This is a genomic window from Ramlibacter sp. MMS24-I3-19 (genome assembly GCF_050320135.1).
GTDB lineage: Bacteria > Pseudomonadota > Gammaproteobacteria > Burkholderiales > Burkholderiaceae_C > Ramlibacter.
Genome location: NZ_CP190017.1, coordinates 4,505,683 through 4,559,094 on the forward strand (window position 1 = coordinate 4,505,683; position 53,412 = coordinate 4,559,094).

Here is a 53,412-nt window from a genome sequence, read left to right on the forward strand (position 1 = left end):
CTTCATCTTCTCCGGGTCGAGAAGGGCAAAACCACGCTTGCGGGGGGTGTCGGTGGGCTGGGTCATCTGGGGCTCCTGGTGGGCTGGTGAAAAGGTTGCCCATCCTTGGCCAAGCTCAGCTGCCCCCTTGTAGGACAAACGCTCACGTGCTCGTCGGCACCCTTCCTCAACAGTCCAGACGGGTGTAGAGGCCCGCTTTCCGGACTTGCGTCGGTCAGCGCGCGGCCACGGTCCTGGAGGCCACGCGGAAGTCGTCCACCCGCACCCGCAACGGACCTGCCCCGGTCACGACATCACCAGAGAGGTTGTTCACCAGCTCCAGCCGCAGCTGGTAGTCGCCCGCTGGCGGCTCGATCCAGGTCTCCGTCTGGCCGCCGCGGAAGTCCAGCAGCTCGCGCTTTCCCCGGCTCTCCGCGACCAGGCGGAAGTGGTGGGTGCCGGCCACCTTCGCGTCGACGTGGGCGATGTTGTAGCCGGTCGCATGGAATTGCACGCGGAACGCGCCACGCACCGCAGCGCCGTCGGCCGGAGCCAGGAACGCGATGCGCGGCGGCCCCTGCAGCTGCGCAGGGGTGACGTCGGTGCGCTGCGCCGTGACCGTGATCCGGGTCGGCTTGCTGAAGACGAAGTACGGGATATGGCCCTGGTCTGCCAGCAGGAGGTTCAGCGTGTACGTGCCGGGCTTGAGGTTCAGCACGGTCTCCATCTGGCCCTTGCCGAAGTGGATGTACTGGTCGGTGAAGGGCAGCGGCTTCTTGAAGTCCAGGGGCAGCGGCTGGTTCACCAGCAGGTGGTGATGGCCGGCACGTCCCGCCGTCTTGCCTGCAGGCACCAGGCCCCGCATGGAGAGCCCGAACCGCACCACGAAGGGCGAGGTGACGCTGGCGCCGTCGACGAGGTTGGTGAAGTAGGCCTGCGGCTCGCGTGCCGGCGGCGGGACGATCCAGGGGTGGTGCAGCTGGTCGCTCTCCGAAGGCGCTGCCGCCGGGGGAGCGGCCGACGGCGCGGGCTGGCCGGCAGCGATGCCGGCGAAGCCGGCCAGCAGGGCGGAGGCTGCGGCAGCAGCCAGGAACGATCGGACCATGGGCACTCCTCGTTGGAACGTTGCAAGGCAGTACGCCCGGCCCAGCCGTCCGGATTCAACGGGACGCGGAAATTTCAGCCCGGCAACCGGCGTAACAGCCGTTCGCAGAAGGCACCCGCTGGCGGTTCCGGTGCCCAGAATGGGCCGATGAACGAACAGCAACGCAACGAACTGGCCACCCTGCTGGAACAGCGCCGCAGCGAACTGGAGCGCGCCACCGAGGGCCTGCGTGCGGGCCTGGCGACGCCGGCCGAGGCCGGCTGGCCCGAGGTGCGCGACTCGGTGGAGGACGGCGACGCCCGCATGATGGCCACGCTGGACGTCACGCACCTGCGCCGGCAGGAAGACGAGTTGCGGGAAGTGATCCAGGCCCAGGAACGCATGCGCACGGGCGAGTACGGCCGCTGCGAGACCTGCGACGAGCCCATCCCGTTCGGACGGCTGCAGGTGCGGCCGGAGGCGCGCTTCTGCATCCGCCACGAGGAGGCGTGGGAAGAGGCGCACCCGGGCGGCGGCGTCCCAGGCGCCTGAGCGCGCGCCCTGCGGGGTCAGCCCTCCGCCTGCGACGCGTCGTCGCCGGGCTGCTCGGCCTGCTGCCGCTGCAGGTGGTCGCGCAGGTGGTGGCGCACGCTGTCCATGCCCTCGCCGCTGCGGCGTGGCCGGCCGCTGGCGGCCACGTCGTCGGGCGACTGCTTCTGCCCTTCGTCGTCACGGTCCATCTGCTGTCCTCCGGCGCTGCCTTCGTCGTTGTGCATGTGCATTCGACGCGCAAACGATGAGCCGGTTCGTCAGCGGCCGGCTCTGCCGTATGTCAGCGGGCTCCCACAGAAGAGCTGGCCCGTGCCGGCCCGCGTCACTTCGCGGGCTTCTTCGGCGCCCTCGGCGCCCTGCGCGCGGCTTCCAGCGCCGCCGCCTTCTCGGCGTGCTTCTCGGCACGCGTGCGGTGCGCCTTCGGCTTCTTGACGGCTTGGCCCTCCTTCGCTTCGCTGGTGGCGAGCGGCCGGTCCTTCGGCTGCGCGTGGTGGGTGCGCACCAGCCGGTCGACGGCGCTCGGCCGCGGTTGCGCGGCCTGCGCCTGCCGCTTCTCGCGTTCTTCCTTCAGGTGCCGGCGCTCGTCACGCAGCGCCAGTTCGGCCTGCGAGGGCTGGTCGCCAGTTCCGTCGGCGGTGCGGCTCATCATGGCCCGGTGCAGCGCCTGGCCGTTGCTCGAGATGCGCTTGCTCATGGATGCAGTGCGGATCGGCATGGCAGTTCCCTCGTGGTGGACGGACGACCACTGTAGGCCGGCGTCGCGACGGACGCCACCCGGCACGGCTTCACGCCATTGCGGGCAGGCTGCTTCGGCTTGAACCGTTCGTGCCCAGGCCGCAACCCAGCGTCCGACGCCGGCCTCCCGCCGGTTCGTCCACCCGCAAGGAGCTGCCATGGAAACGTCCCTCACCGTCCGCGTCACGGCCCTGTGCGCATCGGCGGTCATCACGCTGACGCTGCTGCAAGCCGTGGCCCTGCTCGGGCATCCGCACCACGCCGTCGGCGGACAGCTGGCGCAGTGTGCCTCGCAGGCCGCACCCGCCCGCTGACCGCGCAGGAGCCGAGTCATGCCCACCGCCCGATCCTTCACCTTCGCGCTGGCGGCCGCGGCCATCGTGGCCACCGGCGCGACCGGATGGCACCACGATGCTTCCACGCCTCCACGACTGCCCACCAAGGCCGTCCATGAGACACCTTCCGGCGTCGCCGCCGACGTGGTGTACCTGCCGGACCTGTTCATCGACGCGGAACGCGTCGCGCCGATCGAACCGCTGCCGCCGCAGTTCTAGGTGGGTCGCCTAGACCTGCGCGTCATCGCGCGCCAGCCGGAGCACGGGGAAGGCGCGCGGCAATGCGTGCAGTGCCGCGTCGGAGGCCCTGACCGCCTGCCGCCAGGCCTTCCACTTCACGGGGTCGTAGGTGCTGGTGCCGGGCAGGCAATCCTCGACCGCTGCCCAGGTGCGCCGCTCGACCGCGAGCGCCGCGAGGTAGCTGGCAATCTGCTGGTGGTCCATGAGCTGGTCCTCCGGCAACGCAGTGTGCTCGCCAGCAGGCGCAGGTTCAACCACGACGGCCTCAGGGCTTGCCCAGCCGCCGCGCGAGCTCCCGCAGCTCTTCTCGATTCAGGTCGGAAATCAGCCAGTGCTCCATGCCGCCTCGGGTCCAGTGCGCGACGTTGAAGCCACGCGTCGACGACAGCGTCGGCGCCCGGTCGGCGCCCGTCGTGGGCCAGGTGAAATCGTCGGCCACATGTTGGCCAGCGCGATACACCAGCGCCGCCACCGGGCGCCCGCCGATGTAGTCCACGCGGGCGCCGAGCAGGGCCGCGTTGCCGCCCTCGAGTTCGCGCACCTCGGGCGAGAAATCAAGCCGGGAGGAGAGCCAGGGCTTGACGGTGTGGTGGTCCGACGAGGCTACGTCCAGCGCCCGCTGGCCCAGCGTCGCGCGGACATGGCTCGCGACGACATCCTGCTCGACCTGCCGCTCCTGCAGGCTCGGGGCCAGCAGCAACTGCAACGCCAGGACCACGCTGGCGGCCAGCGACGCGGCGCCCGCCCACCAAGGCCAGGCCGGCAGCGAGCGCCTGCGGGGCCCGGGCGCCCGCGGCGCGACGAGTGCCTGCACGCGTGCGCGCAGGTCCGGCGGCGCCGCGTGGTACGTGGCGCGGCCGCGCACCGTATCGCGCAGCTTGCGTAGCGCCTGCAGCTGCGAGCGCAGCTCGGCGTCGTCACGCAGCCGCGCCTCCATGGCCAGTTGCCCGGCCAGGTCCAGTTCGCCATCGACGAAGGCGTCGAGTTGCCAGGGGTTGTCGGGCATCGTCATCCCTGCTCTCCATGGGTCCTGCCGACGGCCCGCAGCACCGGCCGCGCGCCCGGCGTGAGCGCGGCGCGCAGCAGGCGGCGCGCGCGCGACAGGCGCGACATCACGGTGCCGATCGGCACGTCGGCGATCGCCGCGATCTCGCGGTACGAGAGGTCCTCCATCTCGCGCAGCACCAGCACCTCGCGGTACGGGAACGGCAGCTTCGCGAGCGCCTGGCTGACCTGTGCGCGCTCGTCCTCGCGCACCAGCGAAGTCACCGGCTCGTCCGCGGACGCCTCGCGCCACGGGCCCTCATGCTCGTCGTCCTCGTCGAGCGCCACCGTGTCGGCCGGGTGGTTGTGCTTCATCCACGCGAAGCAGGTGTGCCGCACGATCTGCAGCAACCAGGGCCGCGCGTCGTCGCCGCGGAAGCTGCCGAAGTAGCGCAGCGCCCGCAGCACCGCCTCCTGCACGACATCCTGCGCGTCGTCGCCGTTCCCGGTCAGCCAGCGCGCGAGGTTGTAGGCCGCATCCAGGTGCGGCAGCGCCAGCGTCTCGAAGCGGTGGATCTGGGCGGGGTCGGTCACGCGAGGCCTCGTCGTGGGACTTCTACCGTGGTCCGCTCCCTGCTATTCCCGATGCCCGCGCCGGCGACGGGGTCGGGAATGCGCGGGCCCCGCTGCAGGTATTGCCGTCATCGCATCACCACCAGGAGCCCGACATGGATGACTTGCAACGACGGCAGTTCCTGCGCCTGTCCACCTGCGGCGGCGTCGTGTTCGCATCCGCCCTCTTCCCCTCGCGTGGCATCCGGGCCGCGGCCGAGGTCGAGGACTTCCACTTCGTGCAGCTGTCCGACCTGCACTGGGGCTATGCCGGCCCAGAGAACCCGGATGCCCGTGGCACGCTGCCGAAGGCGATCGCCGCGGTGAACGCGCTCGACGTCGCGCCGGACTTCATCGTCTTCACCGGCGACCTCACGCACACCACCGACGATCCGCTCGAGCGGCGCAAGCGGCTCGGCGAGGTGCGTGCCATGACCGGCGACCTGAAGGTGAAGGCACTGCGCTTCATGCCGGGCGAACACGATGCCTCGCTCGATGCGGGCCGCGCATTCACCGAGTTCTTCGGGCCCACGCACCACACCTTCGACCACAAGGGCGTGCACTTCATCGTGCTGGACAACGTCAGCGATCCCGCGGCGCGGCTGGGCGACGCGCAACTCGCGTGGCTGGCCGACGACCTGCGCAGGCAGCCGGCCGACGCACGCATCGTGGTCTTCACGCACCGGCCGCTGTTCGACCTGTACCCGCAGTGGGACTGGGCCACGCGCGACGGGCAGCGCGCGATCGACCTCCTCGCCACGCGCCCCGATGTCGCCGTGTTCTACGGACACATCCACCAGGAACACCACCGCATGACCGGCCCGGTCGCGCACCACTCGGCCATGTCGCTGATGTTCGCGCTGCCCGCGCCCGGCTCGCAGCCCAGGCGCACGCCGCTGCCCTGGGATCCCGCGCAGCCCTACAAGGGCCTGGGCTGGCGCGAGGTCGATGCGCAGCCCGGGAAGGCGCAGTACGCCCTCACCGGGATGCCGATCGTGCGGGGGTGACTGCCGTGGACCCCGACATGCAGCGGCGGGACCTGCTCGCCAGCGCCGCCACCTCGGTGCTTGCAGGGCTGGCGGCGTGGACCATCGCGGCGCCACCCGGCCGCGTCGTGACGATGGTGGCGCGGAAGTGGACCTTCGTGCCCGCCACCGTGCAGGCACGCAAGGGCGAGAAGCTGGTCTTCCAGCTCACCGCGCCGGAAGTTCCCATGGGCTTCAGCCTGCCCGACTTCCACGCGCGGACCGACGTGGTTCCCGGCAAGGCGGCGACGCTGGAGGTGGTGCCGGACCGCGCCGGCACGTTCACCTTCCTGTGCGACGTGTTCTGCGGCGAGGGCCACGAGACGATGAACGGGACGCTGGTCGTCACGGGTTGAGGTGCGTGGAGTGACGCCCAGCCGTCCCCCCTTCCACTTCCGGCAAGAATGCGGCGGTGCTGATTCATCGCGTCTACCTTGCAGGCCCTGACGTGTTCCGGCCCGATGCCATCGAGCACGGCCGCAAGCTCGTCGACCTCTGCACCGCCCATGGCTTCGAGGGAGTGTTTCCACTTGACCCGTCCCTCGCCGCCGATCCCCGCCCATCGCACGAGCTGGCCCGCCAGATCTACCGCGACAACCTCGCGCGCATCGACAGCTGCGATGCGGTCCTGGCCAACCTCGACTTCTTTCGCGGAGTGGAACCCGACAGCGGCACCTGCTTCGAGGTGGGCTACGCGGTCGCGCACGGGAAGGTGGTCGTCGGCTATGTCCCGGATCGAGGCAGCCTCCCCGAACGCATCCGCGGCCGCGACCCCGGGCTGGTCCAGGGCGACTTCGATCTCAATGGCTGGAGGGTCGAGGACTTCGGGTTGCCGCTGAACCTGATGCTGGCCGTCCCGTGCCGCATCGTCGTTGGCGATGCGCGTTCGGCCCTGGCGGCGCTTGCCGCCTTGCGTCCAGGCGAGGCAGCCTAGGACCGCCTGCGCGCGATCATTTCCCTTTGCGCTCCCGATCCGCTTCGGCCCGCAGCGCGTCCCCATGCTCGTCCAGCGCGGGGGCCGCGAACGGCGCCGGATCCGGCGTGCGGTCGAACGTCCATGCGCCGGCGAAACCGCGATAGCCGCCTACGGCGGGATGCTCGAAGCGATGCACCATGCCCTCGGACTGCACCTGCGGGAAGTCGAACATGTCCTCCACCTCGCGCGACGCGGCGCACGGCACCTCTTCGCCGAACAACGCTTCCCACTCGAGCGCCGAACGGCTGGCCAGCGCGGCGTGCAGCTTCGGCACGATCTCCTGCGCGTGCACGGCGCGCTTGCGCACGCTGTCGTAGCGCTCGACCAGCAAGTCCTGCAGACCGGTCTTCTCGCACAGCGCCTGCCAGAAGTGCGGCGTGTTGGCCGAGATGTAGAGCCAGCCTTCGCGCGTCGGATGGATGCCCGTGATGCCGCCCGAGCGCATGTCGCGGCCGCCGACGTCGCGCGGCTCGCTGTCGGCCCACACCAGGCGCGCCGACTGCATCGCCAGCGCCGAGCGCAGCAGCGACACCCCGATCGACTGACCCTGCCCGCTGCGTTCGCGCTCGAACAGCGCCGCCGACACGCCACCCGCGACGAGCGAGGCGGCGTAGTAATCCACCACCGAGCCGTACAGGATGCCGGGCGGACCGCCCGCAGGTCCCTGCATCGCGGCCATGCCGGTCATGGTCTGCAGCACCTGGTCGTAGCCGGCCTTGTCGCGCAACGGGCCGGTGTCGCCATAGCCGCTCACGGCGCAGTAGATCAGGCGCGGGTTGTGCACGCGCAGTTGCTCGCACGCGATGCCCAGGCGCGCCGGCACTTCGGGGCGGAAGTTGTGCACCAGCACGTCGGCCGTGCGCACCAGCGCGTGCAGGCGCGCGAGGTCGTCCGGCTTCTTCAGGTCCAGCACGACCCCACGCTTGCTGCGATTGACGCCCAGGAACGCGCGGCTCTCGCTCTCCAGCGTCGACGGGTACTTGCGCAGGTTGTCGCCCGCGGGCGGTTCGATCTTGACGACGTCGGCGCCCATGTCGGCCAGCAGCGCGCAGCCATAGGGGCCGGCGATGTAGGCGCTGAGGTCCAGCACGCGGATGCCGGCGAGCGGCCCGGAAGGCGAAGTCATGCGAGCTCCGGAAAGGGTCAGGCTTCGGGCAGCAGCCCGAGGCGGCGCGCGGTCGCGACGATGGCGCGGGCACGCAGCAGGAAGGGACGGTCGATCATGCGACCGTCGACGAGGAAGGCGCCGACGCGGTCACGCTCTGCCACTTCGGCTGCCTGGGTGACGCGCACCGCATGCGCGATCTCCTCGTCGGTCGGACGGAACGCCTCGTTGGCCAGCGCCACCTGGCTCGGGTGGATGCAGGTCTTGCCCGCATAGCCCAGGCGCCGCGCGAGCCGCGCCTCGGCGAGGTAGCCCTCGGTGTCGCGCACGTCGGCGAAGGCGCCGTCATAGGCGTCCACGCCCGCCTCGCCCGCGGCCATGCGCACGGCGAAGAGGACCTGCTGCACGGCAGCCGTCTCGCGGCGCGCGATGCCCAGGGGCTCGAACAAGTCGCCCAGTCCCACCTGCAGGCCCATCACGCGCCCGTCGGCGCCGGCGATGGCCGCGGCGTCGCGCAGCGCGCGAGGCGTCTCGATGTTCAGCAGCAGGCGCACGGGCTCGGTGACACCGTTGGCGCGCTCGGCCTTGCGCAGCGCCTCGCAGGCCGCACGCACGTCGTCGAAGCCTTGCGGCTTGGGCAGGTTCAGCACGTGCAGCCCGGGCTGCACCACGGCCGCGAGATCGGCCTCGAAATGCGGCGTGTCCATCGCGTTCACGCGCACGATCACCAGCTTGCCTTGCGCCGAGGGAGCCGCACGCAGCCAGTCGCGCACCGTGCCGCGCGCTTCGTCCTTGCGGTCCTCGGTGACGGCGTCTTCGAGGTCGATGGAGATCGCGTCGGACCGCGCCGGCCAGCGCCTTGGAAAAGAGTTCCGGGCGCGAGCCCGGAACGAACAGCTTGCTTCGCATGCCGTGCGGGAGGGTCAGTCGGCCTTGATGTCGGCCGCCCTGGCGACCTTCTTCCAGCGCTCGATCTCCGCGGCGATGAAGGCCTCGAACTCGGCCGGCTTCATCGACGCGGGCTCCGCGCCTTCCTTGAGGAAGAACTCCTTCATCTCGGGCGACAGGATGATCCTGTTGATCTCGGTGTTCAGGCGATCGACGACCGGCTGCGGCGTTCCCGCCGGCGCCAGCACGCCCCACCACAGCTCGCTGGCGCTGCCCTTGTAGCCGGATTGCTCCAGCGACGGCAGTTCCGGCGCGACCGGCGAGCGCTGCGCCGATGTCACGGCCAGCGCGCGCACCTTGCCTCCCTTCACCTGTCCGAGGATCGAGGGCGCACTGGCCACCAGCACCTGGATCTGGCCGGCCAGGAGGTCGGTGGTCGCCGGGCCCATGCCCTTGTACGGCACGTGCGTGAGCTTGATGCCGGCCGCGTCGGTGAACAGCTCGGTGGCGAAGTGGTTGATGCTGCCGGTGCCCGAGGTGCCGTAGTTCAGCTTGCCGGGATTGGCCTTGGCCGCGGCGACGAGATCGCCGATGGTCTTGTACGGCGAGTCGGTGGACACCGTGATCAGCATCGGGCCCTTGCCCAGCATGGCCACAGGCTTGAAGCTCTTCACCGCGTCGTACTGCAGGTTGTTGCGGATCGCGGCGCCGGTCGTGAAGGTGGACGACAGCACCACGAGGTTGTAGCCATCCGGCGGCGCCTTGGCGACGATGGCGTTGGCCAGCACGCCGCCGGCCGCCGGCTTGTTGTCCACCACCACGGGCTGGCCCAGCGACTCCGACAGCTTCTTGCCGATCGCACGCGCGAAGGTGTCGTTGGAGCCGCCCGGGGCGCTGCCCACCACCAGCGTGATGGGCTTGGTCGGCCAGGCCGGCGCCTGGGCCCAGCCGGTGAATGGAAACGCGCAGGCGAGGCCCAGCGCGGCGCGGATTGCCAAAGTCTTCAAGCTTGTCTCCTGGATTGCAGCGGGCTCACTCGACGCGGATGTGGGCCTCGCGAATCAGCGTACCCCATTTCGCATGCTCGGCCCGGATCTGCGCGGCGAACTGCTGCGGGGTGCCGGGCGTGGCCTCGCTGCCTTCCTGCGCGAGCTTGTCCTTCACGTCGGCGCGGGCGAGGATCTTCACCGTCTCCGCATTCAGGCGTTCCACTGCATCGGCCGGCATCCCGGCGGGGCCGACGAGACCGAGCCACGTGGTCGCATCGAAGCCGGCATGGCCCTGTTCCGCGATCGTGGGCACGTTCGGCAAGGCACTGATGCGACGCGCCGAACTCACGGCCAGCGCGCGGACCTTGCCCGCGGCGAGCTGGCCCATCACCGACGGCGCACTGCCGAAATAGCTGTCCACCTGGCCGCCCAGCAGGTCCGTCATCGCCGGCCCCGCACCCTTGTACGGGACCTGCAGCAGGCGCAGCCCGGCGCGCTGGTGCAGCAGTTCGCCCGCGAGGTGCCCCACCGTGCCCGTGCCCGCCTGCGCGAGGCCGACCTTGCCGGGATTGGCCTTGGCCGCCTGCACGAAGTCGGCGAATGTCTTCAGCGGCGAATCGGCGCGCACGACCAGCACGACGGGCTGCTCGGCGATCGAGACGATCGGCGTCAGGTCCTTCAGCGGATCGAACGGCATCTTCGCGTACAGCGAGGGATTGATCGCGAGATTGGAGGCCTGCCCCATGCCGATGGTGTAGCCATCGGGCGCCGACTTGGCGACGAAGTCCAGGCCGATGTTGCCGCCCGCACCGGCCTTGTTGTCGACCACCACGGTCCATCCCAGCAGCGAGCCGAACTTCTCCGCGATCAGGCGCGACGTCGTGTCCGTGCCGCCGCCGGGCGGGAACGGCACGACGAAGCGGATCGGCCTGGCCGGATACGCACCGCTGCCTTGCGCGAAGGCCGTCGTGGCCGAAGCCGCGAGCGTCGCGGCCAGGAAGTCTCGTCGTTGCATGCCTGTCTCCTTGGGTGCATCGGATGGGGCGGGAACTGTTGGCCCGGCGCGACTGCGAAGTCCTGCTTTCCTGCTCGTCGTCCAGCGCGAAACGCATTTTGTTACTTCGCATGTCAAACCCTGCATTGACTGGATGAGTTGCAGCGGCAAAGCATGGTGATGGGCTCTTGCCCTCAATGCTTCACAACAGGGAGTGGAATTGAACTCGAAGAAGAATCTCGTTGGCCGTCGCATCGCGCTGCAGGCGCTCGCACTCGCATCCGTGGCTCCGGCCGCCTTCGCCCAGAACGGGGCCCGTGCAAGGACCGGAAGGGCGGCATCCGGCGCAGACGCCGCGCCGTCCGCGGTCGGAGCGTGGCCCACCCAGCCCATCCGGCTGCTGGTGGGCTTCCCGCCGGGATCCGTGCAGGACATCTCCGCGCGGATCATCGCGCCCGGTCTCGCCGCGGCATTCGGCAAGCCGGTCATCGTGGAGAACAAGGCTGGCGCCTCGGGCACCATCGCCGCGGACATGGTGTCCCGCGCGACCGACCTGCACACGTTCGGCGTCATGAACAACTCGCAGCTGACGGTGGCCAAGATCCTCACGCCGGCGATCGCGTACGACCCCATCACGGACCTCACGCCGATTGCCATGATCGGGACCACGCCGCTGATGCTGGTGGTGAGTAATGCCTCGCCGGGCAAGACCGCCGCGGAGCACGTGGCGTGGTTGCGGAACCTGGGCGACAAGGGCAACTACGGATCGCCCGGCACCGGCACGCCGGGCCACCTGGGCATGGAGCTGCTCAAGTCGCGGGCCAACATGTCCACGATGCACATCCCCTACCCCGGCAATCCGCAGGTCATCACCGCGCTCATGGGCGGTCAGCTGCATGCGGGATTCCTGCCGCCCGGACTCGTGCTGCCGCATGTCCAGTCCGGCAAGCTCAAGGCGGTGGCCGTGAGTTCCGAAACACGCAGCCCTCTCGCCCCGGACTACCCGAGCCTGAACGAGATCAACATCAAGGGGGCAGAGCTGGAGCTGTGGAGCGCGCTGGCGGGCCCGCGCAACCTGCCGCAGGAGATCGTGGACAGGCTCAGTGCAGCCGCGGTCACCATCGTGCGCGAGACGGACGTCCGCGGCCGCCTGCTCACCGCCGGCTGGCAACCCACTCCGACCAATGCAGTGGGACTGCGCGGCCGCATCCGCAGCGACACGCGCACCTTCGGCGGGATCATCCTGATGCGCGGCATCCACGTGGACGCGTGAGCATCCAGGGAGGCCTGGGGCCTCCCTGCTGCTACTTGGGGAGGTGGAAGTGGGGCGCACCTTCGCGGGTGCCGCCGTCACGGGGACGGGCTTGGAGCCTTGCGCGACACGTTTCGGCGCCTGCTCCTCGCCCGCCATGTGCGTGAACCGGTAGACGCCCACGGCGGCCAGGACGGCCAGGACCATCATGTACCGCCTCTCGCTCTTGTGATTGCCGCTGAACAGCGCCAGGAGGGCGAAACCCGCGATGGCGACGACCAACATCTGGAGGTCCAGCGTCAGTGATTTGAAGAAGTCCATGGTGATCCCGAAACTGCTGGAAGGCTCACTCTAGCGAAAGCGCACCGGAGATGGCCAGTGCTCATGGCCATCGGGCGCGCAAGTGTTGCCAGATCGTCAACTGGCGTCGCGAGGAGACGACTCCCGGGGCGGGCCGGGCTAGCTCCCGGGCCGCTCGTGACGCCACGTGGCGACGGCATCCACCGCTTCGTCCAGGCTGGACATCGCACGGACGCCGGTGACGGAGCATCCCCGGGAACAGCCTTCCCCGCCGACCCACAACTCCACGCCGGCGGGCAGCACCGCACGCAATTGCTGCAGCAGCGGGTCGATCTGCCGCCTGGGAAACGCGCCCGAGAACGACAGCGCCACCACGTCAACGTCGTAGGCGTCCACGGCGTGCGCGATCTCCGCGATGGGCGTCTGCGTGCCCAGGGACAGGCAGTGCGCGCCGGCCAGCGCCATCACGGCCTCCGCCATCAGCAGGCCGAGGTTGTGGGACTCATGGGTCAGGGTGGTGAGGAGCACGCGCGGGTCCCTGCCGCCGGGCACGGTCGCGATGGCCTGGCGCAGGACCCGCGTGGCGATGTCGGTGAACAGGTGCTCCTCGAACACCTCGAGCTGGCCGTTCTCCCAGTCGAGGCCGACCTGCTCGCTCATGGGTGCCACCGTGTCCTGGACAAACCGGCGCAGGCCTTCGAGCGCCAGGCGCTGTTGCAGCAGGTGCAGCAGGCCCTGCGCGTCATGGCGCCGCAGCAGGGCCATCAACGGCCCGAGCGCCTCCGTGCTGCGTGCCAGGGCAGGTCTTGAAGCAGGGGCGTCGCGCTGCGGCGCCAGCGCCTCCTCCAGTTCGGCAACAGGCCAGCTCAGGAGCTGGCCCGGCCTGTGGCCCTGGTCCGTCAGCCGCTTGATAAGGCGCAGCCGCCTCACCTGCTCGGGCGGATAGATGCGATCGCCGTTCGCATCGCGCAGCGGCGAGGGGAAGCCGTAGCGCCGCTCCCAGACGCGCAGCACGTCCTTGGACAGGCCCACGTCGCGCTCGACCGCCGTGATCGATAAACCCATTTCTTTCATTTTGTCTTGGACAAACCTTTGACGACCGGTCGCCGTCCAGCTATTCTGCGCTTTCCGCCAGTTTTGTCCAGGACAAAACGTTCACCGCGTCCAATCACGAGAGGACCCCGTCATGCAGAAAGTCGCGACAGCGTGGGCTTCCCCGGCCGTGGAGGACGGCGCGCGCCAGGACTGTCTCCTGCATGGCGGTGGTCCTGGCGAAGGCGCAGGCCGCCCGCCCGGGCCGCGCATGGCAACGCCGATGGCAGGCAGCCCGACCGCCCCCATGCAGTCCCGCGCGCAGGCCTGGCACGCCCGCGTGGACCGGCGTCTCGCCGAGCTCCTGCCGCCAGCGGCCGACCGCCAGGATGTCGCCGCCGCGATGCGCGACGGCGTGCTCGCGCCCGGCAAGCGCCTGCGCCCGCTGCTGATGCTGGCGACGGGCCGTGCCCTGGGCTGCGACTCACCGGCCCTGCTGGATGCCGCGTGCGCGGTCGAGATGGTGCATGCCGCATCGCTGGTCCTGGACGACATGCCGTGCATGGACGACGCCTGCCTCCGTCGGGGCCGCCCCACGGTGCACGTCCGCCACGGGGAGGATGCGGCCGTGCTGGCTGTCGTCGCCCTGCTGGCGCAGGCCTGCGCCACGGTTGCGGCCCTTCCGGGCCTGGACGGCTCGCTGCGCGCGCGCGTCGTGTGCGTGCTGTGCGACGCGGTCGGCCCGCAGGGCCTGGTGCGGGGACAGTTCCGGGACCTGCGCGAAGGGGCCTCTGCGCGCACGATGCACGCGATCGCGGAAGCGAACGACCAGAAGACGGGCGTGCTGTTCGCCTGTGCGCTCGAGATCGCAGCGCTCGTTGCCGGGGCGCCGCAGGCCGTCGCCTCGCTGCGCGCCGCAGCGTCCGAGGTCGGCCAGGCCTTCCAGCTCAAGGACGACCTGGAGGACGGCACGTCCAGCGCAGGGCCGGCGGACAAGGACCGTCACCAGGACACCGGCAAGAGCACCATGGTCGCCCTGCTCGGGCGCGGCGCGGTGGAGCAGCGGCTGCAGGAGCACCTGGCGCGCGCCGAGGCGCTGGTGCGCGAGGTGCTTCCCGACAGCGACGCGCTGGTGGACCTGCTGCGCCGCACCTTCGCGACAAGCAGCGCGGACACGACAAGCAGGACCGGCCCTGCCGCTGCAGTGGCCGTGCTCTCCGCGACCTGAGGCCCCGCCATCCTCGCCGTGCGCCACTTCGCCGTCATCGCCCCACCCTTCACCAGCCACGTCCGGGCACTCGAAGCCCTGGCCGGCGAACTCCTTGCGCGCGGCCACCGCGTGAGCTGGCTGCACCAGGAGGACGTGCGTCCCGTGCTGTCGGACCCGCGCATCCAGTTCGTGGCCCTCGGCGCCGCGAGCCATCCGCGCGGCAGTCTCGGCCGCATGGTCGATCGGGCGGCACGGCCCGGCGGCCCCTTGGGCATCTCCCGCGTGATCGCGGACATGGCTGCCGCCACGGACATGCTCTGTCGCGAGGCTCCGGCCGCACTGCGCGACCTCGGCGTGGACGCGGTGCTTGCCGACCAGATGGAGGCGGCCGGCGGCCTCGTCGCGCCCGCGCTGGGGTTGCCCTTCATCTCCGTGGCCGCCGCGCTGCCCGTCAACCGCGAGCGTCACCTGCCCTTGCCGGTCATGCCATGGCGAGTCGCCCACGACGAGGCCGGACAGCGCCTGAATGACAGCAGTGCGCGCGTGTACGACTGGTTGATGCGGCCGCATGCGCGAGTGATCGACAGGCATGCGCGGGCCTTCGGCCTGCCACCGCGCGGGGCGCTGCACGAGTGCGTGTCGCCGCTGCTGCAACTGAGCCAGGCCACGGCCTCGTTCGATTTCCCACGGAAGCCGGAACCGCACATCCACCATGTGGGCCCGCTGCGGGCACAGGCGCGCAGCGACGACCTGGGCTGGCCGGAAGGGTGGCGGCGCGACCAGCGCGTGCCATTGGTCTTTGCCTCGCTGGGCACGTTGCAGGGCGGTCGCTTCGGCCTGTTCCGCCGCATCGCCCGGGCCTGCCGGGCCGAAGGCGTGCAGCTGCTGCTGGCCCATTGCGATCGCCTGGGGCCGGGTCATGCCGAAGTATTGCGGCGGGACGGCGCGACCTGGGTCACCGGCTTCGCGCCACAGCAATCCGCCCTCGAGATGGCCGAGGTGGCCATCACGCACGCCGGGCTGAACACGGTGATGGACGCGTTGGCCGCCGGCACGCCCATGCTCGCGCTGCCGATCGCCTTCGACCAGCCCGGCGTGGCCGCGCGCATCGTCCATGCCGGCGTCGGCGTGCGCGTGCAGCCGGCACTCGCCACGACGGCGGCGCTGCGGCGCGCACTGCGGCGCCTCCTGGAGGATCCCGGCTATTTCAGGCGCGCGCGCGAGCTGGGACAGGACGTCCACGCGGCGGGCGGCGTCGCGCGCGCGGCGGATCTCATCGAGGCTGCGCTGCAGGGCGTGCAAGCGGTCTCCGCCACCGTGGCCCAAGGCCGCGCGGCGGCAGTGGGCACGTCCCACGAACTCACCACGGCGAGGGCCTGAGATGCGCGACGACGCGGACCTGATCCTCGTGGGCGGTGGCCTTGCCAACGGCCTGATCGCGTGGCGGCTGCGCCAGCAACGACCCGCCGTGCGCCTCCTGCTGCTGGAGGCTGGTGACGCCCTCGGCGGCAACCACACCTGGTCCTTCCACGACACCGACCTCACGCCCGACCAGCGACGCTGGATCGCTCCCCTGGTCCGCTGGCACTGGGCAAGCCACGAGGTGCGCTTCCCCGGCCTGCGACGCCAGCTGCAAGGCGGCTATGCGTCGATTCCGTCGGAGCAGTTCGATACCGTGCTGCGTTGGGACCTGGACGACGCCGTGTGGTTGCGGTCTGCCGTGGCCGACGTGCAGCCGCGCCAGGTGCGCCTGCAGGATGGCCGGGTGTTGCGGGCCGCCGCGGTGATCGACGGCCGCGGCCAGCCGCCGCTCGAGCACCTCGACCTGGGCTGGCAGAAGTTCCTGGGCCAGGTGCTGCAACTCGCGGCGCCGCACGGCCTCCCCGGTCCCGTGCTGATGGACGCCACCGTCGACCAGCACGACGGCTACCGGTTCATCTACACGCTGCCGCTGGACGCGCGCACGGTGCTCGTGGAGGACACCTTCTATGCCGATGGCGCGGCGCTGGACGAGGGCGCCTTGCGCGGGAACATCGGTGAGTACGCGCGCAGGCAAGGCTGGCAGGTCGAGGCGGTGCTGCGCGAGGAGCGCGGCGTGCTGCCGATCGCGCTGGGCGGCAACCCCGATGCGCTCTGGCGCGATGCGGCCGGCGTTCCGCGTGCGGGGCTCGCGGCGGCGCTGTTCCATCCGACCACGGGCTATTCACTGCCCGAGGCAGTGCGGCTCGCAGAGCACGTTGCGGCGCTGCCGGACCTGTCGGCCGACGTCCTCTTCGCGTCCATGCGGGCGCATGCGCTGGCGCGCTGGCGCCACCAGGGCTTCTTCCGGATGCTCAACCGGATGCTGTTCCGCGCCGCCGCGCCTGCCCAGCGCCGGCAGGTGATGCAGCGGTTCTACGGCCTGCCCGAACCGCTGGTGGCGCGCTTCTATGCCGGCCGCCCGAGCTGGGGCGATCGGCTGCGCATCCTGGCCGGCAAGCCGCCGGTACCGGTCGGTCCCGCACTGCGCGCTGCACTGGGCGGCCGGCGCACGCAGCACGCCATCAACCCCACGGAGGCGACATGACGACCGACACACGAGGGCCCCGCACCGCGGCCGTCATCGGCGCCGGATTCGGCGGGCTGGCCCTGGCCATCCGGCTGCAGTCCGCCGGCATCCGCACCACGCTCGTTGAAGCACGCGACAAGCCCGGCGGCCGCGCCTACTGGTGGCAGGACCAGGGGTTCACCTTCGACGCCGGTCCCACGGTGATCACCGATCCGACGGCATTGCAGGAGCTGTTCGCCCTCTCAGGCCGACGCCTGGCCGACTACGTCGACCTGCTGCCGGTCACGCCGTTCTACCGCCTGTGCTGGGAGGACGGCACGCGCTTCGACTACGCCAACGACCAGGGCGCGCTGGAAGCGCAGATCGCGGCGCGCAACTCCGCCGACGTGGAGGGCTACCGCCGCTTCCTCGCCTACTCGCGCGCCGTGTTCGCCGAGGGCTACCTGAAGCTGGGCACGGTTCCCTTCCTCAACTTCCGCAGCATGGTGCAGGCTGGTCCGCAGCTCGCGCGGCTGTCGGCCTGGCGCAGCGTGTACGGGATGGTGTCGCGCTTCATCCAGGACGAACACCTGCGGCAGGCCTTCTCCTTTCACTCGCTGCTGGTCGGCGGCAACCCGTTCGCCACCTCCTCGATCTATGCGCTGATCCACGCGCTGGAGCGCGAATGGGGCGTGTGGTTCCCGCGCGGTGGCACGGGCGCGCTGGTGCGCGGGCTGGTGAAGCTGTTCGAGGATCTCGGCGGGCGGCTGCTGCTGTCCTCGCCCGTCGATCGCATCGAGGTGGAGAACGGACGGGCCTGCGCCCTGCGCATCGGCGGTGAGCGTTTCGCCTTCGACCAGGTCGCCTCCAATGCCGACGTCGTGCAGACCTACGAGCGCCTGCTCGGGCACGTGCCCCGCGGCTTCGAGGAAGCGCGGCGCCTGAAGGGCAAGCGCTTCTCGATGTCCCTCTTCGTGCTGCATTTCGGACTGGCGCGGCCGCAACCCCAGCTGGCGCACCACACCGTCTGCTTCGGTCCGCGCTACCGCGAGTTGATCCGCGACATCTTCCATGGCGATCGCATGCCGGACGACTTCTCGCTCTACCTGCACGCGCCCTGCCGCACGGACCCGTCGCTCGCGCCCGAAGGCTGTTCGAGCCACTACGTGCTCGCGCCCGTGCCGCACCTGGGCAACGCGCCACTCGACTGGTCGGTCGAGGGGCCGAAGCTGCGCGAGCGCATCTTCGACGAGCTCGAGCTGCGCTACATGCCGAACCTGCGCCGCGACCTCGTCACCAGCCGCATGTTCACGCCGGCCGACTTCCGCGACGAGCTCGGCGCCCACCTCGGCTCGGCCTTCTCGCTGGAGCCGCTGCTCACGCAGAGCGCCTGGTTCCGCCCGCACAACCGCGACGACGTGATCTCGAACCTGTACATCGTCGGCGCCGGCACGCACCCGGGCGCCGGCGTGCCCGGCGTGGTGGGATCGGCGAAGGCGACGGCGGGCCTGATGCTGGAAGGAGCCGCACCGTGAACCAGGCGATGCTGGTCGAACAGGCCACGCGCACCATCCAGGCCGGGTCGCAGAGCTTCGCCGCCGCGACGCGCCTCTTCGATCCGCCCACGCGCGAAAGCGCGGTCCTGCTGTATGCCTGGTGCCGCCATTGCGACGACGTCGTCGACGGACAGGCGCTGGGTCACGGCCAGCTGCAGGGCGATCGCACCGGCGCCATGGAGAAGCTGCAGTGGCTGCGCGAGCAGACGCTCGCTGCCTGCCGCGGGCACCCGGGCGGCGATCCCGTGTTCGAGGGGCTGGCGGAGGTGGTGCACCGCCACCGCATCGCACCGGCGCTGCCGATGGAGCACCTCGCCGGCTTCGCAATGGACGTGCAGGGGATGCACTACGCAACGCTCGACGACACGCTGCTGTATGCCTGGCGCGTGGCGGGCGTGGTCGGCGTGATGATGGCCCGCGTCATGGGCGCCGACCGGCCCGGCACGCTCGATCGCGCCTGCGATCTCGGACTGGCGTTCCAGCTCACCAACATCGCGCGCGACGTGGTGGAGGACGCCGCCATCGGCCGCGTGTACGTACCCGGAGACTGGCTGGCCGAGGAAGGCATCGTCGGCCTCGAAGGCGTGCTGGATCCGGCCCGGCGCGAGGCGCTCGCGCGGGTGGCCGCGCGGCTCGTGGCCGCGGCGGAGCCGTACTACACCTCCGCCGTCGCCGGCATCGGCGAACTGCCGCTGCGCTGCGCGTGGTCGATCGCCACGGCGCGCGGCATCTACCGGCAGATCGGCCGCAAGGTGCGGCTGCAGGGCGAGCGGGCCTGGGACGGACGCGTCGCCACCTCGCGGATGGAGAAGCTCTGGCTGGTGGCGCGCGGCGCTGCCGTCGCGCTGGCCGCGCATGGGATCGCGCTGCCGCCCAGGCCGGCCGGCCTGTTCACGCGTCCGCTCTGACCCGCGGCAGGCGCCACCAGGGCACGTGCGGCTGCCGGTGATGCTCGAGGTGCAGGCCGAAGTGGAAGCAGGCCAGCAGCGAGACGAGCCAGGGCCAGTCCAGCGTGCGGGCGCGGTGCGCATCGGCGAAGTCGTGCACGCCAGCGGCGTGGTGGCGGTGCGGCAGCCAGGTGCCGAACGTGAACAGCTGCAGCGCGCTCAGGAGCGCCGGCAGCGCCCAGCACAGGAGCAGGTTGAGCGGTTGCGCGCTCAAGCCAACGTCGATCGCGACCACGACCGCGAGCACCGCCAGCTCACGCCATCCGAAGTACGTGCGGAAGAACTGCAGGAACCAGGACACGAAGGCACGCGGCTGCGCGCCATGGAAATCCGGGTCGTCCGCCGTGCCGGGCCGCGCGTGATGGCGGTGATGGTTCGACCGCAGGCGGTCGTAGGAGAACGCGGCGTAGACGCCCACGCACAGCTGGCCGATCGCGCGATTGGCCCACGGGTGCCCCGGTGCCAGCGACCCGTGCATGGCGTCGTGGGCGACGATGAACAGTCCCACGCTGAGCCAGGTCTGCAGCAGGACCTGCACCGGCAGCAGCCAGAGCCAGCCGCCACGAAGGGGCAGGAAGAACACTCCGGCGATGTGCAACGCGAGCCAGGCGCCGACGATGCAACCCGCCAGTGCAAGGCCGACGGTGGCCTGCCGGCGTGGGCTGCAGGCGCTCACGAGACCGATGCCCCGGACTGCTCCCCGAAGCGGCGCGCCTTCAGCTCGGCGGCCAGCCGGCGCGGATCGCGGACGACCAGGAACCCGAAGGAGACGGCGCCCTCGCGCGAACGCACCGCGTGGTGCAGCCGGTGCGCCTGCACCAGCCGGCGCATGTAGCCGTTGCGCGGCATGTAGCGGACCGGCCAGCGCTGGTGCACCACGCCGTCGTGCACGAAGCCGTACATGAGACCGTAGGCGGTCACGCCCACCGCGAGCGCCTGCAGAGCCGGCGACTGCAGCCGTCCGGCCAGCAGGAACAGCGCGATGGACAGCGCGACACCGAACAACGCATACAGGTCGTTGCGCTCGAATCCGCCGTGCCCCGACTCGTGGTGGCTGCGGTGCCAGCCCCAGCCCCAGCCGTGCATGACATAGCGGTGCGAGAGCCACGCGATGCCTTCCATCGCCACGAAGCCGGCTGCCGCCACGAGGATCCAGACCAACGCATGCATGCAGACAGTTTAAGGGGGCGATGCACCCTTTGCAGCGGGTCGATCACTCGTGTGCGAGCGAAAGCAACGACCTCACCGACCGCGTGACCCGGTCGTGAACAAGGGCGATGTCGCACCTGCCAGCCCCACCTCCGCCGCAGCGTCGAGCAGGGGCTTGCCCAGGACCTGCATGCGCTGCGGTGTCAGTCGTAGCAGGGGCCCGGCGATCGTGACCACGCCGACGGCGTCGCCGCTGCGACGGAGCACCGGGGCCGCCATCGCGCTCATGCCGGGGGCGTACTGCTCGACGATCATCGACCAGCCGCGCTTGCGGTCTTCCTCCAGCACCTTCATCAGCGCGCGGAAGGTGGTGGGCGCCTTCGGCCCGTGCTGCTTCGGGCTGCCGAAGCCTTGCCTCGCCACCAGTTCGGTGGCGCGTTCCTCGTCCAGCGTCATCAGCCAGGCGTGGCCGCCCGCGCTGCATGAAAGCCGCACGTCGATGCCCATGTCGGCGTCGTAGCGCAGGCCCGACCGCGCGCCCTGCGACTTCGCGACGAAGGTCAGGCGATCGCCGTCGACCACGGCCAGCCGCACCAGCTCGCCCGAGACTTCCGCGAGCCGGTCGATGATCGGCTGCGCGATGTCCACGATGCCCGCGCCGCCGAGGAAGCTCAGGCCCAGGGCCGACAGCTTGGTCGTCAGCACGTAGTCGCCGCGCTCGCGCAGCTGGCGCACGTAGCCGGCACGCGCCAAGTCGGCCAGCAGGCGATGGCACGCGCTCTTGGGCACGCCCAGCTCGGTGGCGAGGTCGGCGAGTGCCACGCCATGCGGTTCGTGCACCAGGGTCTCCAGCACGCGCAGGACGCGGTCCACGGTGCTGGCAGGCGTGCTGTCGTTCGTCATGTGAAATGAAGTTCCGGGCCGGAACGGCGTTCTGGCCGTGCGACCATGATGCCGCATCTCAATCAAGAAGGAGACAAGCATGCGATCCATCGCCCGTGCCATCATGCTCGGCGCCGCCGCCCTCGCCGTGGCCACCACGGCCTTCGCGCAGGACATCCAGGAGCGGACCATCAAGTTCGGCCACCTGAACAACACCGACCACCCGGTGAGCATGGGCGTGCACAAGTTCGCCGAGCTGGTGGCGGCCAAGAGCGGCGGCAAGCTGAAGGTGCAGGAGTTCCCGTCCAACCAGCTGGGCAACGAGCTGCAGCAGCAGTCGGCGCTGCAGGGCGGCGTGCAGGAGATGTCGGCGCCCGCGACCACGTCGCTGGCCGGCATCGTGAAGGAGTTCGGTCTCGTCGACTTCCCGTTCGCCGTCGCGAACTTCCAGCAGGCCGACGCGCTGCTGGATGGCCCGTTCGGCACGGCGCTGCTGCACAAGCTGCCGGAGAAGGGGCTCGTGGCGCTGGGCTACTGGGACCTGGGCTTCCGCAACGTCACCAACAGCAAGCGCCCGATCACGAAGCCCGAGGACCTCGAAGGCCTGAAGATCCGCGTGATCCCCAACCCGGTGTTCCTGGACACCTTCAAGGCGTTCAAGGCCAACCCGGTGCCGATGCCCTTCGCGGAGCTGTATGGCGCGCTGGAATCCAAGGCGGTCGACGGCCAGGAGAACCCGTTCGCGGTGATCCTGTCGAACAAGTTCTATGAAGTGAACAAGTACGTCAGCGCCACCAACCACGTCTACGCCGCCAACATCATCCTGGTGTCGAAGAAGTTCTGGGACAAGCTCTCGCCCACCGAGCAGAAGATCATGCAGGACGCGGCCAACGAGGCGCGCACCTACCAGCGCCAGGTCAGTCGCGCGGCGGCGCAGAAGGCGGTGGCCGAACTGCAGGCCAAGGGCATGCAGTACAACGAGGTCAGCCCCGAGCAGCAGGCCCGCATGCGCGACATCGCCAAGCCGGTGACCGAGAAGTTCGCCGCCAGCTACGACCCGGCGATCGTCAAGCTGTACCAGTCCGAGCTGGCGAAGGTGCGCAAGTGAGCGCCAAGCCGCTGATCCTGGTGCTGCACGGGCCGAACCTCAACCTGTTCGGCCGCCGCGAGCCCCACATCTACGGCAGCACCACGCTGGCGCAGATCAACGAAAAGCTGCAGAAGCTGGCCGGCGAACTGGGCGTGGAGCTGGACATCCTGCAGTCCAACCACGAGGGTGCGCTGGTCGACAGGTTTCACCAGCACATCGATCGCGCGGCTGGCGCGCTGCTCAATCCCGCCGGCCTGACGCAGCACGGCGTGTCGCTGCACGACGCGATCAAGGCGATGCCGTTCCCGGTGCTCGAGATCCACATGAGCAACATCGCCGCGCGCGAGGAGTGGCGCACGCACTCGATCATCTCGCCGGCGGTGAAGGCGACCATCCAGGGCCTGGGCTGGCGCTCCTACACCATGGGCCTGCGCGCACTGGCCGAGATCGTCGCCGAACCGAAGGGCGCCTGATGGACCGGGCGCTCCACATCTACTGCCGGCTGCTGGAGGCGCTGATCGCCGCCTGCCTGGCGCTGATGGTGCTGCTGGTGTTCGGCAACGTGGTGCTGCGCTACGCCTTCGACTCGGGCATCACGGTGTCCGAGGAGCTCTCGCGCTGGCTGTTCGTGTGGCTCACGTTCCTGGGCGGCGTCGTGGCCCTGCACGAGCACGCGCACCTGGGCACCGAGATCCTCGTTGCGAAGCTGGGCGTGGCCGGCAAGAAGGCCTGCCTGGTGCTCGCCTACGGCCTGATGCTCCTCATGTGCTGGATGCTGTTCAGCGGGGCGCTGCAGCAGACCCGCATCAACTGGGACGTGTCCGCGCCATCGAGCGGCGCCTCCATGGCCTGGTTCTACGCCGTCGGCCTGGTGTTCGGCGTCTCGGCCGGCCTGGTGCTGCTGAACGACCTGTTCAAGGTGGTCACCGGCCGCGTGACGGAAGCCGACCTGATCATGGTCAAGGAATCCGAGGACCAGAAGTGACGATCTTCATCTTTGTCGGATCGCTGCTGGCCGCGATGGCCATCGGCATCCCCATCTCGTTCGCCCTGCTGGTGTGCGGCGCCGCGCTGATGTGGAGCCTGGGCATGCTGGACAACCAGATCCTGGCGCAGAACCTGATCAACGGCGCGGACAGCTACCCGCTGCTGGCCGTGCCCTTCTTCCTGCTGGCCGGCGAGGTGATGAACGTCGGCGGCCTGTCGCGGCGCATCGTCAACGTGGCGCTGTACATCGTCGGCCACATCAAGGGCGGGCTGGGCTACGTGACCATCGTCGCTGCGTGCCTGCTGGCCGCGCTGTCGGGGTCGGCCATTGCCGACGCGGCGGCGCTGTCCACGCTGCTGCTGCCGATGATGGTGGCCGCGGGCCACGACAAGGCGCGTTCGGCCGGCCTGATCGCGTCGGCCGGTATCGTCGCGCCCGTCTTCCCGCCCTCGATCGGATTCGTGGTGTTCGGCGTCGCGGCCAACGTGTCGATCTCCAGGCTGTTCTTCGCGGGTATCTTCCCGGGGATCATGCTGGCCGCCTCGATCTGGGCCGTGTGGTGGTGGATGGCGCGCACGGAGAGCATCGAATCGCCGCCGCGCAAATCCCTGCGCGAGGTGCTGGTGGCCGTGCGTGACGCGGCGTGGGCGCTGGTGCTGCCCTTCATCATCATCGTCGGCCTGAAGATGGGCGTGTTCACGCCGACCGAGGCGGGCGTGGTGGCGGCGGTCTACGCCCTCTTCGTCGCCACGGTGGTCTACAAGGAACTGAAGGTCACCGACCTGTTCCGCGTGTTCGTCGCGGCCGCGCGCACCAGTTCCGTGGTGATGTTCCTGGTGGCGGCCGCGGCCGTGAGCGCGTGGCTGATCACGGTGGCCAACATCCCGGCGCAGGTCGTGGCCCTGCTGCAGCCGCTGCTGGGAAGCCCCACGCTGCTGATGATGGCCATCATGGTGCTGGTGATGATCGTCGGCACCGCGATGGACATGACGCCCACCATCCTGATCCTCACGCCGGTGCTGATGCCGCTCGTGAAGGCGGCTGGGATCGACCCGATCTACTTCGGCGTGCTGTTCATGATCAACAACGCGATCGGGCTGATCACGCCGCCCGTGGGGGTGGTGCTGAACACGGTGGCGGGCGCGGGCAAGGTGAGCATGGACGCGGTCACGCGCGGCGTGGTGCCGTTCATGGTCGCCCAGTTCATCCTCATGTTCCTGATGGTGCTGTTCCCCAAGCTCGTGCTGGTGCCCGCGCACTGGTTCTACTGAGGCGCTACTTCTTCTCCGCCGGCCGTCCGTACTTCGCCATGAAGGTCGCCGACGCGATCTTGTTCGCCTGGGTCATGAAGCCGGCGACGGCGGCGGTCGCGTCCGGCGGCAACTCCAGCTTGTCGGTCTTCAGCGCATACACCGTGAACACATAGCGGTGCGGCTTGTCCCCCGGCGGCGGGCACGGCCCGCCCCACGCGGCGAAGCCATAGTCGATGCGGTTCATCGCGGCGCCCTTGGGAAGATTTGCGCCACCTTGCGCGCCGGCGTTGGCGGCCAGTTCGGTGACGTTCGGCGGGATGTTGTAGACGAACCAGTGCCAGAAGCCCGAGCCCGTCGGCGCATCGGGGTCGTACACCGTCACGACGAAGCTCTTCGTGTCCCTGGGCGCACCGCTCCACTTGAGCGCCGGCGACTTGTTCTCGCCGTTGCAGCCGAAGACGTTGGCCTCGAACTTCCTGTCGATGGTCGAATTGGCCTTGATGTCCGGGCTTTCCAGCTTGAAGCCGGCGGCGTGGGCGTTCGCGACGCCCAGCGCCGCGAGGATCATGAGCGTGGCTCGCATGTGCGTCTCCTTCTCAGCGACGCCGCATGATGCGATCGCGGCGGCGGGGCGGCCCAGCGACGCACGCGCAGCTCCACGTAGGCGCAGTCCGACGTCAGCCATTCCGACACGTCGACGCGCCGCGCGACTATAGGTGCCGCGCCTCGGCTTGGCGACACTGGCTGGCCTGGAGTGAGCATGGCACCCAACATCGAACACCTGCAGCGCTGGAGACAGATCGCCGGCCTGGTCTGGAAGCACGGCCGTTCCGTTCGGTCGGACATCGCCGATGGTGAGCAGTCCACCAGCACCACGCGGCGGCGCGGGCGCAACCGCACCGGCTCGCCCTCGCAACAACTCGCCGACGACCTGGAGGCGATGGGCCCTGCCTACGTGAAGCTGGGCCAGGTGCTGGCCAGCCGCCCCGACCTGCTGCCGGCCGGCTACGCGAAGTCGCTCGCCCGCCTGCAGGACGACGTCAAGCCGTTCGGCTTCGACGAGGTGCGCGCCATCGTCGAGGAAGAGCTGGGAGCGCGGCTGTCGAAGGCGTTCTCCTCGTTCGATCCCGAGCCGATCGCGGCAGCATCGCTTGGCCAGGTGCACTCCGCCACCTTGCGGGACGGCACCGAGGTCGTGGTGAAGGTGCAGCGCCCCGGCGTCGCGAAGCAGGTGGCCGAGGAATTCGACGTGCTCACCCGCATCGCGCAGTTCCTCGACGCCCACACCGAGGTCGGCCGGCGCCATCGCGTGCGCGAGATGCTGGAGGAGTTCCGCGCCTCGATCCAGGAGGAGCTCGACTACGAGCGCGAAGCCGAGAACCTGGTGGCCGTCGGTCGCAACCTGGCCGAATTCGAGCGCCTCGTGGTGCCGCAGCCGATTCCGGATTACTGCACCCGGCGCGTGCTCACGATGGAGCGCGTGCGCGGCACGAAGATCACCAAGGTGTCGGCGTTCTCCCGCCTGAACATGGACGGCACGGCGCTGCTGGACGAGCTGTTCCATGCGTACCTGAAGCAGGTGCTCGTCGACGGCCTGTTCCACGCCGACCCGCATCCGGGCAACGTGTTCATCACCGACGATGGCCGGCTTGCGCTGCTGGACCTGGGCATGGTGGGCCGCACCTCGCCCGACATGCAGGACAACCTGATGAAGATCCTGATCGCGGTGAGCAACGGGCGCAGCGAGCAGGCGGCCGACGCGATCATCCAGATCAGCGAGCGCGGCGAACGGGACGAGGCCACGCGGTTCCGCCGGCGCATGGGCGTGCTGGTGGCTTCGCAGCAGGGCCGCGGGCTCAAGCACATCAACGTCGGCCAGACGCTGCTGGACATCAGCCGCATCGCGGCCGACTGCGGCCTCTTCGTGCCGAGCGAACTCACGCTGCTGGCCAAGACGCTGCTGCAGCTCGACGAGATCGGCCGCGTGCTCGATCCGGAATTCGATCCCAACGCCGCGGTTCGCCGGCACGCCGCCACGCTCACGACCCGGCGCATGAAGCGGGAGGCCACCGAAGGCAGCCTGCTCACCGCGGCGATGGAATTCAAGAGCTTCGCGTCGGGCCTGCCGCATCGCGTGAACCGGATCATGGACGCGGTCGCGAACCGCGAGCTCGAAGTCAAGGTGCGCGCGATGGATGCGGCCGACGTGATCGAGGGCATGCAGAAGATCGCCAACCGCGTGACGTCCGGCCTGATCCTGGCCGCGCTGATCGTCGGCGCCGCACTGCTGATGCGCGTCAACACGGACTTCCAGGTCCTGGGCTACCCGGGCTTCGCCATCGTGTGCTTCATCTCCGCGGCACTGGGCGGCGTCTTCCTGCTGGTGAACATCTTCCTGCAGGACCGGGCCTATCGGAAATCGCGCGGCTGACCGCACCCGGCATCAAGGCTTCACGAACTTCAGGACGAATTCGTCCTTGGGCATGGGCGGCTCGGGCGTGTTGCGATCGCGCGGGTCCTGCGGGTTGCGCAGGAAGTCTCCGCGGGCCAGCAGGCGGAAGCCGGCGTCCTGCACTTCTCGCACGACGAACGCCTCTTCGACCCGATGCAGGGTGCCGGACTCGGAGATGCCCGTACCGGCTCGGCCCGAGTGGTCGGCAATGACGTAGAGCCCGCCCGGCTTCAGCGCGCGGAAGATCGCGCGGTTCATCGCGGCACGGTCCACGCCCAGGTGGCCGAGGTCGTGGTAGTTGAACATCAGCGTGACGAGGTCCAGGCCGCCGTTCGCCACTTCCGGTGGCGCGGGATCTTCGAAGGGCCGCGTCACCGCCAAGAGATTGCCGACCTTGGCAGCGCGTTCTGCCAGTGTCGGCATGATGGTCGGCTCAGGGGCCGGCGGCCGCGGCGCTGCCAGTCCCTCGGGCTGCGCAGGCGGAGGCCGCACGGCGGCCGGAGAGGGCGGGCGCTGCCCATACACATGGCCAGCCGGTCCCACGGCCCGCGCGAGCAGCTCCGTGGTGTAGCCCCGGCCCGCGCTCACGTCGAGCGCCGTGATCCCGGGCCGCACGCCGATGAAGGCCAGCATCTCGGCCGGCTTGCGCCGCTGGTCGTTGATGCGATCCGCCGCGGCGCGGTCAGGGCTGGCCACGACGGACGCGTAGCGCTGCGCCGGCTCCTGTGGCGCAGCGCACGCGACAAGAACCAGCACACCGGCGGCGAGGCAGGCTCTCGCGACGACAAGCCAGGGCATGTGGGGCATGACGGACTCCTGGAGGGAGCGTGGATTCTGCGGGAACGTTCGCCGCTTCAGGTGCGGTCTTGCTCGAGACGGCCCTGTGCCAACTGTCGCGTGCGGAGGAACTCTCTCCCGGTCGGCGTGACGCGCACCCACTCGCCCCCATTTGCGTCGCGGCTGCAGGCCAGCAGGCCCCGCAGGTTGGCTTCCTCCCAGACCGGCAGGCGTGGGCACGACGTCTTCCACGCGTCCATGACGTCCGGGTACGGACGACCGCCACCGATCCATGCGATCAAGTCGGCAACGAGGGGTTCGACTGTGTCGGTCATGCAGCGGCTTTGCGACAGGCGAGACGATACGCTTTGCCGCGCAAACGCGCGGCTTGCGCTCGAACACTGTCGCGGCTGCTGGGCTGCGCCTACGCGACGGCGCTGTGCATGCCCATCTCTTCAACGCGGAAGGCGCCGACCGCCGAGGCTGTCGCCGGCGGGCCTGCGCTTCCTCGCGGTGCGCTTCGCTGCGCAGGCGCTGGTGCTCCGCCAGCTTCTCGATCGCCGCCAGGCAGGACTTCGCCTTTGGGTACCAGGTCTCCATCACGATCCTGGTGACGTCCTCTCCTGCCTCCTTTCGCTTGGTCAACGCGATGCGGCTGCTCGTGAATTCCCCGCGCGGCTTGCTGATGTCCTGCACCATGCGAAGTGCGACGCGCCCGCCAGGTCGAGCAAGACCAGATGACTCAGCTCCTGCTGTGGAACACCAGGGACCGCTTCCGTCACGAGCGCCGCGTTGGTTCGCCGCAGCAGGCGAATGTCACGGATTCGAACGCCGGACGCGACCTTTGACGTAGCCATTTCGCCTGCCGGATGCAGACGAAGGCGTGCACTTGAACGCTTCCTTCGAGCATCCAATCGCAACAGCAATGTTGTCCTACGTCGGACTTCACTCCCGCAGACAAGGCAGCGTGGTGGCATCCCGGGACGATCCACCTGCCGCGAATGGTTCGCCGGTGGAGCAAGCTTCGATGACACCAACAATCAGCAGTGCCGCCCGCACTCGGCTGGCGCTTGTCGCGTTCGCGTCCCTGTGGCTGGGTGCCTGCGGAGGTGGCGGCGGTGGCGACACCGTTGCGGCGGCGCCTTCCCCTTGCCGGCGGCTTCAGGCGCTCCGGCACCAGGCGCTGGCACGCCCTCGCCCTCGGCGCCCACGGGTGGACCAGCCACCTCGCCGCCACCGGCGGCGGGTCCGTCGGCGGGCCCCTCACCCGCCACTGCACCGTCCTCGGCGGGACCATCGCCAGCGCCGGCGGGCGCTTCCCAGTTCGTCGCGTTTGGCCCGTCGACCGTGGTGAGCAGCCTGCCGCCATCTCCTCCAGCTCACTCCAGCGATGTGGCACGGTTGAACGCCGGCGGGGGAGTCACTGTGTGGACTGATGGCAAGACGGTGCAGGCGCAACGCTTCGATGCGAACGGCAACGCCATCGGGAGCCCCATCGCGGTGGCGACCGACACCAACGGCGTCAGCCTCCCCCGCGTTGCGCAGCTGGCGGGCGGGGGCTGGGTCGTCGTCTGGAAGGCGTCGTACCCTCCCTACCCCGGCCCTACGTTCAGCCGCTTGCCAACCGTGAAGCTGCAGTTCAAGCGTTTTGCCGCGGATGGCACGCAGGTTCAGGACACGACCGACTTCGAGCCGGCCATCGCCATGGGCGGGTTCGACGTCAAGGGAACGGCGGACGGGGGATTTGCAGTTGCCAGCTCGATCGTTCCCGGGCCTGTCCATTCGGACGCCTTCCTGCAGCGCTTCGACGCGAACGGCTCGCCGGTTGGAACACCGCAAACCGGCCGTCTTCCGGCTGGAGAGAGCGAGTCGACAAACGGCGGCGAAACGAATCCCTGGCTGGTCGCCCTGCCCGACAACAGCCTGGTGATGCTTTGGTTCCGGAAAATTGGAGGCACCACACAGGGCAAGGTCTGGATGCAGCACTTCGATGCGAAGTCGGCTCCCATCGGGGATGCTGTTGCGTTCGAACAGACGCTGCAGGATGGAGTCGACCCCGCCGGGACGGGTACCGGATTCGCAGCAGCAGCCCTGTCGGACGCCCGTATCGCGCTGACATGGAGCGAGTTTCTGGCGGCCAACGACCCAACGCCGCGCAGGCAGTTCTGGCTCATCGCGGACCAGGCGGGCGGTGTCCAGACGCCAGTGGGCGCCATGTCGGTGGGGCGAGGCATTGACGGGATTGCCGTGTCCCCGCCGCCAGCGGAGGCTTCACCCTCTTCTCGCAACCTGCGGCGCAGGGACCGGCCTTGGCAGTCCAGCAGAGCATCGACGTCCTGTCAGTGGACAACAAAGGCGCCGCGCAAGGGACCTGGGACACCTTGATCAGCCGGCTGACGTCGGGGCCGAACAGCGGCCCCGTCGATACGGCCTACAGCGTCGCCGGCGGGCCTGACGGGCACTATGTGGTGAGCTTCCAGCAGGCTGTCGCGCCCAACGGCGGCAAGCTCGATGTGCTGGGCAAGTGAGTACGAGCCGGATCGAGCGAGGCTCTCTTCACGAACCAAGCCCCCCTTCAGAGGGCATCACGGGCAACACAGACGAAGTGAGCCGGCATGCGCTGAGTGAGTACAGCGAGCCGGCTCGTGGTCAAACATAGAGAAATCAAAAGATCGCTTCTACCTTCTCGATATCAGACTCCTTTTCTGTCCAACGAGCCTTCACTTTACCGAGCCCTCACCGAATACGAGCCTCAGCCCAGTGTTTCGGGGCTCTCTGGTTGTAGCTGCGCGGACTGCAATCGCAGCTGGAACAACCTTGGCCCGTCCCGCTTGCCTACAACGTTCGGACACCGCCAGAAGCTGAGGGCCCTATTCGAAACGCGACCTCTGCGCTGCGATGAACCCCTCGCAGTCTTAGCCGTGGCGTGCGCACCTGTTCGAATTGACAGAGCTTTGTCGCGCCGGTGCAGAAAGGCGCCGGCGTCGAGCAGTGTCATCACGGCCTGAACCGCGCACATGCCATTACCATCGGACCGCAATAGCTTCGGATCGGTACTCAGGACTCATGAACGCACGCAGCGCCGAGGAGCCGCTCCTCTGGCTCGCTCTGTTGGGATTCGCTCCGGACGAGGAGTTGGCCATTTGGTCGGCCCTCGAGGCGGATGCAACTGCCGCGTGCTGGCGTCCTGGCGATCTCTCCACGGCGAATGCCTGCCTGGTGCACGGCGGCCGTATCGAGCATTTGGGCGACTCCCGGTTCGACGTCCTTGCCGGCCCCCCGAATCAGCAGTCCGTCAGGATCGATCTGCAGGAGATGAGCAGGCCAGTGGCCTTTGCGTCGCCTGTGCCAACGACATTGCAAGTTCGGCATCAGTTCTCGCTGGAAGAACCCGAGGCGATATGCCAAGCCGTATCGCGACTTCGTGGCGGGCTGCTTGCCTTGCGCACTCGCTTTGCACTCGGTCGCGAGATCGTGCGGGCAGGCCCGTCCCTGCGACACGGCGCGTTCCAGCTACTCGGCGCTGATGGCAATCTGCTTGCGCAGCTTGATTTCAGGATCGGGCGGGCAGCACTGTCGCAGCTGTTGACGGCAGCCGACGTGGAGGTTGCCAAGTGGAGCAAAACCGGAACATTGCGGGACGTGCCCGCCGACTTCGTGGTCATGGCCACCGCCGAACTGTCCTGGACGTACGCGAAGCACTCCGAAGTGGATCTTCTGCCTAGCTCCTACTACGAGCGGCCAGTCTTCTATCGTGGCCCGCCGCGAGTGCCGCTGGGGTGGCTGAGCGATGGCCAACTAGCGGTTCTGACCGAACTCACAGCAAACCCGCAGATGCTCGAGGAGCTCGCAGCGCGGACGCGCATGCCGATTGAACGCGCGGTCGCCGCACTGACCCCGCTGTACTTTGCTTCGGCGATTACAAGTTCGCCTTCCAAAGCGGCGCTGGAGTGGCATCGCCGCGTGGGATACGCGGCGCTTTCCACAGGGGGAGACCCGGCTCCGAGCATTGCCCCCGAGAACGCCGAGCCGCCCGGTTTCCAGGCCTCGACGGTGCCTGGGGCTCTGCGCCCTCGGTGAACGGTCGGGCGACCGCATTGGGGGCCCTCGGGTGACGCGATGGCAGCCTACGCAGCCCCCGCTTGCATGATCAGGGGCGCGGGAACGGTCTGGAACTGCCGCGAAAGGCCATCGTTGATAGACGGGCTCGACGTCGTCATGCCCGATGCCTCGGTCGCGCACATCAAGTCTGCCGCGTCCAAGCCAGCGCTGGACGCGCCACGAGACGACGTGTCGGCCCACCTCGCTGCCCTGGCCGGCGAACTCGTGATCGCGCACGCCACGAAGAGACATGCAAGGTCAAGGCGCACCTGCTCCAGCGACATGCCCGTGCGCACCCGCAGGTCCATGAGGGTCGCAGGTTCGGCGTGAAGCTCGCGCATCAGTGCCAGTTGCGAGTCGGAAATCCACTGGACCGGCACCTTCGGCGCGCCGCGATAGTAGATGGGGCTGCCGAGGTAACGCGTCGGAAGCACGTTCTCCTCTGTGTGGCGAACGTAGGTCCAGGCCAGCTGCGAAACCGTGGTCTGAACGAAAGCGGGTGGCAAGTCGCCGGCACTCGGCGGTCTGGAGACCCACTCGGCACATGCAATTTGACCAGGTTCCACGTCGGGAGCCAGCCCCACTCGCCCGGTACGGAAGTTGGCAACAGCCAGTAGACGGCCACTGCCAAGCAGGTGAAAGACGCGGTGCCGAAGCGCACTTCCACGCGAGAGGATCAACCGACCAAGCTCGAACTGCACGCGACGAGGCCTCAGCCAGGTTGCGACGTGATCGAGGGTTCGGCCGAGCGTATCGATGGCGCTCAGATCGAAACTGGAAAGAGGCTCGATGGAGTCCGGGAGCGGAGTCGAGAAAGAGATTGGCCGGTTGACGTCCTGCAGCCCGAGCTTGATCGAACGCTCGGTCGGCATTCCTGGCGCGACACGGATGGTGCCTGCGTCGCCCGTCGTCACCTTCGTTCCCTTGACCAGCCAGGCATCGGCATCCTGGAATGCACTGAGCCGCCACTGAACGGGCCCGCGATGCTGCTGCGCAGCCTGGTTGATCTGATTGCGCTCGCTTGAGTCGAAACCCGCCAAACCGAGCCAGAGAATTGGCCGCTCGGTACCAACCGCCTGTCCGTGCATGTCTCACATTTTGTAATTCAACACACATCTAGTGCTGTAGGACAAGCTCGCGTGGTTGAGCAAGGCAGTGCCGGATGAGTCGGCGGGCATCAAAATCAAAAGCGCGTCTGGATCGACGCGGCTCATGGTGCCCGCGTATTCGGAACGCACAGACGATGTGCGAGCGGCCGGTGCGGAGAGGGGTGCGTATGGTTGACACTGACGACGGGGTGCCGAGGCTGGCGGGGCCGGCAGGACTCCGGCAGCTATGGCGCAACAAGCGCCGCAGCGGCGAGGGAATGGACAGCATCATCAGGAACCTGCGTGAGCAGGAGGCCGCCGGACAAGAGCCGCGCGTCGACGCAGACGCGGCACATGATGCTGACCCGAGTTCTCCTACACGCTGAGCGCAAATTCGCGCACCACGACCAGCGGGAGCTCCTGACGCGATCCGCCCGACAGTAGATGCAGCATGCCGTCAGCAGCGACGGCAATGGATCAGCAGCACCCCCCCAATCACAAGCCCGCGGCGCCCGTCACCGAAACTCCTGTGAAGCGGCGCGGGTACTCCGGCCGCGGCGCGGCGTCGGCTTTGGAGACCCTCAAGAAGCTGGAGCGGGTGAACCCCAAACGCGCTGATCTGGACCAGCAGAAGCGGTTCTGGTCTTGAACGTCGCCCGACGTGCTTGCCCCCGAGTTGGTGAGCTTCACGTACCAGCTCGACCACGGTCGCTATGGGCCAGTTCGGGGTTGCTGGAATCCGAACGAAGGATCCACCTGTCGATCATCGAGCGCTCTCAGCGTCTCGCTCCTGATCTTGATGGCGATGGTGAGGCAATGGACCGTCACGGGCTTGTCCGCTCTGCGCATGTCCTCACGCAGGCTGTACAGCCTGGCCAGACTGGTGAGGATCTCATCCCGGCGGTCCTGCGCGTCAGTTGAGCGATTCATGAGGGGCGAGTGCTTTCAAGCGCACATCGAATGTTAACCCCGCCCGTGCCCATCAACGACGCGCGTTTGGTGCGCCTGGCCTCCGGGTTCCACCGACAGCGAAGAGCGGCCTTGCTTGCGCGCCGCTTGCATCGGCGCTGCCAATGACGGGCAGTGCGACGCCGCTTTGATCCAAGTCAAGGCGGAAGCTTCGCGAAGGCTCCACCCTTTCGGACCTACGGATGGAGGCCGATCGTGCCCGAGCACTCAAGAATCACCTTCCTGCTGGATGTCCGGCTCAAAGAGGAGTTCTTCCGTTTCTGCAAGGCAAGGCAGCAGCCCGCGTCAGACGTGGTTCGGGAGCTGATGCAGCAGTGGATTCGGGGAGCCTCCGCTGGAGATGGCATCGTTCCCCTGAAGGTCGTGAGGAGCCTCGGCCTTCAGCAAGCGGCGCGGTCGTTGCCGGTCCATGACCGCAAAGTGAATCGAGGCTCACGCCCGCGCAGTTCCGGCCCTTCAGAGCCCTAGCCTGGCCGTCCGCCAAAGTATCTCCAGTGCCCTTCGGAGATGACGTTGACGGTGCCGTCGACGACCTCGATGGCGGTCTGGTCGTCGATGGCATACGACGGGTTCCCCAGCCCCGCGGCCCAACGCTCCGCATAAGGCATGGCGTTCTCCGGAAACTCCGGGTAATCGAGGTGAGGGAAGATGGAAAAGTCGACGAGGCCCAGCCCCTCGTCGCTGCCGGTGATCGAAGGCTTCATCTCGACGAAGGCGTCGCCCACGCGCGGCGTCATCGCCATGCTTCCGGCGCTCAGCCCCATCCACACCTTGTCGGGCAATGACGCCAGCAGGTCGGCGAGGCCCGACTTGCGCATCCAGTGAGCCAGGAACACGGCATCGCCGCCGTCGGCCAGCAGGATGTCGGCGTTGCGCACCCAGGTCGTCCATCGCTCGCGGGGGATGTGCGGCAGCACCGTGAGTTCGAGCAGGCCCACCGATTTCCACCCGAGCTCGACCATCGGGCAGGGCGTCTGCCGGCCGCTGACGAAGCGCCAGGCGCCGGCCGCCGTGCCCTGCGGGTGGCCGTAATGGGCCGTGGGGATGCAAAGCGCCTGGCAGTCGGCGACTGGCTTGCCCAGCAGCTTGAGCAGCGCCTTGTGGATGCTGGCGTTCTTCACACCCGCGGAAGTCAGCAGAAGCTTCACGACTCGTCCTCTCGAAGAAGTGCCTGCGATGCCGGATGGCGCCGCCTACGATCCACGACGAACGATGGTCCGGATTCTCGACAGCGAACGGGCGCGATTCCCCAAGTGCGTTCCGGAACGCGTTGCGGCCCCGAGGCCGTCGTCAATCAGCGCCCGATCGCGCCCGCTGCCGCAACCACTGCGCTGCGCCCTGCCCCGCAACGCGGCCCGTCGCGAAACAGGCCGTGAGCAGGTAGCCGCCGGTCGGCGCCTCCCAGTCGAGCATCTCACCGGCGCAGAACACGCCGGGCAGATCCCGCAACATGCCGTTGGCATCCAGCGCGTCCAGCCGCACGCCTCCGGCCGTGCTGATCGCCTCGTCCACCGGACGAGGACGGGCCAGTGTCAGGGGCAGCGCCTTCAGGGCAAGGGCCAGGCGCTCGGGATCGTCCATCTGCCCGGGCGAGAGCACCTCATGCAGCAAAGCCATCTTCAGGCCCGCAATGCCCAGGCGGCTCTTGAGGTGGGTGGACAGGCTGCGCGAGCCGCGGGGGCGACGCGTTTCCGCCAGCACCTGCGCCGGGCTGTGCTGGGGCAGCAGGTCGACGAGCCAGGTCGCGCGCCCATGCCTTGCGATCTCGTCGCGCAGTCGCGCGGAGAAGGCGTACACCAGGCTGCCTTCGATGCCGGTCTCCGTCACCACGAACTCGCCCTGCTGGCTGTCCTCGAGCGGTTGCGAATCGAGCCGGGCGGCCACTGTCTTGACGGGCCGGCCCGCATACCGCTGGCGCAGGTGGTCGCTCCATCCGGCCGCACCCACGCGCGTGGGTGCCACGTCGAACCCACAGTTGGCCGGTTGCAGCGGTTCGATGGGCGCGCCGCGGGCGTTCAGCAGCGGCACCCACGTGCCATCGGATCCCAGGCGCGGCCAGCTCGCACCGCCCAACGCCAGGACGACGGCCTGCGCTGCGTGCGCAATGCGCCCCGCGGGTGTGTCGAAGAGGAGCTCCCCCGTCGCGGGCTCCCAACCCTGCCAACGGTGTCTGGGATGCAGCCGCACGCCAGCCGCCCGCAGCCGGTGCAGCCATGCGCGCAGCAGCGGCGCGGCCTTCATGTCGGTCGGGAACACGCGCCCGGAAGTCCCCACGAAGGTCGCGATGCCCAGGTCGGCAGCCCAGCGCCGGACCTCGTCTCCTCCGAAGGTCGAGACCGCCTCGCGCAGCGCGCTGCTGCGGTCTCCGTAACGCCCCAGGAAAGTTTGCGGAGGTTCCGAGTGGGTGAGGTTCAGGCCGCCGCGTCCGGCGAGCAGGAATTTGCGACCCACGGACGGCATGGCGTCGAACAGGTCGACGGCCACACCGTGTTGGGCCAGCACCTCGGCCGCCATCAGGCCGGCGGGTCCGCCGCCGATGACGGGGGCGCGCAAGGAAGAAGAAGACACCCCGGGATTGTCTCGCCCCGAGGGGACGTCCGCGCCGAGGGCAGAATGCCACGTGCCCCCGACGACGATGAACTCCCCCGACGTGACGGTCCTCCACTGGCAGGAAGGCGGCGAGCAGCATCAGGCGCGGTGGCGTTCGGAATCGGGATGGCCGGCGCCCAGGCGCGTGCAACTGGCGGATGACCAGACGCCCGCCGACCTGGCCTACCGGCTGGCCTGCGAAGGAACGGCACTGCTCTGGCGCGGGGACTTCCAGAACGCGCGGCAGCTGCTGCAGGCACTCGGCCGCAGGCTCGACCGCGCGGGCCGAAAGCCCGCAGCCGCACCGGCGTCACCCGCCGACGTCTTCTATCGCTATCGGCAGGCGCAGGGACGCCGGGCGCGCGTGCTCGGCATGCTGGTCATCGAAGTCGGCGGGGACTACGGCATCGCGCTTCGGCGAGCACCCGACCTGCGTGCCGCCTGCGGCGAGGCCTGGGGGCCGCCGGACGGCCAGCCCTGCGTCGTGGCGCTGCGCGAACTGACCGGACTGGTGGGTGCGCACGAATGGCGCAAGAAAGGCGTGGAAGTGCCGGCGCTCGGACCACCCCCGCCAATCGCATCCATCCGCACTACGGCGTGTTCTCCCCCGTTCGCGGTGAGTACCTCGACTTGGTCGCGGCAGCGCCCCTGCCCGCCGGCGCCTCGATGGCCTGGGACATCGGGACCGGCACCGGCGTGATCGCGGCGGTGCTGGCGCGCCGCGGGATCGCGCGCATCGTGGCCACGGACCTGAACCCGCGTGCACTGGCCTGCGCTCGCGACAACATCCAGCGGCTGCATCTGCAGGATCGGATTGAAGTCGTCGAAGCCGACCTGTTTCCCGCCGGAACGGCGCCGCTCATCGTGTGCAACCCGCCGTGGCTGCCGGGCACGCCGGCCACGGCGCTGGAGCATGCCGTCTACGACCCGGCCAGCCGCATGCTGCGCGGGTTCCTGGGTGGACTGCGCGAGCGGCTCGCACCGGGCGGAGAAGGCTGGCTGGTGCTGTCGGACCTGGCCGAGCACCTGGGCCTGCGGCGTCGCGATGAATTGCTCGCGCTCGTCGACTCGGGCGGCCTCGTCGTTCGCGAGCGCCTCGATGTCCGTCCCCGCCATCCCAAGGCCAGCGACCCCAGCGACCCGCTGGCCGCGGCCCGCAGCCGCGAGACCACCTCGCTCTGGCGCCTCGGCGCAGTCCCCTAGAACCCGAGCGCCTTCTTCATCCGCGCGAGCAAGCCTGGCTTTTCCTCCGGGTTGGGGCCGGCACCCATGGCCTCCTTGCCACCCGGCTGCTGGGCCTCGCTGCGCGCGGCCTGCGCGGCGGCGCCGGCCATGCCTTCCGCGCCGCCCTTCACGCCCGCCGCTTCGCGCAGCACCGACCCGCAGTCCGCATCCTTGCCGCCGCCCTTTTCGAAGGTGGCCGCCAACGCCAGCAACGGCGTCACGGCGGCGAGCGCCACGGACGCACCACCCTTGGTGGCCAGCGCGGTCTTGTCGAGATGCACGTCCGGCTTCCTGAACGGACCATCGACGCGGATCGGCGAGCGCAGCGACAGCAGGCTCTTTTCCTTCGGGTACTGGCGCACGATGAGGTCCAGGTTCTCCGAGGCCAGGTTCACGGAGCCGTCCCCGTAAAGGGCCGTGTCCGAGGTATCGAACACCAGCGCACGCGACTGCATCAACCCGCGCCGCACGTCGAACGCGGCGGCGGCACACCGCACGTCGATCTCCTTGTCGCCCGTGAGCAGCAGCCCGAGCACTTCACCGACATGCAGGCTCGCAGCCTGGCTGGCGAGCTTGCTCATGTGGGCGCCTCCCATCACGGCGGCGACGGTGCCGTCGGAGGTGGCGAGCATGCGGGCCGTGGAGTTGCCGCGCATGTGCAGGTCGATGTCGGCCTGCACCGTCCCGAGGCTCAGGTACTTCTCGAAGCTGGAGCCGCTCACCAGCTTGGGGAGTGCCACGTTGCGCATCGACAGCTTCAGCGCCGACGCCGCAGGATCCTTGCTCGCATCGATGCGCACGCGTCCCGCGAGGCGACCGCCTGCGAAGCCCAGGTCCATCGGATCGATGTCGAGCAGTCCGTCGTGCAGCCGCACGTGCAGCTTCCCCTGGTCGACGGGAATCGTGTTGAGGTTGACGATGTGCACGGCCGTGTACTGCACGTCCGCGTTCATCTTGCGCAGGCGGTCCAGGTCGAGCGACTTGTCCGGCAGCACCTTGCCGGGTGCCGCAGCCGACGCCTGCTTGGCCGACGCCTTCGCGTCACGGTTCGGCGGCGGCTTCGGCGTGTCGGGGCGCGGCTTGTCGTCCAGGCCGATCAGCGGCCCGAGGTCGACGAAGTCGACGCGCTGCGATTCCACCTTGCCGCTCAGCAGCGGGACCGCCTGGCTGTTGTCGAAGGCGAGCTCGCCGGTGAGGTCGGACTTGCCGAGCAGCGCCTTGATGCCGCTGGCCTTCCACGTCGTGCCCTCGTCGCTGACGTGCGCCTGCAGCTTGTAGCTCGGCGTCTCGGGGAGCACGACGCCCGTGACGTGGTACAGGTCGGCAAGGCTGCGACCCTGCACGTCGACGTCGGCCGTGATGCCACCCAGCGGCACCAGCTGCGCGACGGTACCGACCACGTGCATGCGCGTGTTCGCGGCCTCGATGCGCACCTCGGCGGGAAACGGCTTCTGCAACCCCTGCACGATCTGCAGCACATCGCCCGCGTGCCCGGTGGCGTGGAACGGCTGGTCGCGGAAGCGGCCATCGGCCTGCACCGCCAGCGCCTTGCTCGCGTTACCCGGGTCGGGCTGCATCGACAACTGCGCCTGCACGTCGATGCGCTGTGCGGGCGCGAGGTAGTGCAGGCGGCCGTCGTCCACCGCCAGCCTGCCGATCGCCGGCAGCTGGCTCTTGGCCGATGGCTTGGACCCGGGCTTCGTCAGGTCCCAGGTCTTGCGGCCATCGGGCAGCTCCTGCAGTCCCGATTCCGCGTGTTGCAGCGACAGCGAAGGCAAGACGAGTTGCCCGTGCAGCAGCGGCCACAGCCGCACCTGCAGGTCGACGACATCGGAGCGCAGCAGCCAGGGATCACTGGCCCACGAGGGATTGGCGAACTCCACGCCTTCCGCACGCACGCGCGTCGTGCGGCCGAGGGAGACCGACAGGTTGCGCGTGATCGCGAAGTGCCTGCCGGTCTTGTCGCTGACATAGCGGCCGATCGGCCCGCGCGCCGCGTTCCAGGGGAAGAAGACGACCAGCAGCACGAGGGCCGCGAGCACCGCCACGACGACGATCGCGGCGCGGCGCCAGCCCGAGCCGCGCGTGGCCGCTGCAGAGGGTTCATGCGTCACCATGAGGCAACGATGGACCCTGAGCAGCTCTGTCCTTGTGGGAATCCCGAGCGATGTCGGGCCGGAGAAGACCTGCCCCGCTTGCAGCACCGGCGCGCCGGAGACCCGGCGCGGCCGGGCGCGTCGGCTACTTGTTGGTTTCGGCCTTGTTCTCGATCTTGTCGCCGGCCTTGCTCACGTCCTTCCCGAAGCCCTGCATCGTGTTGCAGGCGCTGAGGGCCAGGAGAAAGGACAGGGCGACAACGGTGGTGATCGTCTTCATGGGATGACCTCGGAGGAGAAGGGAAACTGGAGACGCGGCACAGCCGCGCAGCGAACTGCAAGCGTCCCGTCACGCTGCGCGGAGGCAGGCAGGAGGACGTCGACTGTCCGTGTCAGCCCACGTCCTCCGGCTGCTGATCCACGGGCCCCGCTTCAGTGCGGTGCCGGGCCGCGAGGCGGTGGCAACAGCGTCCCGGTCGCGAAGCGCGACAGCACGTTGCGCGTGACCTGCTGCACCGTCGGATCGACGAGTCCCTGGCCACCGTAGTTGTCGAGGCCCCAGGACCATTGCATGGTTCCGGTGGCGAAGACGACCGCCCCCGAAGGGGCCGTGTAGGTCGCCATGTTGGCGAGGCCCTGGCCGTCTGGCGAGCTCGACAGGATCTCCAGTCCCTTGGGCGAATAGCCGTTGTCGTTCACCGCATCGGTCTCGTAGCCCAGGAGCCCGCGGAAGTGGGTGCCGTTCACCACGCCGGTGTTCGCGAAGGCCCAGTGCGAAGGGTTGGACACCACGACGTCGCTGTTCACCTTGTCCGTGTGGTACATGACCCCGACGAGCGAGTTCTCCGGCTGCGCGACCGGGTCGTTGACGTTGTAGAACGTCGCGATGTCCTTCCAGCGGATGGTGATGTACTTGTCGTTGGTGGGATCGCCGTCCAGTGCATACGGGTCCTCACCCGCCGCGTTGTCCTTGTAGCCGACGATGGTGCGGTTGGCGTCGCCCGACCGGCTCGGCTCCATCCGGATCTGCCAGTAGGTCTGGTCGCCCGAGAAGAATCCGAGGTTGACGCCACGTGCACGCGCGGCCTGCACGCCGGCGCGCATCTCGTAGGTCCAGTACTCGTCGTGGCCCACGGCTAGGAACGCACGGTGGTTCAGCAGCCTCGTCGCGTCGGCATGCACGTCGACGTTCGTGATGTAGCTGACGTCATAACCCTCGCGCTCCAGGAAGCGCAGGAAGCTGACCTCGTAGCTGAAGAACTGGCCCGCGCCGGTGTCCGAGTACCCCTGGCGCTTGTACGGGCGGTTGAAGGACACCTTGCGCGCCGGGATGCCGCCGTCGCTGTTGAAGTTGTAGAGCGACTTGCCGCCCCAGTTGTTGTACGCCTGCGAGGTGGTGACGGCGCTCTGGAACACGTACGTGGAGGGCGACGAGTCGTCGCGCACCACGAACATGATGTAGCTCTCGGTGCCTGCGCTCGGCGTGAGCTTGGCCAGGTACACGCCACTGGCCCAGTCGGTCCTGTCGCTGCTGGCCGGAATGGTGAGCCGGTAGGACTCGGCCCAGTCGGCCTCGATCAGGCCCGTCTGCGGATCGGGCGTGGGCATGGGCTGCTTGGTGCCGCTGAGCGTCACCGACTTCATCTTGCGCGCGCCAGCGCCGCCGTACCAGCCCAGCCGGTAGATCGTCATCTTGTATGTCGGCGCCTCGCTGCTCACGAAGAAGCGGATGGTCTCGCCGCGGTTGACGCTGGTCGCCGACGCGTAGCCCTCGACGGTGGGCGTGTCCGACAGGGCGGTCAATCCCCAGTCCGCATCGCCGGGCTTGGCGTTCTCCAGCTGGATGACGTTCTGTTCCGCAGGCGAAGGGGCCGGTGTCGGAGCAGGCGTGGGAGCAGGTGTCGGCGCCGGCGTTGGCGCGGGTGCCGGTGCGGGTGTCGGCGCAGGCGTGGGTGCCGGTTTCGGCGCAGGCGTTGGGGCTGGCGCAGGCGTGGGTGCGGGTGTCGGGGCAGGCGTCGGCGCGGGTGTTGGCGCCGGCGTGGGAGCAGGCACGGCACTGGCGACCGGCGCGGTCACGGCCGGCGACGGCGCGGTCGATGGCACGCCGGCAGGCGGGGCGTCGCCGCCGCCACCACCACCGCCGCAAGCGGCGAGAAAGAGTGCGCTGATCGCGACCAGCGCGTCCAGGCCTTTGCCGGCCCGATTGCATGCCTGTTGTTCCACGGCTTCTTGACTCCCTGGGGCTCTACGGCCCAGCCACGAGTCTCACCGTCCAAGGTCTTCCATTCGCCCGGCTGAGCCTACGGACTCAGTAGGAAAAGTCGCCCTTCGCGCGTCAGCCGCCGTTGATGCCCTGGCCCAGCAGGTGCGGTGGAGAGCGTCTCAGATGAACCGGAACCCGTCCTCCGTCCAGCGCTCGGTTCCGACGCCGTGGTGCACGAAGAAGAGGCCGCCCGGGTCGTACTTCGCCTTCACCTCGAGCAGGCGCGGATAGTTGGCTCCCCAGAAAGCGCCCTGCCAGTTGTCCTCGAAGTAGTCGCTCTCGGACACATACGAGCCCGCCTTGCCCACCACGCGGCGCAGCTCGTCCCGCGCCCGGCCGATCGCCGCCCTGCGCTCGCGGGCTTGGTCCACGTGAGGCTCATGTCCGACGACACCGGGATAAGCCGGCTGCTCCTCCGCGCCGCTGATCGCCAGGGCGAAGGCCTCCATGGCCGCCGGGTTCATCGCCGTCTCACGGGCCGCTGCGATCGCTTCGGGCGGTGCTCCGGCCAGTCCCTTGTTGACGTGCAACGAGACCCCCCATTGCCGGCTGGCGGCGACCAGCGCATCGCACAGTGCGCCGCGGCGGTCGCGTTGCAGCAGGGTGGCCGGCAGCCAGGTGGACTGGTAGCCATGCAGGACCTGGCCCGCCTGCCCCTGGTCGCCCGGCCAGAACACGTTGCCTTCCGGCGCTCCCGGTCGGTCGTCGCGCCGGATGAAACCCAGTGTCCGCTTCAGCAAGGTCGGAGACCAGAAGGTGCGCGCCGACGTGGACACGACCTTGAGCGGCGAGAAGTCGACGCTGAAATCCTGCGGAGCAGCTTCCAGCGCATCGAAAAAGGGCTGCCACACGATCGCCGCTTCCCCGCGGTCCAGCCCCTGGAAGACCATCGACACCGCGAGCGAATTGTCCGGCCGCAGGCGGATCTGCTCGCCCCAGTGCGGATTCATGAGCCGCTCTGCATAGTGATCGATTGCCATGCGAACCAGCCGGCGGAATGCGTCGGCCGATCGCGCCCGCACAGTGAAGTTCACTGCCCCAAAGGTGTCCGGAAGCTCATGCACCCGCAGCGTCAGGCGGGTGACCACGCCGAAGCTGCCGCCTCCCCCGCCCTTGAGCGCCCAGAACAGGTCGGGGTGGGTGCATGCATTCGCGATCCGTGGCGTTCCGTCGGCCGTCACCACTTCGGCTTCCAGAAGGCTGCCCGCGGCCAGGCCGAAGCGCTTCGAGAAGCTGCCGAACCCGCCGCCAAGCACCAGGCCCGCGACGCCGACCGTCATGCAACCGCCGCCCTGCACGTAGCCGCCCCCGCGGGTGGTCACGGCATCGTAGACATGCGACCAAAGCGCACCGGCGCCGACGCTGACCGCCCGCACCGGCGCCGAGGCGCAATGGGCAGGCACGAAGGCATCGTGCATCTGCACCGCGTCCATGCGACGCGTCCAGACCAGCAGCGAATCCTGTGCGTTGGACGTCCCCTGGTAGCTGTGCCCGCCGCCCTTGACCACCAGCCGGAGCCGGTGCTCGCGAGCGAAGTTCACCCCCGCCACCACGTCGGAGGTCGACCGCGCCTCGATGGCGTACGCGCTCGGGGACGAGGTCCACGCATCCACCCAGCCGAGCGTCTGCGTCAGCGCGACCTCGTCACCGAGGAAGTACGGGTTCTTCGCGCGCCGGAACAGGTCGGTGCAGGCTGCGGCGCCCGCGCGGCAGGCGGGCCACGGCGAGTGCACCTGCTGCAGGGCGCCGCGAAGCCGGTTTCCCAGCTCTTGCCACTGCTCTGGCGCAGGCCATTGCGGGTCGCCGGGCCGCACCCGATCGACCATCGTTGCAGCGCGCGCCGTCGACAAACGCGGCAGCACGGGAATGCTGGCGGCGGCCTGGATCAGGCGGCGCCGCCCCGTGTCGATCAGGCTGGGCATTGGGGCACTGTCCGGATGAGAAAGGGCCCAGATTGTGCCCGCGGCGATCATGATGCCGAGCGTTGCAGCCCTGCTCCTACAGCAATGCACCGGCTGCGCCGATATCGGCGTCGCCGGTGCGGGCTAGCCTGCGTTCATCCCGCTCAACACGCCTGCCATGCCAGACCTGAACAACGCCGATCCCACCCCGCCGCCCGATGTCCGAGCCACGCTGGAGAAGAACGAGCAGGAGCAGCGCTCCCTCGATTCGCCGCAGCGCACCAACGATTCGACGATCGATCCCGAGAAGCCCGAGGAAGACATCCTGAAGGGCTACCACGGCGGTTAGCGGACTGCTGCCGCTCGCCGCTCACGCTCTCGGGGCGGACGAGCACCGCTCCGCGTGCGGACTTGCTAGCTGCAGCTGAGCTGCAGGGATTCGATCCTGCCGGTCGGGCCGAGCTTGCTGACCAGTCCGCCCTCGCGCGCGTTGGGGCCGAACGTCACCGCGCGGTCCCTGAACATCCGGTGCTCGTAGACCGTGAGGCTGGCCTTCGGTCCGAGCACGAGGCTGTCGATCTCGCGGCGAAGCTGGCGGCCCGTGCTCTTGTCCAGCGACTGCAGTTGCATGGGGCCGACGATGGTCACCATGTTCCCCTTGAACTCGCGCTCGTCATAGAGCTGGGCCCAGCACCCCGCCGCGAGCGCGGGGGTCTGGATCTCGACGGGCACCAGCACGACGGTGGGCTCCGGCTGGTTGTCGACCTGGGTGTCCGGGCTGGTGACGTCGACCCGCTGCGCGGTCGAGCACGCGGCAAGGGCCGCGACCATCCCGGAAGCAGCGAGAAGTTTGAGGATCGGATTTGTCATGCGGGTGAGCATCCCGGAGCGCGAATCTGCATCGATGTCGGGACCAGCGCGAAAGTTTGTAGGCCTGGACTGCGGCGGGCTGAGGGCGCGCTGACTTCCAGGCCACCAGGAGTCGCATCCCGTGCCGCGCCCCGATGCCGGGACACCACCCATTGCCCGCAGACCGGGTGCGCCTTAGCCTCGCAGGCCACGACCTTTCACGACCGGGAGAACGCCAGTGGTGAGCAAGAACACGATCTGTCTCTGGTACGACGGCACCGCGCTCGAGGCCGCGCAGTTCTACGCGAAGACCTTTCCGGACAGCGCCGTGGGCGCGGTCCATCGCGCACCCGGTGACTATCCAGCGGGCCAGGAGGGCAGCGTGCTGACCGTCGAATTCACGGTGGCGGGCATTCCCTGCCTGGGCCTGAACGGTGGCCCCGCGTTCCGGCACAACGAGGCCTTCTCGTTCCAGATCGCGACCGACGACCAGGCCGAGACCGATCGCCTGTGGAACGCGATCGTCGACAACGGCGGCCAGGAGAGCGCCTGCGGCTGGTGCAAGGACAAGTGGGGCCTGTCGTGGCAGATCACGCCGCGCGCACTCACGGCGGCGTTCACGGATCCGGATCGCGCGGCAGCCAAGCGCGCGTTCGAGGCGATGATGACGATGCGCAAGATCGACATCGCCACCATCGAAGCAGCGCGGCGCGGTTGACCCGATGGAACGCAGGAAGCTCAGGGTCGGACAGCCGATCACCCCCGAGGAATTCGACGAACTGGATGACGAGCAGCTCGCGCGCCTGGTGCCCAAGGCCTACCGCGAGTTCTTCCCCGGCAAGGACTTCTGCGCCGACGGGCACTTCTACCTGCACGACGGCACGGCTTGGAGCTTCTACCGAGGCGGCTTCCTCGACGAGTAGCGACACTGCGGGGATGAACAAGCCCCTCACCCGCGCGGAGGTCGCGCCCGACCAGACCTGGAACCTCGACGACCTGTTCGCCACCCGCCAGGCGTGGCTGGCCGAGATGGCCGCCATCGAGCAGGCGCTGGAGACGGTCACTGCACACCAGGGCCATCTGGCCGAAGGCGCGGTGCGCCTGCTGGCTTGCCTCGACGCACGCGATGCGCTGATGGCGCGCCTGCAACGGGCCTACACCTTCGCCAGCCTGCGCAATGCGGAAGACGGTGGCGATCCCGCGCGCCAGTCGGACCAGGCGAATGCCGCGGGCTTGTACGCGCGCGTGGAAGCGGCGACGAAGTTCGTCGACACGGAGATCCTGGCGCTGCCCGACGGCACCGTGCAGCGCTGGCTGGCCGAGCAGCCCTTGCTGGCCGTGCACCGCACCGACCTCGACGACCTGGCCAGCCTGAAGCCGCACATGCTGTCCGCCGAGACCGAGCGCGTGCTGGCCAGCCTGGGCGAGGTGCTGGAGTCGCCGTTCATGGTCTACCAGCGCAGCAAGACCAGCGACATGCAGTTCGCACCGTTCACCGCGGGCGGGCGCGAGCAGCCGAACTCGTTCAACCTGTACGAGTGGACGTACGAAGGCTCGGCCGATGCGGGCGTGCGCCGCGCCGCCTGGGTCTCGTTCTGCAAGGGCCTCGCGCCGTACCGGAACACCTATGCGGCGACCTTCGCCACCGAGGTCACCAAGAACATCGCGCTCGCGAAGGCCCGCGGCTATCCGGGCGCGGAGCAGTTCCTGCTGCACCAGCACAAGGTGTCGTTTGACCTGTACACCAACATCCTCGACACCATTCAGGCGGAACTGGCGCCGCACATGCAGCGTTATGCGCGGCTGCGCCAGCGCGTGCTGGGCCTGGACCGGCTGCTGTACTGCGACATCAAGGCACCGCTCGATCCGGACTACGTGCCCGCGATCACGTTCGACGAAGCCGGCGACCTGATCCTGAAGGCGGTGGCGCCCATGGGACCCGAGTACGTGGAGCTGGTGCGCACCGCGTTCCAGCGGCGCTGGATCGACCGCGCCAGCAACACCGGCAAGGCATCGGGCGCGTTCTGCGCCTCGCCCTACGGCGCGCACCCGTTCATCCTCATGACGTGGACCGACTCGATGCGCGACGCGTTCATCCTCGCGCACGAGCTGGGCCATGCAGGCCACTTCCTCACCGCGCAGCGGCACCAGCGCTACGTCAACACGCGGCCGGCGATGCCGTTCGTGGAGGCGCCGTCGATCATGAACGAGGTGCTGCTCGCGCGGCAGATCCTGCAGGGCGAGGCCGACCCGCGCATGCGCCGCTGGGTGCTGATGCAGGTGCTGGGCACCTACCACCACAACTTCGTCACGCACCTGCTGGAAGCCGAGCTGCAGCGCCAGGTCTATCGGCTCGCCGAAGGCGGCCAGCCGGTCACGGCCGCGCTGCTGGACGAGCGCAAGGCGGCCATCCTGAAGGCCTTCTGGGGCGACACCGTCGTGATCGACGAAGGCGCGGCGATGACCTGGATGCGCCAGCCGCACTACTACCTGGGGCTGTACCCGTACACGTACTCCGTGGGTCTCGTCGCCGCGACCGCGCTGGCGGAGAAGGCGCGCAACGAAGGCGATGGCGTGTTCGCCGGCTGGCTGGACGTGCTGCGTGCCGGCGGCACGCTCCCGCCGCTGCTGCTGATGCAGCAGGTGGGCATCGACCTGTCGTCACCGCAGCCGATCCGCGATGCGGTGGGCTACGTGGGCCGCATGATCGAGGACCTGGAGGCGAGCTTCTAGCCGCTAGCCGCGCAGGCGCTGGATCGCCAGCCGCATGGCAGGCACCAGCAGGTTCCAGCGCAGGAACCTGAAACGGCGCGAGTGCCTCGCCCGGAAGCCGCTGGAAGCCATGTACTCCCGGTGGTCGTGGAACGGCCCCATGTCCTCCAGCAGCATCGGGTCCTCGCCCGGCGGCAGGGGCGACAGCGACGTGTCCTCGAGACCGCTCCACAGCGGCTGGCTGTCGACGTAGACGCCGAAGCCGTAGCGCTGGCCGGACTTGCGCAGCGCCTCGCGCGCTGCGGCCATGTAGCCGGCGTCGAAGATGTAGGTGTCGGTGCGGATCCAGCGGTCGTCCAGCCACACCTCCACGAACGGCCAGGAGATCGCGTCGAGGCGGTCCACCAGGCCGCGCATGATGCGACCGTCCATGCGCACCATGCGCAGGCGTGCAGGCACGCCGACGCTGCGCAGCAGCGCGACCATCAGCGTGGCCTTGTCGGGGCCGTCGCCCCAGCCCGAGTCCAGCACTTCACGCGCGCGCCGGTGGTTCATCTTGAACTGGCGGCGGTACGGCATTCGCTTGACGAATCCGTAGATCGCCAGTGCCTTGGCGCGGTCGGTGGCGGCCAGTTGCGTGAGGGACGTGGCGCGAATGGCCAGGCGCGGATCTTCCAGATCGAGGAGCGCGGTGGAGACCAGCCACCGGCCGGGCGCATCCATCTCCGGGCCGGCGCGCGGCTTCGCCCCACCACCGGAGACCTGCATCATTGCCCGCCTTCGTCCAAGTCAGTACCTCGATCGACCGGCATCGTAATCGCGCGGGAGCGCGACGTGGCTGCGGGTTGTCCTCCAGACCCGGCGACATTGACAGCGGCACCTGGAGGCGGTTTCCACCATCCCTGAAACTCCCTACTTGCTGGGTCCTCGGGCCGGTGCCTTATCCTGACGGCATGTTCTCCAGTCCTGCCAGGTCCAGCGCGATCGCCACCACGGGTGCCGTCGCGTCGAGAGGTGCGCCATGCTTCTGATCTCCACCCTGCTCGCCCTGCTGTCCGCCACCGTCGGCGGCCTCGTGTGGATCAGGGCGCGGCGCGACAGGGACGACGTGCTGCCGGATGCCGGCGTCTCCACCCTCGTGTTCCCGCCCGAATCGAAGTTCCAGCCGTCCGAGTTGCCGCGCAGCGGCAGCTAGGCCCGCCTGGGGCCGACCATCGCAGCGAGGACACCCAGCAACTCCTCGTCGATGGGCATCGCGCCCTGCATCAGGAACTCGTACTCGACGTCCGTCAGCTGCGGCGCGGCGGCGCTCAGGTGGATTCCATGGAGCCAGTCCGCCGCCTGCTCGGGCGTGATCGGCACCTCCATCTCGCGCAGCACTTCCCACTCGCGCCTGCCTTCCAGCCTGAACAACATCGTCTCGACCACTTCCATCACAGCCATCCGCATCCACATGCCATGGGGTCGTCGAGCGCCCCTCTCGCGCCCTCCGTCCCAAGCCCATCACCAGGCGATGAAGCGTAGGCGCCGGGACGCGTGGCTGGTTGAGGCGTTGCTTGCGCCGCGTCAAGCTGTTGTTTCAGCCCGGGTAAGCGGCGTGCTTACCCGGCTCGCGGCGCTAGAACCGCGCCGAGTAGGAAAAGGCCCAGCCGGCCGGCGCCGCCCCGAAGGCGGCCTGCTGTCCGCGGCCGAGTTCGCGCGTGAACAGCGCTGACGATCCCAGGCCCACGGCCGCGCCGACCACGACCTGGCGCGTGTAGTGATGCCGGGTATGCACGCGGCTGTAGGCCGTGGCGGTGGCGAGCACATAGGCCGGCACGGCGACCCCGAGCCCGTACCGCTGGTGCAGGAAGCCGGCCGCCGCGAAGGCGCTGGCGGCATGCCCCGACGCGAACCCGTGGCCGCTGCCGGTGGGCCGCGGGTCATGGACCGCACGCTTGAGCGCCTCGGCCGCGACTTCAGCGGTCGCCCAGCTTTCGCCGAGCTGGATGAGGCCCTCCTGGTCATGCTCGTGCACGGCCCATCCGGCCGCCGCGAGCGGGAGCGCCCATTCCATGGCGTCCCCGAAATGGTCCGGACGCGCCGCCTTCTGGGCGGACGCCGACGAGGCTGTGAACAACGCGGCGATGAGGCAGGTGATCCGAAGCAGGCGCATGGGAGAAACTCCAGCGACAGCGCGCGCCAAGCAGTGTGCCGTGACGAGCGATGCATCACAATGCCTGACAGGTGCGAAGAACAAGTTGGGTCCTCATTTGCTGCGCCCTGTTGCTGGTCGCTGGCGCGGCGCAGTCGGCAACCGTGGTGCGCGTCGGGCTGTACCGCAATCCGCCCAAGGTGCTGGCTCCCAGCAATGGCGGACCGGGCGGCATCTTCGTCGACGTGCTGGAGAGCGTGGCGCGCGACGAGGGCTTCACGCTCACCTACGACGAAGGATCCTTCGACAACCAGCTGCAGCGGGTGCTCGATGGCGAGATCGACCTGATGGTCGACGTCGCGATGACCGAGCAGCGCCGCAAGGTCTTCGACCTCTCGGTGCCGGTGCTCCAGAGCTGGAACTCGGTCTACGCGCCCCAGGCCAGCGCCATCCGCCGCATCGGCGACCTGGCGGGCAAGCGGGTGGCCGCCCTGGCCGGATCGGTGCAGGAGCAGAACCTGCGCGAGGCGCTGGTGATGCTCGGCATGCAGGCGCAGGTGCTGCGGTTCGACACCTACGACCAGGCCTTCGACGCGGTCCGGCGTGGCGGCGCCGATGCCGTGGTGTCCAACCCGTTCTATGGCGGCCCGACCCACGGCGGCCTGCGCGACACCTCCATCCTGTTCGGCGACAGCACCTTCCACTTCGTGGCGAAGAAGGGCGCCAACACGGCCCTGATGCAGGCGATCGATCGCCACCTGGTGGAGATGAAGACCGACCCGCAGTCGGTCTACTTCCGGTCGTTCCAGCGACTGCAGGCAACGCAGCGCGGCGAAGTGGTGCCGCCCTGGGTGCCCTGGGCCGCGCTGTCGCTCACGGTGTTCCTGCTGCTGGCACTGGCCTGGGCCGTCGCCTACCGCCGGATCGCAACGCGGCTGCGCGAAGCCGAACGCGGGCAGCGGCGCCTGGCCGACGACCTGCGGCGCCAGAACGAGCGCCTGGAGTCCGCCAACAACGACCTGCAGGTGATCAGCTCCTCGCTGTCGCACGACCTGCGCAGCCCCGCGGCGGCCGTCGCAGCCTTCACCGGCCGGGCGCTCGAACTCACGGCGCAACGAGGCGACGCCCCCGAGGTCGCACGCCTGCTCGAACGCTCGGCCGCCGCGGCGACCCGGATCGACCGCATGCTGGCAGACCTGGCCGGGCTGCTGCGCGTGGCGGGCCAGCGCGTGCACGCGGAGGATTGCGATGTCTCGGCCATCGCCGCCGACGTCGTGCGCGATGCACGCGACGCCAATCCCGCGTACGCGCGCACCGAGGTCCGCATCGCCGCTGGCCTGCATGCCCGCGCCGATGTCCGCCTCCTGCGCCTGGCGCTGGAAAACCTGCTGGGCAATGCGATGAAGTTCTCGGCGGGCACGGCGCATCCGCTGGTGGAGGTCTGGCAGGAGGAGCAGGACCACGGCGAGACCGTCACGTTCGTGCGCGACAACGGCAGCGGCTTCGATCCGGCCTACGCCGACAAGCTGTTCCAGCCCTTTTCGCGCCTGCACACGCAGGCCGAGTTCCCCGGCACCGGCCTGGGCCTGAGCATCGCGTCCCGCATCGTGCGCATGCACCAGGGGCGCATGGGCGCGAGGTCCACCGTGGGGCAAGGCGCGGTGTTCTGGTTTTCGCTGTCGTCGCCCGGACTGGCGTCCACAAACCCCGGGCCGAACGGCTGAGCTCGTGCGCCCTCGAATCGCGCGCAGCGACCGTGGGAACCAACGCGCCACCACCGTGTCCACCCCTCATGTTCGCCGCCTTCAAGGAATTCCTGGATGAGATCGCGCCGTCCACGGGTGCACCGCGGGCGTCCGGGGCGCCATCGCTGCGGCTCGCCGCGGCCGTGCTGCTGATGGAGGTCATGCGCGCCCGCGATGGCATCTCGCCGCTCGAGCGCGAGGTGGGCGCCCAGGCGTTGCAGGAGCAGTTCGGCCTGGCGCCGGAAGAGGTCGCATCGCTGCTGCAGGTGGCCGAGCGCGAGTCGATGACGGCGTACGACTACTTCCGGTTCACCAATCCGCTCGACGAACAGCTGCCCCAGCCGCAGAAGATCGCGCTGGTCGAGGCGATGTGGCGCGTCGCCTATGCGGATGGTGACCTGCGCGCCGAAGAGAACACCGTCGTCAGCAAGGTCGCCGACCTGCTGCACGTCTCGCACGGCGAGTACATCGCCGCCAAGATGCGCGCCAAGCCGGCCGACGCGACGCGGCACTGAGGCCGGCCGCCTTCGCGCGGGCTAACGCGCCGCTTCCGGGAACGCCGGCAGCTTGCCGACGTCGCGCGGGTCGTGCTGGATGATCATCGTCGCCTTCAGGTTCTTCTGGATCTGCTTCAGGCGATTCATCGACGCCAGCGTCTCGGAGCGGTCGTAGTTGAAGCCGGGCACGCCGTCGTTGTCGTAGTTCTCGTGGAAGTGCGCCGCGTCGCCGCTGAGGAGCACCGGCCCCTTGTCCTTCAGGCGCACCAGCAGCGCCTGGTGCCCCGGCGTGTGGCCCGGCGTGCGAAGGATGGTCACCGTGCCGTCGCCGAACACGTCCTTGTCGGCGGCCTGCGGTTCCACCTTGCCGCCGCCGCTGATCCAGTGCGCGAAGCCGGGGACGTTGGCGCCCTGCATCGGCTTGGCCGCCGTGAGCGCGGCCCACTCGCGGTCGCCGATCAGGAGCGTCGCGCCCGGCACCGCGTTGAGCTGGCCGGTGTGGTCCGCGTGGAAGTGGCTGATGCCGACGTACTTCACCTGCTCCGGCTTGATGTTCAGCCTGGCCAGTTGCTCGCCCAGCGACACCGTGGGCGCACTCGGGTTGGAGCCGGGCGCATACCCCGTGTCCCACACCATGTAGTCGTCGCCATGCCGGACCACGTAGCAGCTGAACGTGAACGGCACGCGCGGGTCGCTGTACGCGAAGGTGTCGCTGAAGCGGCGCTGGTCGTTGAAGCCGTTGCCGCAGTCCAGGCGCGTCAGCGTCACCTCCGCGGCCGGCTGCGCCGACGCGGGCAGTGCGGTGAACGCGCTCGCGATCACCAGGGCGGGAAGGAACCGGCGCATCGATGTCTCCTTGTGTGGGGAATGGCGGATGGGTTGATGGAGCAGGCGGAGTTCGCCTCCTGCATCAACGCCGCCGCCTCAGCCGCTATTCCCGTGGATGCGTGCCGGCCGTCGGAAGGCCTCGTCACGCCTTCGTGGGCTTGTCCCCGAGCAGGTAGCGCGGCCCGCTCCCCAGCCTCGCCGCGCGGTCGTCCGGGTTGTACAGCGCGCACGCCTTCAGGGAGAGGCAGCCGCAGCCGATGCAGGAGTCGAGCCGGTCGCGCAGGTCAACGAGCGCCCTGATCCGCGCATCGAGCATCGGCTTCCAGCCGAGCGCCAGCCGATGCCAGTCCGCGGCTGTCGGCGTGCGTGAACCCGGCAGTGTGTCCAGCGCTGCCCGGATGTCGTCCAGCGAGAGCCCGACGGCCTGCGCGGCGCGAATGAACGCCACGCGGCGCAAGGTGCCACGCGGATAAAGGCGCTGGTTGCCCTCGCTGCGGGTGCTG

59 protein-coding genes and 2 pseudogenes (2 of these 61 cut by a window edge) are annotated in these 53,412 nt (G+C 69.2%); 30 read left to right on the plus strand and 31 right to left on the minus strand.

Annotated elements, in window-relative coordinates:
• Both ACPWT1_RS22325 and ACPWT1_RS22330 read right to left on the minus strand, forming a co-directional pair.
• Positions 1 to 66, minus strand: the start of a protein-coding gene (locus tag ACPWT1_RS22325; protein WP_427913320.1) for a hypothetical protein. Its footprint begins 165 nt before the window's first position; the window shows 66 of its 231 coding nt (coding positions 1-66); the start codon lies at positions 64 to 66; the stop codon falls past the left edge of the window.
• A 148-nt stretch (positions 67 to 214) separates the two neighbouring features.
• Entirely contained in the window at positions 215 to 1,084 is an 870-nt protein-coding gene (locus ACPWT1_RS22330) for a DUF4399 domain-containing protein (protein WP_427913321.1), read from the minus strand.
• A gap of 147 nt (positions 1,085 to 1,231) precedes the next feature.
• On the opposite strand from ACPWT1_RS22330, the gene ACPWT1_RS22335 reads away from it, so the two are divergent.
• The gene (locus tag ACPWT1_RS22335; protein WP_427913322.1) at positions 1,232 to 1,615 is read left to right on the plus strand and encodes a TraR/DksA family transcriptional regulator; all 384 of its coding nucleotides are present in this window, start codon (positions 1,232 to 1,234) and stop codon (positions 1,613 to 1,615) included.
• Positions 1,616 to 1,632: 17 nt separating this feature from the next.
• Here the strand turns inward: ACPWT1_RS22335 and ACPWT1_RS22340 are convergent, their stop codons facing one another.
• Together ACPWT1_RS22340 and ACPWT1_RS22345 are read right to left on the minus strand one after the other, a co-directional pair.
• Positions 1,633 to 1,839 (minus strand): hypothetical protein, encoded by a 207-nt coding sequence (locus ACPWT1_RS22340; RefSeq protein ID WP_427913323.1) that lies wholly within the window; start codon positions 1,837 to 1,839, stop codon positions 1,633 to 1,635.
• A 98-nt stretch (positions 1,840 to 1,937) separates the two neighbouring features.
• Positions 1,938 to 2,309: a hypothetical protein gene (locus ACPWT1_RS22345; protein WP_427913324.1), complete on the minus strand. Its 372-nt coding sequence runs from the start codon at positions 2,307 to 2,309 to the stop codon at positions 1,938 to 1,940.
• Positions 2,310 to 2,508: 199 nt separating this feature from the next.
• On the opposite strand from ACPWT1_RS22345, the gene ACPWT1_RS22350 reads away from it, so the two are divergent.
• Together ACPWT1_RS22350 and ACPWT1_RS22355 are read left to right on the plus strand one after the other, a co-directional pair.
• Positions 2,509 to 2,664 carry a hypothetical protein gene (locus tag ACPWT1_RS22350; RefSeq protein ID WP_427913325.1) on the plus strand — a complete coding sequence of 52 codons (156 nt, stop codon included), beginning with the start codon at positions 2,509 to 2,511 and terminating at the stop codon, positions 2,662 to 2,664.
• Between the two features lie 18 nt (positions 2,665 to 2,682).
• Complete coding sequence (locus ACPWT1_RS22355; RefSeq protein WP_427913326.1) at positions 2,683 to 2,904, plus strand: hypothetical protein; 222 nt, start codon at positions 2,683 to 2,685, stop codon at positions 2,902 to 2,904.
• A gap of 9 nt (positions 2,905 to 2,913) precedes the next feature.
• Here ACPWT1_RS22355 and ACPWT1_RS22360 read toward each other — a convergent pair whose 3' ends face one another.
• From ACPWT1_RS22360 to ACPWT1_RS22370, 3 genes are all read right to left on the minus strand, one after another.
• Positions 2,914 to 3,129 (minus strand): hypothetical protein, encoded by a 216-nt coding sequence (locus tag ACPWT1_RS22360; protein ID WP_427913327.1) that lies wholly within the window; start codon positions 3,127 to 3,129, stop codon positions 2,914 to 2,916.
• 61 nt (positions 3,130 to 3,190) lie between these two features.
• Positions 3,191 to 3,937, minus strand: coding sequence for an anti-sigma factor family protein (locus tag ACPWT1_RS22365; protein ID WP_427913328.1), 747 nt, complete (start codon positions 3,935 to 3,937; stop codon positions 3,191 to 3,193).
• Complete coding sequence (locus ACPWT1_RS22370) at positions 3,934 to 4,503, minus strand: RNA polymerase sigma factor (protein ID WP_427913329.1); 570 nt, start codon at positions 4,501 to 4,503, stop codon at positions 3,934 to 3,936. The genes ACPWT1_RS22365 and ACPWT1_RS22370 overlap by 4 nt, the downstream gene beginning before the upstream one ends.
• Before the next feature lie 134 nt (positions 4,504 to 4,637).
• Between ACPWT1_RS22370 and ACPWT1_RS22375 the strand changes: the two genes are divergently transcribed.
• The 3 genes from ACPWT1_RS22375 (at position 4,638) to ACPWT1_RS22385 (ending at position 6,480) form a co-directional block, all read left to right on the plus strand.
• A complete protein-coding gene (locus ACPWT1_RS22375; protein WP_427913330.1) occupies positions 4,638 to 5,528 on the plus strand; it encodes a metallophosphoesterase family protein in 891 nt (296 codons plus the stop codon).
• Positions 5,525 to 5,902, plus strand: coding sequence for a cupredoxin domain-containing protein (locus tag ACPWT1_RS22380; protein WP_427913331.1), 378 nt, complete (start codon positions 5,525 to 5,527; stop codon positions 5,900 to 5,902). Before ACPWT1_RS22375 ends, ACPWT1_RS22380 begins: the two co-directional genes overlap by 4 nt.
• A gap of 62 nt (positions 5,903 to 5,964) precedes the next feature.
• A complete protein-coding gene (locus ACPWT1_RS22385; protein ID WP_427915614.1) occupies positions 5,965 to 6,480 on the plus strand; it encodes a nucleoside 2-deoxyribosyltransferase in 516 nt (171 codons plus the stop codon).
• A 16-nt stretch (positions 6,481 to 6,496) separates the two neighbouring features.
• Here ACPWT1_RS22385 and ACPWT1_RS22390 read toward each other — a convergent pair whose 3' ends face one another.
• From ACPWT1_RS22390 to ACPWT1_RS22405, 4 genes and pseudogenes are all read right to left on the minus strand, one after another.
• On the minus strand, positions 6,497 to 7,648 hold the full coding sequence (locus ACPWT1_RS22390; protein ID WP_427913332.1) for a CaiB/BaiF CoA transferase family protein: 1,152 nt from the start codon (positions 7,646 to 7,648) through the stop codon (positions 6,497 to 6,499).
• Between the two features lie 17 nt (positions 7,649 to 7,665).
• Positions 7,666 to 8,536 (minus strand): annotated as a pseudogene (locus ACPWT1_RS22395) (HpcH/HpaI aldolase/citrate lyase family protein).
• Between the two features lie 14 nt (positions 8,537 to 8,550).
• Positions 8,551 to 9,522 (minus strand): Bug family tripartite tricarboxylate transporter substrate binding protein, encoded by a 972-nt coding sequence (locus ACPWT1_RS22400; RefSeq protein ID WP_427913333.1) that lies wholly within the window; start codon positions 9,520 to 9,522, stop codon positions 8,551 to 8,553.
• A gap of 25 nt (positions 9,523 to 9,547) precedes the next feature.
• Positions 9,548 to 10,519 (minus strand): Bug family tripartite tricarboxylate transporter substrate binding protein, encoded by a 972-nt coding sequence (locus tag ACPWT1_RS22405; RefSeq protein ID WP_427913334.1) that lies wholly within the window; start codon positions 10,517 to 10,519, stop codon positions 9,548 to 9,550.
• A gap of 199 nt (positions 10,520 to 10,718) precedes the next feature.
• Here ACPWT1_RS22405 and ACPWT1_RS22410 point away from each other — a divergent pair, with 199 nt between their 5' ends.
• Complete coding sequence (locus tag ACPWT1_RS22410) at positions 10,719 to 11,771, plus strand: Bug family tripartite tricarboxylate transporter substrate binding protein (RefSeq protein WP_427913335.1); 1,053 nt, start codon at positions 10,719 to 10,721, stop codon at positions 11,769 to 11,771.
• A 438-nt stretch (positions 11,772 to 12,209) separates the two neighbouring features.
• Here the strand turns inward: ACPWT1_RS22410 and ACPWT1_RS22415 are convergent, their stop codons facing one another.
• Positions 12,210 to 13,115 carry a MerR family transcriptional regulator gene (locus ACPWT1_RS22415; protein WP_427913336.1) on the minus strand — a complete coding sequence of 302 codons (906 nt, stop codon included), beginning with the start codon at positions 13,113 to 13,115 and terminating at the stop codon, positions 12,210 to 12,212.
• A 274-nt stretch (positions 13,116 to 13,389) separates the two neighbouring features.
• Here ACPWT1_RS22415 and ACPWT1_RS22420 point away from each other — a divergent pair, with 274 nt between their 5' ends.
• From ACPWT1_RS22420 to ACPWT1_RS22440, 5 genes are read left to right on the plus strand one after another with little or no spacing between them, the layout of a single operon-like run.
• Positions 13,390 to 14,310, plus strand: a complete 921-nt coding sequence (locus ACPWT1_RS22420) for a polyprenyl synthetase family protein (protein WP_427913337.1) — start codon at positions 13,390 to 13,392, stop codon at positions 14,308 to 14,310.
• Positions 14,311 to 14,328: 18 nt separating this feature from the next.
• The gene (locus ACPWT1_RS22425) at positions 14,329 to 15,672 is read left to right on the plus strand and encodes a glycosyltransferase (RefSeq protein WP_427913338.1); all 1,344 of its coding nucleotides are present in this window, start codon (positions 14,329 to 14,331) and stop codon (positions 15,670 to 15,672) included.
• Position 15,673: 1 nt separating this feature from the next.
• Positions 15,674 to 16,858, plus strand: a complete 1,185-nt coding sequence (crtY, locus tag ACPWT1_RS22430) for a lycopene beta-cyclase CrtY (RefSeq protein WP_427913339.1) — start codon at positions 15,674 to 15,676, stop codon at positions 16,856 to 16,858.
• On the plus strand, positions 16,855 to 18,354 hold the full coding sequence (locus tag ACPWT1_RS22435) for a phytoene desaturase (RefSeq protein ID WP_427913340.1): 1,500 nt from the start codon (positions 16,855 to 16,857) through the stop codon (positions 18,352 to 18,354). Before crtY ends, ACPWT1_RS22435 begins: the two co-directional genes overlap by 4 nt.
• Entirely contained in the window at positions 18,351 to 19,283 is a 933-nt protein-coding gene (locus ACPWT1_RS22440; RefSeq protein WP_427913341.1) for a phytoene/squalene synthase family protein, read from the plus strand. The genes ACPWT1_RS22435 and ACPWT1_RS22440 overlap by 4 nt, the downstream gene beginning before the upstream one ends.
• On the opposite strand, the gene ACPWT1_RS22445 is transcribed toward ACPWT1_RS22440, so the two are convergent.
• The 3 genes from ACPWT1_RS22445 to ACPWT1_RS22455 form a co-directional block, all read right to left on the minus strand.
• A complete protein-coding gene (locus tag ACPWT1_RS22445; RefSeq protein WP_427913342.1) occupies positions 19,267 to 19,998 on the minus strand; it encodes a fatty acid desaturase in 732 nt (243 codons plus the stop codon). The genes ACPWT1_RS22440 and ACPWT1_RS22445 overlap by 17 nt on opposite strands.
• On the minus strand, positions 19,995 to 20,492 hold the full coding sequence (locus ACPWT1_RS22450; RefSeq protein ID WP_427913343.1) for a sterol desaturase family protein: 498 nt from the start codon (positions 20,490 to 20,492) through the stop codon (positions 19,995 to 19,997). The genes ACPWT1_RS22445 and ACPWT1_RS22450 overlap by 4 nt, the downstream gene beginning before the upstream one ends.
• Before the next feature lie 72 nt (positions 20,493 to 20,564).
• The gene (locus ACPWT1_RS22455; RefSeq protein ID WP_427913344.1) at positions 20,565 to 21,374 is read right to left on the minus strand and encodes an IclR family transcriptional regulator; all 810 of its coding nucleotides are present in this window, start codon (positions 21,372 to 21,374) and stop codon (positions 20,565 to 20,567) included.
• A gap of 79 nt (positions 21,375 to 21,453) precedes the next feature.
• Between ACPWT1_RS22455 and ACPWT1_RS22460 the strand changes: the two genes are divergently transcribed.
• From ACPWT1_RS22460 to ACPWT1_RS22475, 4 genes are read left to right on the plus strand one after another with little or no spacing between them, the layout of a single operon-like run.
• Positions 21,454 to 22,461, plus strand: coding sequence for a TRAP transporter substrate-binding protein (locus tag ACPWT1_RS22460; protein WP_427913345.1), 1,008 nt, complete (start codon positions 21,454 to 21,456; stop codon positions 22,459 to 22,461).
• Positions 22,458 to 22,916, plus strand: coding sequence for a type II 3-dehydroquinate dehydratase (locus tag ACPWT1_RS22465; RefSeq protein ID WP_427913346.1), 459 nt, complete (start codon positions 22,458 to 22,460; stop codon positions 22,914 to 22,916). Before ACPWT1_RS22460 ends, ACPWT1_RS22465 begins: the two co-directional genes overlap by 4 nt.
• Positions 22,916 to 23,428 carry a TRAP transporter small permease gene (locus tag ACPWT1_RS22470; protein WP_427913347.1) on the plus strand — a complete coding sequence of 171 codons (513 nt, stop codon included), beginning with the start codon at positions 22,916 to 22,918 and terminating at the stop codon, positions 23,426 to 23,428. The genes ACPWT1_RS22465 and ACPWT1_RS22470 overlap by 1 nt, the downstream gene beginning before the upstream one ends.
• Complete coding sequence (locus ACPWT1_RS22475) at positions 23,425 to 24,702, plus strand: TRAP transporter large permease subunit (protein ID WP_427913348.1); 1,278 nt, start codon at positions 23,425 to 23,427, stop codon at positions 24,700 to 24,702. Before ACPWT1_RS22470 ends, ACPWT1_RS22475 begins: the two co-directional genes overlap by 4 nt.
• 4 nt (positions 24,703 to 24,706) lie before the next feature.
• On the opposite strand, the gene ACPWT1_RS22480 is transcribed toward ACPWT1_RS22475, so the two are convergent.
• On the minus strand, positions 24,707 to 25,267 hold the full coding sequence (locus ACPWT1_RS22480; protein ID WP_427913349.1) for a YbhB/YbcL family Raf kinase inhibitor-like protein: 561 nt from the start codon (positions 25,265 to 25,267) through the stop codon (positions 24,707 to 24,709).
• A gap of 177 nt (positions 25,268 to 25,444) precedes the next feature.
• Between ACPWT1_RS22480 and ACPWT1_RS22485 the strand changes: the two genes are divergently transcribed.
• A complete protein-coding gene (locus tag ACPWT1_RS22485) occupies positions 25,445 to 27,115 on the plus strand; it encodes an ABC1 kinase family protein (RefSeq protein WP_427913350.1) in 1,671 nt (556 codons plus the stop codon).
• Positions 27,116 to 27,127: 12 nt separating this feature from the next.
• Here the strand turns inward: ACPWT1_RS22485 and ACPWT1_RS22490 are convergent, their stop codons facing one another.
• Positions 27,128 to 27,943, minus strand: a complete 816-nt coding sequence (locus ACPWT1_RS22490) for a class I SAM-dependent methyltransferase (protein WP_427913351.1) — start codon at positions 27,941 to 27,943, stop codon at positions 27,128 to 27,130.
• Between the two features lie 47 nt (positions 27,944 to 27,990).
• A complete protein-coding gene (locus tag ACPWT1_RS22495; RefSeq protein WP_427913352.1) occupies positions 27,991 to 28,248 on the minus strand; it encodes a 3-phosphoglycerate dehydrogenase in 258 nt (85 codons plus the stop codon).
• A gap of 1,111 nt (positions 28,249 to 29,359) precedes the next feature.
• On the opposite strand from ACPWT1_RS22495, the gene ACPWT1_RS22500 reads away from it, so the two are divergent.
• From ACPWT1_RS22500 to ACPWT1_RS22510, 3 genes are all read left to right on the plus strand, one after another.
• On the plus strand, positions 29,360 to 30,298 hold the full coding sequence (locus tag ACPWT1_RS22500) for a hypothetical protein (protein ID WP_427913353.1): 939 nt from the start codon (positions 29,360 to 29,362) through the stop codon (positions 30,296 to 30,298).
• Entirely contained in the window at positions 30,295 to 30,441 is a 147-nt protein-coding gene (locus ACPWT1_RS22505) for a hypothetical protein (protein ID WP_427913354.1), read from the plus strand. Before ACPWT1_RS22500 ends, ACPWT1_RS22505 begins: the two co-directional genes overlap by 4 nt.
• Positions 30,442 to 30,979: 538 nt before the next feature.
• Positions 30,980 to 31,993, plus strand: coding sequence for a hypothetical protein (locus tag ACPWT1_RS22510; protein ID WP_427913355.1), 1,014 nt, complete (start codon positions 30,980 to 30,982; stop codon positions 31,991 to 31,993).
• Positions 31,994 to 32,040: 47 nt separating this feature from the next.
• Here ACPWT1_RS22510 and ACPWT1_RS22515 read toward each other — a convergent pair whose 3' ends face one another.
• Positions 32,041 to 33,102, minus strand: coding sequence for a hypothetical protein (locus ACPWT1_RS22515; protein WP_427913356.1), 1,062 nt, complete (start codon positions 33,100 to 33,102; stop codon positions 32,041 to 32,043).
• Positions 33,103 to 33,574: 472 nt separating this feature from the next.
• Between ACPWT1_RS22515 and ACPWT1_RS22520 the strand changes: the two genes are divergently transcribed.
• Both ACPWT1_RS22520 and ACPWT1_RS22525 read left to right on the plus strand, forming a co-directional pair.
• Positions 33,575 to 33,751: a hypothetical protein gene (locus tag ACPWT1_RS22520; protein ID WP_427913357.1), complete on the plus strand. Its 177-nt coding sequence runs from the start codon at positions 33,575 to 33,577 to the stop codon at positions 33,749 to 33,751.
• A 515-nt stretch (positions 33,752 to 34,266) separates the two neighbouring features.
• A complete protein-coding gene (locus ACPWT1_RS22525) occupies positions 34,267 to 34,539 on the plus strand; it encodes a hypothetical protein (protein ID WP_427913358.1) in 273 nt (90 codons plus the stop codon).
• Here ACPWT1_RS22525 and ACPWT1_RS22530 read toward each other — a convergent pair.
• Together ACPWT1_RS22530 and ACPWT1_RS22535 are read right to left on the minus strand one after the other, a co-directional pair.
• The gene (locus ACPWT1_RS22530; protein WP_427913359.1) at positions 34,536 to 35,219 is read right to left on the minus strand and encodes a Type 1 glutamine amidotransferase-like domain-containing protein; all 684 of its coding nucleotides are present in this window, start codon (positions 35,217 to 35,219) and stop codon (positions 34,536 to 34,538) included. The genes ACPWT1_RS22525 and ACPWT1_RS22530 overlap by 4 nt on opposite strands.
• Before the next feature lie 142 nt (positions 35,220 to 35,361).
• Positions 35,362 to 36,639, minus strand: a complete 1,278-nt coding sequence (locus ACPWT1_RS22535; RefSeq protein WP_427913360.1) for an NAD(P)/FAD-dependent oxidoreductase — start codon at positions 36,637 to 36,639, stop codon at positions 35,362 to 35,364.
• A gap of 67 nt (positions 36,640 to 36,706) precedes the next feature.
• Here ACPWT1_RS22535 and ACPWT1_RS22540 point away from each other — a divergent pair.
• Positions 36,707 to 37,863, plus strand: a pseudogene (locus tag ACPWT1_RS22540) (methyltransferase).
• Here ACPWT1_RS22540 and ACPWT1_RS22545 read toward each other — a convergent pair.
• The 4 genes from ACPWT1_RS22545 to ACPWT1_RS22560 all read right to left on the minus strand — a co-directional run bounded on the left by ACPWT1_RS22545 (position 37,860) and on the right by ACPWT1_RS22560 (position 44,216).
• A complete protein-coding gene (locus tag ACPWT1_RS22545; RefSeq protein WP_427913361.1) occupies positions 37,860 to 40,001 on the minus strand; it encodes an AsmA family protein in 2,142 nt (713 codons plus the stop codon). The pseudogene ACPWT1_RS22540 and the gene ACPWT1_RS22545 sit on opposite strands and share 4 nt — an antisense overlap.
• 124 nt (positions 40,002 to 40,125) lie before the next feature.
• On the minus strand, positions 40,126 to 40,260 hold the full coding sequence (locus ACPWT1_RS22550) for an entericidin A/B family lipoprotein (protein ID WP_427913362.1): 135 nt from the start codon (positions 40,258 to 40,260) through the stop codon (positions 40,126 to 40,128).
• A gap of 152 nt (positions 40,261 to 40,412) precedes the next feature.
• On the minus strand, positions 40,413 to 42,203 hold the full coding sequence (locus ACPWT1_RS22555) for a N,N-dimethylformamidase beta subunit family domain-containing protein (protein WP_427913363.1): 1,791 nt from the start codon (positions 42,201 to 42,203) through the stop codon (positions 40,413 to 40,415).
• Between the two features lie 159 nt (positions 42,204 to 42,362).
• Positions 42,363 to 44,216, minus strand: coding sequence for an FAD-binding oxidoreductase (locus ACPWT1_RS22560; protein ID WP_427913364.1), 1,854 nt, complete (start codon positions 44,214 to 44,216; stop codon positions 42,363 to 42,365).
• 106 nt (positions 44,217 to 44,322) lie between these two features.
• Between ACPWT1_RS22560 and ACPWT1_RS22565 the strand changes: the two genes are divergently transcribed.
• Complete coding sequence (locus tag ACPWT1_RS22565) at positions 44,323 to 44,493, plus strand: hypothetical protein (RefSeq protein ID WP_427913365.1); 171 nt, start codon at positions 44,323 to 44,325, stop codon at positions 44,491 to 44,493.
• A gap of 65 nt (positions 44,494 to 44,558) precedes the next feature.
• Here ACPWT1_RS22565 and ACPWT1_RS22570 read toward each other — a convergent pair whose 3' ends face one another.
• Positions 44,559 to 45,014: a hypothetical protein gene (locus ACPWT1_RS22570; protein ID WP_427913366.1), complete on the minus strand. Its 456-nt coding sequence runs from the start codon at positions 45,012 to 45,014 to the stop codon at positions 44,559 to 44,561.
• A 217-nt stretch (positions 45,015 to 45,231) separates the two neighbouring features.
• Between ACPWT1_RS22570 and ACPWT1_RS22575 the strand changes: the two genes are divergently transcribed.
• Genes ACPWT1_RS22575 through pepF form a run of 3 tightly spaced genes read left to right on the plus strand, consistent with a single transcriptional unit; the run spans position 45,232 to position 47,726 of the window.
• Positions 45,232 to 45,711 (plus strand): VOC family protein, encoded by a 480-nt coding sequence (locus ACPWT1_RS22575; protein ID WP_427913367.1) that lies wholly within the window; start codon positions 45,232 to 45,234, stop codon positions 45,709 to 45,711.
• 4 nt (positions 45,712 to 45,715) lie between these two features.
• Positions 45,716 to 45,916 carry a hypothetical protein gene (locus ACPWT1_RS22580; RefSeq protein ID WP_427913368.1) on the plus strand — a complete coding sequence of 67 codons (201 nt, stop codon included), beginning with the start codon at positions 45,716 to 45,718 and terminating at the stop codon, positions 45,914 to 45,916.
• 13 nt (positions 45,917 to 45,929) lie between these two features.
• Positions 45,930 to 47,726: an oligoendopeptidase F gene (gene pepF / locus ACPWT1_RS22585; protein WP_427913369.1), complete on the plus strand. Its 1,797-nt coding sequence runs from the start codon at positions 45,930 to 45,932 to the stop codon at positions 47,724 to 47,726.
• A gap of 3 nt (positions 47,727 to 47,729) precedes the next feature.
• Here pepF and ACPWT1_RS22590 read toward each other — a convergent pair whose 3' ends face one another.
• The gene (locus tag ACPWT1_RS22590) at positions 47,730 to 48,476 is read right to left on the minus strand and encodes a transglutaminase-like domain-containing protein (RefSeq protein WP_427913370.1); all 747 of its coding nucleotides are present in this window, start codon (positions 48,474 to 48,476) and stop codon (positions 47,730 to 47,732) included.
• Positions 48,477 to 48,726: 250 nt separating this feature from the next.
• Here ACPWT1_RS22590 and ACPWT1_RS22595 point away from each other — a divergent pair, with 250 nt between their 5' ends.
• The gene (locus tag ACPWT1_RS22595) at positions 48,727 to 48,900 is read left to right on the plus strand and encodes a hypothetical protein (RefSeq protein WP_427913371.1); all 174 of its coding nucleotides are present in this window, start codon (positions 48,727 to 48,729) and stop codon (positions 48,898 to 48,900) included.
• Here ACPWT1_RS22595 and ACPWT1_RS22600 read toward each other — a convergent pair.
• Entirely contained in the window at positions 48,897 to 49,139 is a 243-nt protein-coding gene (locus ACPWT1_RS22600; protein WP_427913372.1) for a hypothetical protein, read from the minus strand. The genes ACPWT1_RS22595 and ACPWT1_RS22600 overlap by 4 nt on opposite strands.
• 184 nt (positions 49,140 to 49,323) lie before the next feature.
• On the minus strand, positions 49,324 to 49,860 hold the full coding sequence (locus ACPWT1_RS22605) for a phosphatase PAP2 family protein (RefSeq protein ID WP_427913373.1): 537 nt from the start codon (positions 49,858 to 49,860) through the stop codon (positions 49,324 to 49,326).
• Positions 49,861 to 49,931: 71 nt separating this feature from the next.
• Here ACPWT1_RS22605 and ACPWT1_RS22610 point away from each other — a divergent pair, with 71 nt between their 5' ends.
• Entirely contained in the window at positions 49,932 to 51,563 is a 1,632-nt protein-coding gene (locus ACPWT1_RS22610) for a sensor histidine kinase (protein WP_427913374.1), read from the plus strand.
• Positions 51,564 to 51,631: 68 nt separating this feature from the next.
• Complete coding sequence (locus ACPWT1_RS22615; RefSeq protein ID WP_427913375.1) at positions 51,632 to 52,099, plus strand: TerB family tellurite resistance protein; 468 nt, start codon at positions 51,632 to 51,634, stop codon at positions 52,097 to 52,099.
• A 21-nt stretch (positions 52,100 to 52,120) separates the two neighbouring features.
• Here the strand turns inward: ACPWT1_RS22615 and ACPWT1_RS22620 are convergent, their stop codons facing one another.
• The gene (locus ACPWT1_RS22620; RefSeq protein ID WP_427913376.1) at positions 52,121 to 52,927 is read right to left on the minus strand and encodes an N-acyl homoserine lactonase family protein; all 807 of its coding nucleotides are present in this window, start codon (positions 52,925 to 52,927) and stop codon (positions 52,121 to 52,123) included.
• Between the two features lie 124 nt (positions 52,928 to 53,051).
• Positions 53,052 to 53,412, minus strand: partial view of a redox-sensitive transcriptional activator SoxR gene (gene soxR, locus ACPWT1_RS22625; RefSeq protein WP_427913377.1) — the 3' portion only. It continues 98 nt past the right edge of the window; 361 of the gene's 459 nt are visible here — the last part of the coding sequence; the start codon falls outside the window, past its right edge; the stop codon is at positions 53,052 to 53,054.

Coding starts and splice junctions, on each gene's coding strand:
- ACPWT1_RS22375 (WP_427913330.1), top strand. CDS start 4,638: ATGGATGACTTGCAACGACGGCAGTTCCTGCGCCTGTCCACCTGCGGC.
- ACPWT1_RS22345 (WP_427913324.1), bottom strand. CDS start 2,309: ATGAGCAAGCGCATCTCGAGCAACGGCCAGGCGCTGCACCGGGCCATG.
- ACPWT1_RS22495 (WP_427913352.1), bottom strand. CDS start 28,248: ATGACCGACACAGTCGAACCCCTCGTTGCCGACTTGATCGCATGGATC.
- ACPWT1_RS22485 (WP_427913350.1), top strand. CDS start 25,445: ATGGCACCCAACATCGAACACCTGCAGCGCTGGAGACAGATCGCCGGC.
- ACPWT1_RS22560 (WP_427913364.1), bottom strand. CDS start 44,216: ATGATCGCCGCGGGCACAATCTGGGCCCTTTCTCATCCGGACAGTGCC.
- ACPWT1_RS22330 (WP_427913321.1), bottom strand. CDS start 1,084: ATGGTCCGATCGTTCCTGGCTGCTGCCGCAGCCTCCGCCCTGCTGGCC.
- ACPWT1_RS22595 (WP_427913371.1), top strand. CDS start 48,727: ATGCTTCTGATCTCCACCCTGCTCGCCCTGCTGTCCGCCACCGTCGGC.
- ACPWT1_RS22615 (WP_427913375.1), top strand. CDS start 51,632: ATGTTCGCCGCCTTCAAGGAATTCCTGGATGAGATCGCGCCGTCCACG.
- ACPWT1_RS22580 (WP_427913368.1), top strand. CDS start 45,716: ATGGAACGCAGGAAGCTCAGGGTCGGACAGCCGATCACCCCCGAGGAA.
- crtY (WP_427913339.1), top strand. CDS start 15,674: ATGCGCGACGACGCGGACCTGATCCTCGTGGGCGGTGGCCTTGCCAAC.
- ACPWT1_RS22520 (WP_427913357.1), top strand. CDS start 33,575: ATGGATCAGCAGCACCCCCCCAATCACAAGCCCGCGGCGCCCGTCACC.
- ACPWT1_RS22545 (WP_427913361.1), bottom strand. CDS start 40,001: ATGGTGACGCATGAACCCTCTGCAGCGGCCACGCGCGGCTCGGGCTGG.
- ACPWT1_RS22470 (WP_427913347.1), top strand. CDS start 22,916: ATGGACCGGGCGCTCCACATCTACTGCCGGCTGCTGGAGGCGCTGATC.
- ACPWT1_RS22340 (WP_427913323.1), bottom strand. CDS start 1,839: ATGCACAACGACGAAGGCAGCGCCGGAGGACAGCAGATGGACCGTGAC.
- ACPWT1_RS22365 (WP_427913328.1), bottom strand. CDS start 3,937: ATGACGATGCCCGACAACCCCTGGCAACTCGACGCCTTCGTCGATGGC.
- ACPWT1_RS22360 (WP_427913327.1), bottom strand. CDS start 3,129: ATGGACCACCAGCAGATTGCCAGCTACCTCGCGGCGCTCGCGGTCGAG.
- ACPWT1_RS22550 (WP_427913362.1), bottom strand. CDS start 40,260: ATGAAGACGATCACCACCGTTGTCGCCCTGTCCTTTCTCCTGGCCCTC.
- ACPWT1_RS22450 (WP_427913343.1), bottom strand. CDS start 20,492: ATGCATGCGTTGGTCTGGATCCTCGTGGCGGCAGCCGGCTTCGTGGCG.
- ACPWT1_RS22620 (WP_427913376.1), bottom strand. CDS start 52,927: ATGCGCCGGTTCCTTCCCGCCCTGGTGATCGCGAGCGCGTTCACCGCA.
- ACPWT1_RS22570 (WP_427913366.1), bottom strand. CDS start 45,014: ATGACAAATCCGATCCTCAAACTTCTCGCTGCTTCCGGGATGGTCGCG.
- ACPWT1_RS22565 (WP_427913365.1), top strand. CDS start 44,323: ATGCCAGACCTGAACAACGCCGATCCCACCCCGCCGCCCGATGTCCGA.
- ACPWT1_RS22460 (WP_427913345.1), top strand. CDS start 21,454: ATGCGATCCATCGCCCGTGCCATCATGCTCGGCGCCGCCGCCCTCGCC.
- ACPWT1_RS22600 (WP_427913372.1), bottom strand. CDS start 49,139: ATGGAAGTGGTCGAGACGATGTTGTTCAGGCTGGAAGGCAGGCGCGAG.
- pepF (WP_427913369.1), top strand. CDS start 45,930: ATGAACAAGCCCCTCACCCGCGCGGAGGTCGCGCCCGACCAGACCTGG.
- ACPWT1_RS22510 (WP_427913355.1), top strand. CDS start 30,980: ATGAACGCACGCAGCGCCGAGGAGCCGCTCCTCTGGCTCGCTCTGTTG.
- ACPWT1_RS22335 (WP_427913322.1), top strand. CDS start 1,232: ATGAACGAACAGCAACGCAACGAACTGGCCACCCTGCTGGAACAGCGC.
- ACPWT1_RS22355 (WP_427913326.1), top strand. CDS start 2,683: ATGCCCACCGCCCGATCCTTCACCTTCGCGCTGGCGGCCGCGGCCATC.
- ACPWT1_RS22455 (WP_427913344.1), bottom strand. CDS start 21,374: ATGACGAACGACAGCACGCCTGCCAGCACCGTGGACCGCGTCCTGCGC.
- ACPWT1_RS22405 (WP_427913334.1), bottom strand. CDS start 10,519: ATGCAACGACGAGACTTCCTGGCCGCGACGCTCGCGGCTTCGGCCACG.
- ACPWT1_RS22480 (WP_427913349.1), bottom strand. CDS start 25,267: ATGCGAGCCACGCTCATGATCCTCGCGGCGCTGGGCGTCGCGAACGCC.
- ACPWT1_RS22415 (WP_427913336.1), bottom strand. CDS start 13,115: ATGGGTTTATCGATCACGGCGGTCGAGCGCGACGTGGGCCTGTCCAAG.
- ACPWT1_RS22605 (WP_427913373.1), bottom strand. CDS start 49,860: ATGCGCCTGCTTCGGATCACCTGCCTCATCGCCGCGTTGTTCACAGCC.
- ACPWT1_RS22420 (WP_427913337.1), top strand. CDS start 13,390: ATGCAGTCCCGCGCGCAGGCCTGGCACGCCCGCGTGGACCGGCGTCTC.
- ACPWT1_RS22435 (WP_427913340.1), top strand. CDS start 16,855: ATGACGACCGACACACGAGGGCCCCGCACCGCGGCCGTCATCGGCGCC.
- ACPWT1_RS22390 (WP_427913332.1), bottom strand. CDS start 7,648: ATGACTTCGCCTTCCGGGCCGCTCGCCGGCATCCGCGTGCTGGACCTC.
- ACPWT1_RS22350 (WP_427913325.1), top strand. CDS start 2,509: ATGGAAACGTCCCTCACCGTCCGCGTCACGGCCCTGTGCGCATCGGCG.
- ACPWT1_RS22590 (WP_427913370.1), bottom strand. CDS start 48,476: ATGATGCAGGTCTCCGGTGGTGGGGCGAAGCCGCGCGCCGGCCCGGAG.
- ACPWT1_RS22515 (WP_427913356.1), bottom strand. CDS start 33,102: ATGCACGGACAGGCGGTTGGTACCGAGCGGCCAATTCTCTGGCTCGGT.
- ACPWT1_RS22490 (WP_427913351.1), bottom strand. CDS start 27,943: ATGCCCCACATGCCCTGGCTTGTCGTCGCGAGAGCCTGCCTCGCCGCC.